General features: G+C 53.9%; 48 protein-coding genes (1 of these 48 running past the window's edge). 21 read left to right on the top strand and 27 right to left on the bottom strand.

Translation table 11 applies throughout. The features are described 5' to 3' along the window. Nucleotides 1-51, top strand: the 3' end of a protein-coding gene (locus tag FHW66_RS16200; RefSeq protein WP_183380859.1) for an amino acid ABC transporter ATP-binding protein. It extends 675 nt beyond the left edge of the window; only the last 51 of its 726 coding nucleotides appear in the window; the start codon falls outside the window, past its left edge; its stop codon occupies nt 49-51. A 111-nt stretch (nt 52-162) separates the two neighbouring features. On the opposite strand, the gene FHW66_RS21135 is transcribed toward FHW66_RS16200, so the two are convergent. From FHW66_RS21135 to FHW66_RS16175, 5 genes are all read right to left on the bottom strand, one after another. After that, nucleotides 163-1881 carry a methyl-accepting chemotaxis protein gene (locus FHW66_RS21135; protein WP_183380858.1) on the bottom strand — a complete coding sequence of 573 codons (1719 nt, stop codon included), beginning with the start codon at nt 1879-1881 and terminating at the stop codon, nt 163-165. 61 nt (nt 1882-1942) lie between these two features. Beyond that, nucleotides 1943-3724, bottom strand: a complete 1782-nt coding sequence (locus FHW66_RS16190; protein WP_183380857.1) for a bifunctional diguanylate cyclase/phosphodiesterase — start codon at nt 3722-3724, stop codon at nt 1943-1945. A 200-nt stretch (nt 3725-3924) separates the two neighbouring features. After that, nucleotides 3925-8637, bottom strand: a complete 4713-nt coding sequence (locus FHW66_RS16185; RefSeq protein ID WP_183380856.1) for an AAA family ATPase — start codon at nt 8635-8637, stop codon at nt 3925-3927. 23 nt (nt 8638-8660) lie between these two features. Beyond that, nucleotides 8661-9143: a response regulator transcription factor gene (locus FHW66_RS16180; protein ID WP_255459009.1), complete on the bottom strand. Its 483-nt coding sequence runs from the start codon at nt 9141-9143 to the stop codon at nt 8661-8663. Nucleotides 9144-9449: 306 nt separating this feature from the next. Then, nucleotides 9450-10070: a response regulator transcription factor gene (locus FHW66_RS16175; RefSeq protein WP_183380855.1), complete on the bottom strand. Its 621-nt coding sequence runs from the start codon at nt 10068-10070 to the stop codon at nt 9450-9452. Nucleotides 10071-10477: 407 nt separating this feature from the next. On the opposite strand from FHW66_RS16175, the gene FHW66_RS16170 reads away from it, so the two are divergent. After that, entirely contained in the window at nt 10478-11215 is a 738-nt protein-coding gene (locus FHW66_RS16170; RefSeq protein WP_255459008.1) for a response regulator, read from the top strand. Between the two features lie 26 nt (nt 11216-11241). Then, complete coding sequence (locus FHW66_RS16165) at nt 11242-13644, top strand: PAS domain-containing protein (RefSeq protein ID WP_183380853.1); 2403 nt, start codon at nt 11242-11244, stop codon at nt 13642-13644. Between the two features lie 29 nt (nt 13645-13673). Here FHW66_RS16165 and FHW66_RS16160 read toward each other — a convergent pair whose 3' ends face one another. From FHW66_RS16160 to FHW66_RS16140, 5 genes are all read right to left on the bottom strand, one after another. Then, nucleotides 13674-14372: a YoaK family protein gene (locus FHW66_RS16160; protein ID WP_183380852.1), complete on the bottom strand. Its 699-nt coding sequence runs from the start codon at nt 14370-14372 to the stop codon at nt 13674-13676. A gap of 166 nt (nt 14373-14538) precedes the next feature. Beyond that, nucleotides 14539-15066, bottom strand: coding sequence for a Dps family protein (locus FHW66_RS16155; RefSeq protein ID WP_183380851.1), 528 nt, complete (start codon nt 15064-15066; stop codon nt 14539-14541). Nucleotides 15067-15092: 26 nt separating this feature from the next. Further along, nucleotides 15093-15914, bottom strand: coding sequence for an alpha/beta fold hydrolase (locus FHW66_RS16150; protein ID WP_183380850.1), 822 nt, complete (start codon nt 15912-15914; stop codon nt 15093-15095). Nucleotides 15915-15969: 55 nt separating this feature from the next. Beyond that, nucleotides 15970-16377 carry a DoxX family protein gene (locus FHW66_RS16145; RefSeq protein WP_183380849.1) on the bottom strand — a complete coding sequence of 136 codons (408 nt, stop codon included), beginning with the start codon at nt 16375-16377 and terminating at the stop codon, nt 15970-15972. Between the two features lie 39 nt (nt 16378-16416). Then, a complete protein-coding gene (locus FHW66_RS16140) occupies nt 16417-18264 on the bottom strand; it encodes an amidohydrolase (RefSeq protein WP_183380920.1) in 1848 nt (615 codons plus the stop codon). A gap of 375 nt (nt 18265-18639) precedes the next feature. Between FHW66_RS16140 and FHW66_RS16135 the strand changes: the two genes are divergently transcribed. The 3 genes from FHW66_RS16135 to FHW66_RS16125 all read left to right on the top strand — a co-directional run bounded on the left by FHW66_RS16135 (nt 18640) and on the right by FHW66_RS16125 (nt 19874). Beyond that, nucleotides 18640-19326 carry a hydrolase gene (locus tag FHW66_RS16135; RefSeq protein WP_183380848.1) on the top strand — a complete coding sequence of 229 codons (687 nt, stop codon included), beginning with the start codon at nt 18640-18642 and terminating at the stop codon, nt 19324-19326. Between the two features lie 107 nt (nt 19327-19433). Continuing rightward, entirely contained in the window at nt 19434-19598 is a 165-nt protein-coding gene (locus tag FHW66_RS16130; protein WP_183380847.1) for a DUF1427 family protein, read from the top strand. 15 nt (nt 19599-19613) lie between these two features. Then, the gene (locus tag FHW66_RS16125) at nt 19614-19874 is read left to right on the top strand and encodes a DUF1427 family protein (RefSeq protein WP_183380846.1); all 261 of its coding nucleotides are present in this window, start codon (nt 19614-19616) and stop codon (nt 19872-19874) included. A gap of 97 nt (nt 19875-19971) precedes the next feature. Here the strand turns inward: FHW66_RS16125 and FHW66_RS16120 are convergent, their stop codons facing one another. From FHW66_RS16120 to FHW66_RS16065, 12 genes are all read right to left on the bottom strand, one after another. Continuing rightward, nucleotides 19972-20244 carry a DUF4148 domain-containing protein gene (locus FHW66_RS16120; RefSeq protein WP_183380845.1) on the bottom strand — a complete coding sequence of 91 codons (273 nt, stop codon included), beginning with the start codon at nt 20242-20244 and terminating at the stop codon, nt 19972-19974. A gap of 302 nt (nt 20245-20546) precedes the next feature. Next, the gene (locus FHW66_RS16115) at nt 20547-21464 is read right to left on the bottom strand and encodes an amidohydrolase (RefSeq protein WP_183380844.1); all 918 of its coding nucleotides are present in this window, start codon (nt 21462-21464) and stop codon (nt 20547-20549) included. Between the two features lie 51 nt (nt 21465-21515). Beyond that, the gene (locus FHW66_RS16110) at nt 21516-22805 is read right to left on the bottom strand and encodes an MFS transporter (RefSeq protein ID WP_183380843.1); all 1290 of its coding nucleotides are present in this window, start codon (nt 22803-22805) and stop codon (nt 21516-21518) included. 113 nt (nt 22806-22918) lie between these two features. Further along, a complete protein-coding gene (locus FHW66_RS16105; RefSeq protein ID WP_183380842.1) occupies nt 22919-24058 on the bottom strand; it encodes a mandelate racemase/muconate lactonizing enzyme family protein in 1140 nt (379 codons plus the stop codon). A 375-nt stretch (nt 24059-24433) separates the two neighbouring features. After that, nucleotides 24434-24706, bottom strand: a complete 273-nt coding sequence (locus tag FHW66_RS16100; RefSeq protein WP_183380841.1) for a DUF4148 domain-containing protein — start codon at nt 24704-24706, stop codon at nt 24434-24436. A gap of 193 nt (nt 24707-24899) precedes the next feature. Then, nucleotides 24900-26477 carry an SEL1-like repeat protein gene (locus FHW66_RS16095; protein ID WP_183380840.1) on the bottom strand — a complete coding sequence of 526 codons (1578 nt, stop codon included), beginning with the start codon at nt 26475-26477 and terminating at the stop codon, nt 24900-24902. A 624-nt stretch (nt 26478-27101) separates the two neighbouring features. After that, nucleotides 27102-28292, bottom strand: a complete 1191-nt coding sequence (locus tag FHW66_RS16090; RefSeq protein ID WP_183380839.1) for a porin — start codon at nt 28290-28292, stop codon at nt 27102-27104. A 204-nt stretch (nt 28293-28496) separates the two neighbouring features. Further along, the gene (locus FHW66_RS16085) at nt 28497-30149 is read right to left on the bottom strand and encodes a methyl-accepting chemotaxis protein (protein ID WP_370543489.1); all 1653 of its coding nucleotides are present in this window, start codon (nt 30147-30149) and stop codon (nt 28497-28499) included. A gap of 121 nt (nt 30150-30270) precedes the next feature. Next, complete coding sequence (gene mqo / locus FHW66_RS16080; protein WP_183380838.1) at nt 30271-31917, bottom strand: malate dehydrogenase (quinone); 1647 nt, start codon at nt 31915-31917, stop codon at nt 30271-30273. 279 nt (nt 31918-32196) lie between these two features. Next, on the bottom strand, nt 32197-32976 hold the full coding sequence (locus FHW66_RS16075) for an alpha/beta fold hydrolase (protein ID WP_183380837.1): 780 nt from the start codon (nt 32974-32976) through the stop codon (nt 32197-32199). Nucleotides 32977-33088: 112 nt separating this feature from the next. Then, nucleotides 33089-33856 (bottom strand): anti-sigma factor, encoded by a 768-nt coding sequence (locus FHW66_RS16070; protein WP_183380836.1) that lies wholly within the window; start codon nt 33854-33856, stop codon nt 33089-33091. Continuing rightward, nucleotides 33853-34368, bottom strand: a complete 516-nt coding sequence (locus FHW66_RS16065) for a sigma-70 family RNA polymerase sigma factor (RefSeq protein WP_183380835.1) — start codon at nt 34366-34368, stop codon at nt 33853-33855. Before FHW66_RS16065 ends, FHW66_RS16070 begins: the two co-directional genes overlap by 4 nt. Before the next feature lie 464 nt (nt 34369-34832). Between FHW66_RS16065 and miaB the strand changes: the two genes are divergently transcribed. From miaB to FHW66_RS16015, 10 genes are all read left to right on the top strand, one after another. Continuing rightward, entirely contained in the window at nt 34833-36173 is a 1341-nt protein-coding gene (gene miaB, locus FHW66_RS16060; RefSeq protein WP_183380834.1) for a tRNA (N6-isopentenyl adenosine(37)-C2)-methylthiotransferase MiaB, read from the top strand. Between the two features lie 31 nt (nt 36174-36204). Beyond that, nucleotides 36205-37293, top strand: coding sequence for a PhoH family protein (locus tag FHW66_RS16055; RefSeq protein ID WP_183380833.1), 1089 nt, complete (start codon nt 36205-36207; stop codon nt 37291-37293). Further along, nucleotides 37280-37738 (top strand): rRNA maturation RNase YbeY, encoded by a 459-nt coding sequence (ybeY, locus tag FHW66_RS16050; protein WP_183380832.1) that lies wholly within the window; start codon nt 37280-37282, stop codon nt 37736-37738. Before FHW66_RS16055 ends, ybeY begins: the two co-directional genes overlap by 14 nt. A 176-nt stretch (nt 37739-37914) precedes the next feature. Next, nucleotides 37915-38802 (top strand): HlyC/CorC family transporter, encoded by an 888-nt coding sequence (locus tag FHW66_RS16045; protein ID WP_183380831.1) that lies wholly within the window; start codon nt 37915-37917, stop codon nt 38800-38802. A 10-nt stretch (nt 38803-38812) separates the two neighbouring features. Next, nucleotides 38813-40417 carry an apolipoprotein N-acyltransferase gene (gene lnt / locus FHW66_RS16040; protein ID WP_183380830.1) on the top strand — a complete coding sequence of 535 codons (1605 nt, stop codon included), beginning with the start codon at nt 38813-38815 and terminating at the stop codon, nt 40415-40417. Between the two features lie 125 nt (nt 40418-40542). Next, nucleotides 40543-41460 (top strand): glycine--tRNA ligase subunit alpha, encoded by a 918-nt coding sequence (gene glyQ, locus FHW66_RS16035; RefSeq protein ID WP_183380829.1) that lies wholly within the window; start codon nt 40543-40545, stop codon nt 41458-41460. Between the two features lie 36 nt (nt 41461-41496). Further along, complete coding sequence (glyS, locus tag FHW66_RS16030; protein ID WP_183380828.1) at nt 41497-43617, top strand: glycine--tRNA ligase subunit beta; 2121 nt, start codon at nt 41497-41499, stop codon at nt 43615-43617. 60 nt (nt 43618-43677) lie between these two features. Then, nucleotides 43678-44235, top strand: coding sequence for a D-glycero-beta-D-manno-heptose 1,7-bisphosphate 7-phosphatase (gmhB, locus tag FHW66_RS16025; RefSeq protein ID WP_183380827.1), 558 nt, complete (start codon nt 43678-43680; stop codon nt 44233-44235). Between the two features lie 61 nt (nt 44236-44296). Next, nucleotides 44297-45067: a 1-acyl-sn-glycerol-3-phosphate acyltransferase gene (locus tag FHW66_RS16020; protein WP_255459007.1), complete on the top strand. Its 771-nt coding sequence runs from the start codon at nt 44297-44299 to the stop codon at nt 45065-45067. A gap of 28 nt (nt 45068-45095) precedes the next feature. After that, the gene (locus FHW66_RS16015; protein ID WP_183380826.1) at nt 45096-46034 is read left to right on the top strand and encodes a M48 family metallopeptidase; all 939 of its coding nucleotides are present in this window, start codon (nt 45096-45098) and stop codon (nt 46032-46034) included. A gap of 32 nt (nt 46035-46066) precedes the next feature. Here the strand turns inward: FHW66_RS16015 and gloA are convergent, their stop codons facing one another. The 5 genes from gloA to FHW66_RS15990 all read right to left on the bottom strand — a co-directional run bounded on the left by gloA (nt 46067) and on the right by FHW66_RS15990 (nt 52196). Next, nucleotides 46067-46453 carry a lactoylglutathione lyase gene (gloA, locus tag FHW66_RS16010; protein WP_183380825.1) on the bottom strand — a complete coding sequence of 129 codons (387 nt, stop codon included), beginning with the start codon at nt 46451-46453 and terminating at the stop codon, nt 46067-46069. Between the two features lie 112 nt (nt 46454-46565). After that, complete coding sequence (gene rsmA, locus FHW66_RS16005) at nt 46566-47351, bottom strand: 16S rRNA (adenine(1518)-N(6)/adenine(1519)-N(6))-dimethyltransferase RsmA (RefSeq protein WP_183380824.1); 786 nt, start codon at nt 47349-47351, stop codon at nt 46566-46568. Beyond that, nucleotides 47348-48397: a 4-hydroxythreonine-4-phosphate dehydrogenase PdxA gene (gene pdxA / locus FHW66_RS16000; RefSeq protein ID WP_183380823.1), complete on the bottom strand. Its 1050-nt coding sequence runs from the start codon at nt 48395-48397 to the stop codon at nt 47348-47350. Before pdxA ends, rsmA begins: the two co-directional genes overlap by 4 nt. 8 nt (nt 48398-48405) lie before the next feature. Further along, nucleotides 48406-49842, bottom strand: coding sequence for a peptidylprolyl isomerase (locus tag FHW66_RS15995; protein ID WP_183380918.1), 1437 nt, complete (start codon nt 49840-49842; stop codon nt 48406-48408). Nucleotides 49843-49871: 29 nt separating this feature from the next. Further along, entirely contained in the window at nt 49872-52196 is a 2325-nt protein-coding gene (locus tag FHW66_RS15990; protein WP_183380822.1) for an LPS-assembly protein LptD, read from the bottom strand. A gap of 98 nt (nt 52197-52294) precedes the next feature. Here FHW66_RS15990 and FHW66_RS15985 point away from each other — a divergent pair, with 98 nt between their 5' ends. From FHW66_RS15985 to upp, 5 genes are all read left to right on the top strand, one after another. After that, entirely contained in the window at nt 52295-53335 is a 1041-nt protein-coding gene (locus tag FHW66_RS15985) for an aminoglycoside phosphotransferase family protein (RefSeq protein ID WP_183380821.1), read from the top strand. 22 nt (nt 53336-53357) lie between these two features. Beyond that, nucleotides 53358-54068, top strand: coding sequence for an N-acetylmuramate alpha-1-phosphate uridylyltransferase MurU (gene murU, locus FHW66_RS15980; RefSeq protein WP_183380820.1), 711 nt, complete (start codon nt 53358-53360; stop codon nt 54066-54068). Nucleotides 54069-54086: 18 nt separating this feature from the next. Continuing rightward, entirely contained in the window at nt 54087-55427 is a 1341-nt protein-coding gene (gene pepP / locus FHW66_RS15975; RefSeq protein ID WP_183380819.1) for a Xaa-Pro aminopeptidase, read from the top strand. 33 nt (nt 55428-55460) lie between these two features. After that, entirely contained in the window at nt 55461-56651 is a 1191-nt protein-coding gene (locus FHW66_RS15970; RefSeq protein WP_183380818.1) for an FAD-dependent monooxygenase, read from the top strand. A 105-nt stretch (nt 56652-56756) separates the two neighbouring features. Beyond that, nucleotides 56757-57404, top strand: coding sequence for a uracil phosphoribosyltransferase (gene upp, locus FHW66_RS15965; protein ID WP_183380817.1), 648 nt, complete (start codon nt 56757-56759; stop codon nt 57402-57404). Nucleotides 57405-57671 lie beyond the last annotated feature (267 nt).

The following is a 57671-nucleotide window of genomic DNA, read 5'->3' as shown; positions in this document are numbered from 1 at the left end:
GATCCACATCATGAACGTACCCGGGACTTTCTGCGCAAGGTACTCCTGTAGCGGACTTTCACCGATCCTGAAATCGTGCGGGCCGCATGCCCCTCCGAGGTGGCATCGGTCCACATGTTGCCAATCACTGTGCAGTGATTGGCAACCATAACAACAACGTACTCAAAACTGTCCCCACGAATCGGCGCCATCGGCAGTCAATGCGAGTTTGCGATTCGCCGCACTAATAGCCACCTCTTTACTGCTCATGTTCCTGGCAATGCCTACAGACTTCGGTGTGGCATTGATGGTGGGGCTGAACACCCTCGAGTTGCTGATCGTTGGCGAGACGCTGTTACCAATGCGCTCGCCAGAATTGAGCTTGAATACACTGACTGCCTGCTCCAGCTGCTGCGCCTGCTGCTGCAACGCTTGCGATGCGGCAGCAGCTTCTTCGACCAGCGCAGCATTTTGCTGTGTTACTTCGTCCATTTGCGTCACTGCCTGTGTGACCTGACCGATACCTTCACTTTGCTGACGACTGGCAGCGCTGATTTCTGTAACGACGTCGGTGACGTGCTTCACGCTGGATACCACCTGCTCCATCGTGGCGCCCGCCTGGGCGACCAACTTACTGCCGTCTTCTACCTTGGCAACCGAGTCTTCAATAAGGACCTTGATTTCCTTGGCCGCTGCGGCACTGCGTTGCGCCAGACTACGCACTTCCGATGCCACGACGGCAAAGCCGCGTCCTTGTTCACCTGCGCGCGCCGCTTCCACGGCAGCATTCAAGGCCAGGATATTAGTCTGGAAGGCGATGCTGTCGATGACGCTGATGATGTCAGCAATTTTCTTGGAGCTGTCGTCGATACCTTTCATCGTTTCCACCACCCGTGCGACCACCTCGCCCCCCTGAATGGCGATACTGCTGGCACTTTGGGCAAGTTGGTTCGCTTGCAGCGCGTTGTCCGCGTTTTCGCGAACCGTGGCGCCTAACTGCTCCATGGAAGCGGCGGTTTCTTCCAGCGAGCTGGCCTGACTTTCGGTTCTGGTGGAGAGGTCCATGTTCCCCTGCGCAATCTCCTTGCTGGAGGTGGTGACGGCGGTGGCACCAAAGCGAACCTTTTCTACTACGCGTAGCAGGTTGTCCTGCATCTCTTTCATGGCAAGTAGCAGGACGCCCAACTCATCCTTTCTGCCAGTGTTGATTTTGTGGGTTAAATCACCTACCGCGATTTTCCCGGAAATATCGACCGCCTGATCTAGCCCTACTGTAATGGAACGAATGGTGTACAAGGCAATGAATGCACCACTGACAATCATGATCAACAAGAGCATCAAGCCGCTGTAGATTGCGACTTGTGCAATCTGCCTTGCCTCCTCAGCCAATTCTTGCGAGCGTGTGATTTGCACAGTACCAAGGTGACGCATGGCAGAAAAATAAGGCTCCTGCGCCTGTTTGAGTGTCGTCAAAAGAACATTGATGGCCCCCTCCATGTCTTGCCTGGCGATGAGATCGTTCACCTTGGTCGCCTGGATGATGTAGAGGCCACGTTTTTCCTCAATCTCGGTGATGGTTTGTTTCTCCTTGGGCAGGTTCACGAGCTTGACGAGCTGACGCCAATCCTGGTTGCTTTTTTCGATCAGATCAGCGACCGCTTTTTTGTTCTCGCTCTGGCGCGCTGGGTTCTGACTGATGATGGATTCCCGGATAAGTACCGCCGACGACACTGCATTGTGACCAAGGTCTTGTACCAGTGCCATTTTGGCGATACGGTCATTGACCATCTCGTTCATGCCTTTTGACAAGGTGTCGATGCGCAGTAGGAGATAAATAATGAGCGCCGTAGAAAGCGCCAGAACGACTAAAAAACCTGCTCCAATTTTTGTGGAAATTTTCATTTTTCTTCTCTGGGTGAGGACAGCAAAGCCGCCAACGCAAGCAAAGCGCTTTACAGTCGCTTTACGCTTGATTCATAGACGACTGACTTTGTACAAACGGCAATACCTGAGCACAAGGCAGGGGGCGGCTATAGTAGTAACCTTGGATTTCGTCACATGACAAACGCTTTAGCCATTCGCGCTGTTCATGTGTTTCCACTCCTTCGGCAATGACATCGATACCCAGCGTATGTCCGAGACCAATCACCGCCTCGACGATGGCGGAATCCTGCGAATGCGGTTTGAGCTGACGGACGAATGACTGATCGATCTTGAGCTTGTTGATGGGAAAGCGTTTCAGATAGGACAGGCTGGAGTAACCAGTCCCGAAATCGTCAATCGATAGTTTCAGTCCGAGTGCACGCAAGTGATGTAACTGCTTGATGGCAGATTCAGTCTGCTCCATGACAGCACCTTCTGTAATTTCAAGCTCCAGCGAGGTTGGCTCGATTTGTGTTGCCTGTAAAAGGCGTTCGATCTTGGGCAGAAAATCGGGATGCAGGAACTGGCGCGGCGCAATGTTGACGGCAATGACAACATGCTCACCGGTCAAAGCGCGTAACTCACGGATTTTGAGGCAAGCGCGTTCCAGAACCTTGTCACCGATGGCAATGACCAGACCAGACTCTTCGGCGATGGGGATAAAGTCAGCAGGTGAAATCAACGTGTCGCCGCGACGCCAGCGCACCAATGCTTCGAAACCGATCAGGGCATCGTCCCGCAATCGCTGCTGCGGCTGATAGTGGAGCTCCAGTTCCTCACGCTGAAGTGCATGCATCAGTTGTGCCTCCAACTCCACCCGGCGTTGCGTCTCCTGGTTAAGCTCTTCGGAATAAATCACCAGGGTGTTGCCCCCGGCTTCCCGCGCCGACTGTAGCGCCGCATCGGCATTACGTAGCAACGTGGCCGGCTCGCCGCAATGGTGGGGATATTCCACCGCCCCCAGACTCAGACTGGGAAATACTTCATGCTTACGGTACACGAACGGCGAACGCATCGTTGTCTGCAACGCCTTACGTGCCATGTCGAAAGCCGACGTATGCGCAGGATGAGGATAAAGTATTACGAAATTGGCACCATCAAGCCGGTACACTTCTCCCTGATGTGCTGTCGCAGTCGTGTGGAGTCGACATGCAATGTCCACAATCATTTGATCGGCAAACTCATAGCCGTAGGCGCCAATCACCCTTTCAAAACGATCGACACTGCCTAATATCAATGCGTGCGTCTGGCCACGCAGACTCCGCAATCTGCGCTCCAGCGCACGACGATGGCCCAGCCCCGTCAATGGGTCATGTGCAGCCTGATGCGCCAGCGCATCTTCGGAACGAAAACGGGCCCAGATGTGATACATCAGGAACATTGCGGTAAGAAGCGCAAGAAAATTAAACCAGTGCACCAGATGGGCGACTCGCCGTAGGCTGCTGTTGATCAAGCCATCTTCGCGCAGCAGTTCCTGGATATCGGTCATCGCTGGAGATATGGCTTCCCACTGTATCAGTGGCGCCACAGCGCTGTGGATATTTTGAACTGTACTCTGCATCACCAGAGAAAGACTGATCCCGCAGGCAATCACCAACAACAGTAAAGCGTAGATGAACATACGCAACTGCTTGCGCAGACGCTGATTCACGCCATCCATGAACACATCTTCAGAAAACGCCGAGAGCAGCTTGAGGCGTATTTCCTTGGGGAAGAATGCTGCGAGTGCGGCGTTTCTGGTCGCACATCCAATTGGCACTGTGCGTTGTGGCATTGTAGGCTGGAGCTCTTCGCTGACCGCTTCCGGTCCCGGATTGTTCATCTTTCCTCCACATTAAACCGCCGTCGCTTCCGATATAGCGCGAGCCTCAAGACAGCCGCTCCTGCAGATTGCATTCGTGCTCCGTTGTTCATGCTCTCAGCGTAGCAAACCTGGCCTAATAAAATAACTATACGAAGGTATATGAAGACGCTTCCACATGACGTCACCACTTAGATCAACAGGGTGATTCATCAGGCCGTTTAGCCATCCTCTGGGGATGGGCTGTTTGCGAGTGGCAACCGGAAATAAAACGCCAGACCGTGAGGCTCTCTGAGAGCGACGTGCAAGCTGCCATGATGTGCTTCGACAATGGAACGGCAAATGGCCAGACCCATGCCCATACCATTTTTCTTGGTCGTATAAAAAGCGTCAAAGACTTTATCCAACTGGGTCGTAGCGATCCCTGTTCCCGTATCTTTGACGTGGACTATCAATGTAACGTCATCGGGATTGGCAGTAGAGATCGAGAGAATGCGAGGTCGGTCGTTGATCTCTGCCATTGCCTCAATGGCATTGACGACCAAGTTCAGGAGTACCTGCTGGATTTGCACGCAATCTCCCATCAAGGCAGAATTTCTTGCCATCAGATCGAGATCAACAGAAATACAATTACGCTCAAACTCACCACGCGATATGGCCAGCACATGCCTGAGCATGGTGTGCAGATCAATCAGATCAAGTACCGGAACGGAATTACGAGTCAGGCTTTGCAAGCCTTTGATAATATCCCCTGCACGTTTTCCTTCGGAGGCAATATCTTTCAAGCCAAGAGATACCATGTCGAGATCAACCGGGTCACGTTCCAGCCAGCGTAAGCTGGCACCAGCATTAGAGACGATCGACATCAGCGGCTGATTGATCTCATGGGCAATTGACGCGGTCAACTGCCCTACCGTGATGGCCCTGGAAACTCGCGCGAGATCTGCCTGCGCAATCCTCAAGGCATCTTCTGACTGGCGGCGCACAGTCACATCAGTAGCACTACCAACGTATTCTTCGATCGCGCCATTGACATAGATTGGCTTGCCAATCCCAGCGACATAGCGAATCGTTCCATCTGGCCTGCAAATACGATGCTCTACCCGGATGGTCCCTCCCACTGGTACTGCCTCATGGATGACAAAGGCAACCGAGACTCTGTCATCGGGATGAATGATCTCCATAAATTCGGCAAAGTTCAATGAGGTCTTGCCCGGTGGAAGTCCGTAGATACGACACAATTCAGCTGAGCAAGCCATCAGATCATCCTTGATGATCCAGCGCATGCTGCCGGTATGACTGAATTGCTCACCGAGTATCAGTGAGCTTTGGCTTGATCTGAGTTCACTTTCGATTGAACGTCGCTCTGCGTTTTCACTCATCAGCGCATCGTATTGCGCCGCGTTACGCAAAACGACGGCAGCATGTTTTGCCAATATCAAGAGCAATTGAAGGTCTTCCTGGGAGAAGGCGTCTTCGCCTGAAAAGTTCTCTACGACCAGTACGCCCATCACTTTGCCATCGCTGGAAACCGGGAGCGACAGGATCGAAAATCCTACACCATCACTGACAGTGGCATGCTGACCAATGCGATGGCTTGCTCCCAAGCTTTCTACAGTAACATGGTGCCTGGTCTTAATGGTTTGTATCAGCACGTTCTGCAGCACATCATCATCCGTAACCGGACGCGATACCTGCTCAACGGCGACCCCATAAACCGTCGTTTTCGCGAGCGCCTCTACCTGACGGGTTCCGCCATCACATGAAATGAACACGCCCTTGCCCGCCCCTGCGGATTCCAATGCCATCAACAGAAGGCGGCGAATGACATCCCGACTGGTGAGCGCCTCCGATATATAACGTAGCTCATCGATCCCGCGCGCCGAACGCTTACGCTCATCGGCTTGATCGGTGACCGTTTGTTGGTGCCATTTCTGGCTCGGATGAATGAGAGCCGAGTAACGTCGTTCCAACTGCTGCGCCAGAGCCAGACTTCCCCATTGCGTATAGCTGATGTGTGCTGAGCGAATATGTGCCTCGGCTGTGGTCCGATAGCCACGGGTCAGCGCAAGACGTGCGGCCAACTCGTGTGCGATACCCTGATAGTGCAAGAAGCCACATCCACTTGCATGCGCAATGGCTTCCTCGAAGGCTGAAAGTGATGCCAGGTAATCACCATCTAGCCTGGCAATTTCAGCGCGAACAATCGCTTCCTTATCGGCAAACGTAGTCGGATTCGTCGTAGCCCAGTCTGCGATGACAGCGTGATGGGATTTCAACTTGTTCAGTCGTGCTTCGTGATCACAAGTGGTCACCTCCGAGGAACCAAGAATCAACGCTGCGAAAAAATGGAAGTCCAGGAGATGGATATGCGCGGGAACTGACCATGTCAGTTCTGACGATAGCGCAATGTATCTGCTTGCGCTGTCAAATTCACGTGCATGAAAATGTTTGATTGCCGCATACAGATACTGCAGAAAAATCAGGGTAGAGAGTGGCTGGCCATCATTGCCAGCAGATACGTTGCGCAGTGGTCGGAGCGTCTTTGAGGAACATTTCGAATGTCCGCCGACACAGAGATGCTCCACGAACTCTTTTTGCAGGAGAAGGATATCCTCGGCATCCTGAAACGCAACGTGATTGGCAAACAGCTGCGCCCGTGTAATTTCAGCACGAACCTCCGTCAAGCTGACATTCTTGACCAGCAGGATTGAAATCAGATCACAACTGACATAACAGGCGCTCGTCACGTCCGCATTGGCAGCGGCAAGCTGGAAGCCTTCTCTGGCGCAATCGATAGAAAATTGCAACGGTCGAACCCATACGCTGATCTGCTGTAGCGGTAATATCGCGCGCGCCACACTACTAGCGTAGCGATGACCGGCCGCCATCTCCCTACCCAGCACGGCATAGTTGAACCCTTCCTCAAATCGAGCATAGCGATGCGCTACCTGCACCCCAAACCAACCCAGCGCACTGGGGAAATGTGTGGTGAAGCCATTCTTGATATTCAAGCTGAGCAATTGGCACAAGCCAATGAAATGCAAACTATCATTGGTCACTGCTGCGCAGGTATGCAAAACGGATAACAGTGATACAGCAGTCTGAATATCTGCCGTTTCCGTCGGCACGATCTGCCCGATACTGGCCTTAGGATCGTCTCCCAACAGTTTCTTGATCGAGGCGTAGGCCATATCGCAGTCAGCCGACGACGGCTGCGATGGAATATCAAAATTCAGAAGGCGTAATCCGGCTAGCGCCTTGTCGACTGCCAGCCAATTCTCTGATCGGCGTTGGCAAATCTCCGCTTGCAAGCGAAAACTTGCCGCCAGACTTGTCCGATCGAGATTCTCGGTAATAAGCTGTTCACTCAATTGAGAGGCTGTGTGAACGTTACCAAGAAGGAATTCACATTCAGCACGTTCAAATGCCAAATCAAATCCGATGTCAGTCTTGCTGTCACTGCAACTCAGGGCGAGGTAAGAAGCGCCAGTACCCAGATAGCTCAGTGCACATGCATAGGCGGTCGCCTGCTTCGCTCTTTGCGCAGCCAATACGGCAAGTTGAGCGAACTCCAGACAGGGCGAACTCTCTGTCGCTGCATGGATTCCCTGTGCCAGGTGGTCAAGCACCTGAAAGATCTCATCGTCACGCTCGAATGCAGAAGTCTTTCTCAATAGTCGTTCCGCCGCACGTAAATGCAGTGCCATGCGCGCCTGTGGGCTGATCATGGCGTAGGCAGACTCCTGTACGCGGTCATGCGAAAAACTATAACCTTGCGGCTTGAGGATCACCAGTGCTGCGTCGATGGCGTCCTGCAGCAAATCATGCAGTACTCTTTCCTCGTAGTGGAGAATGTCAGCCAGCGTTGCCAATTCGATATCTTTGCCTAGACTGGCGAGACTCGCGAGAATGGTTTGTGTCACCAGAGGCAGTCGCGCCAGGCGCGTTAACATGATCTCGGCAATGCTGTCGGTATACTCCAGTGCCCGGATGCGGACAAGATCAAACTGCCATGCCAAATCCTTATGGTTGAACCACATCAGTCCCTCATCGGCAATCGAGTTCAGCAACTGACGGACAAAAAATGGATTTCCCTTGGATTTCTCATACATCAAACCAGCTACTTCGCGCATATTGGTTTGCGAGGTTTTAAAGGTGTCGGCTAAAAAGGTTTCAAGTACCAGCAAACTCAGTTGCTCCAGCCTGATTTCCCGACTATGTCGTGAACGTAGTCGTAACAGCGGTAACGCGGTGGCCAACCCGAGCGTCCCCTCCGAAAGCTCTTCACGACTCGCGAGCACCAGTAAAAAAGGCAATGCAGCGGACGCGCCAACGACATATTCGAGTGCACGGGCAGTCGCCGAGTCGACCCAGTGAACATCATCAATGAGTAATACCAACGGCCGCTCCGGCAAGGAAAATCCATTGATCAAGTGATGAATAAGTCCTTGGAAATGGATTTCGCTGTCCAGCGTTGACCGCTGAGCATCCTGGGAATAGTTTTCCAGTAAGAGAACTAATTCGGGAATCAGACTGACAGCCAGCGCCGCATATAGTCCAAGCAGAGAGGATAGGCGCTTTTTCCAGAATTGGCGGTTTTCTTCCGGCGCATGGAGAATCTGCAAGACCAGCGAGCGAAAGGCGTCGATCAACCCGGAGTAAGGCGTGTTGCGCAGGTATTGATTGACCTTGCCTGCGGCGATATTGGCATCGCGATCCTGCAGTTCATCGGAAAATGCATTGAGCAATGCCGACTTGCCGATTCCTGAAGGTCCAGTGATGATGACCAATGCATGACTACCAGTCCGCCAAACATGCTCAAATGCCGAGCGCAGGGACTCTCGGTCAACATCGCGACTGTAGAGATGGGGAGAAAATCTCAGGCCTTGCGCATGGTGGCTGTCTGAAGTCGTTGAATCATCCGGTTTCATTTCAGTTTCATTTCAGACGCATCTCAGTGTGTATCCCTGGCAGATTCAACAATGCGCAAGATACAAGTAAGCAAAGTGTCGGTATTCACTGGTTTCTGCAGGAATGCGATGGCACCATTGGCCTTCGCCCTGGCTTGAATTTCTTCAAAAGCATAGGCTGACAGAAAGATGATTGGCACAGCAATGTGCTGGGCAATCAGGTGTTCCTGCAAATCGAGCCCATCCATGCCGCTCAGCTGGACGTCAAAAATGGCACAAGCAAGTGTTTCGATTTCTTCATACGCCAGAAAGTCTTCGGACGAAGCAAAACTGATGGTGGAATATCCTGCTGACTTCAGCAGATTGGCCAGTCCGCTTCTGACGGCCTTGTCATCATCAACAATGGCTATAAATGCGGTCGCGACAAGGAGTTTCTTGGAATTACGCATAGGATTTCCGGAACGTTCAAGATGCCATTCACCTTCGCACGTCATCGTGAAGGCAAACCCAACCATCAGCGTGGTCATCCTGAGTCACCACAATGAGGTCAACTGGCTGACATCCCGCGTCACATCCCACTGCACGTCGAAACTACCGATGCCGCTGGCACTATGCTTGTCCATCGACGATTACCATTCAGTACGTTGTCAGTTTTCGTCTTGATGGCCACTGCCGGTCAGCGCCAATTTCGCAATGCTGTAGTACGAGGGCCAATCACCAGTTTCCTGATAGTAGGGCGACTCAATCGGCAATACCATTATCTATTTGTATAACAAGGCAGAAGCCCTCGACACCTCTCCCGCGTGAATTGACACCACTGAACTGACTGCAATTTAACGACTTCTTGCACTGGAAATACCAAGACGTTCAGAAACCCGTACCAGGTCAGCCAAGGTGCGGGTCTGCATTTTTTCCATCACCCGTCGCTTATGCACTTTAGCGGTAATTTCACTAATGCTGAGCTCACTGGCAATCTGCTTGTTAAGCAAGCCACCGATGGCAAGTTCGAGAATGGTGCGTTCCCGGGGTGTGAGCAGCTGATAGCGTTGAACCTGTTCCGCCATTTCCTGATTGTGATGAAAACTACTTGCTGCCTTGAGCAGCGCATTGTCCACGGCCATCAATAATTCGTCCGCACTGACAGGCTTGGTCAGAAATTCTGCGGCACCGGCTTTCATCGCGCGTACCGACAGAGGGATCGAGCCAAAGCCGGTAAGAAAAAGGATCGGCAACCTGTTACCCATGGAAACCAGCGTATCAAGAACATGAAAGCCATCTTGCATTGGCATGTTCATATCCAGAATCAAACAACTGGGAACGCATTCAAAAGGATGTTGCAAAAATTCGGCAGCAGTCGAAAAAGCCTTTATCCTGTGGCCCACTGATTGCAACAGCCGGCCAATGGAAGCCCTCACGAAATCATCATCATCAACAATATAGATAATATTCTGCATACTTCCTGCCCTCCACTGACATTATTGCCACGAACAGTGCTTCTGGGAGCGTGAAATACCCGAAAATGCGATTTCCCCACGCCAGCCTTTCTTGCGTGGCCGTTCACCACTATCAGCCCGATATTCTTGGTTATCTTGACGCTGATCATAGCGATGTAAATTCATATGCGTATGACAAAATCCCGGCCATTTATGTCATTTGACACATAATGGCCGCGTAGGATGCATCGCACAAATAAAGTGAATAGAATGCATCGCTAAGGCATATGCATGTCGACTGCCGAGAAACACCTATACGGTCGACGCTGTAGCACATGCGTAGCAGGAGGTGCCAGAGTGCGCACGTGATCCGTTGCACTCTGGATGGGGGAATTTCTCTCGCTTACCAGTTAATGGAAACCATAATAATGAAAATACCTGCACAAGAATCCATTCATGTCGTCGTGGTTGATGACGATCCCGGCATTCGGGAATTGATCGTTGATTATCTCGGTGATCAGGCAATTAAAGTCACGGCATTGGCCGATGGCAGACAACTTGATGAGGTATTGAAGAGCGCGTCGGTTGATCTGTTGATCCTGGATCTGAAGCTACCCGGTGAAGATGGCATGCAGATTGCCAGTCGGCTACGTCAGAATTCCGATATGCCCATCATTATGCTGACAGCACGTCTGCATGAGGCGGATCGTGTCATGGGGCTGGAAATCGGCGCCGATGATTATCTGACCAAACCTTTTTCTCCACGTGAACTGTTGGCCCGGGTGCGCGCACTGTTGCGTCGGGCCAGGGCACGCGAAACCGTTGCCGAAGGCCTGTCCAGACTGCGCGGCTATCGGTTCGCCGGATGGGAGCTCAATGTACGCTTACGCCGTCTGACAACACCCACGGGCCAGCAGATCGCGCTGAGCAATACCGAATTCAATTTGCTTGCCGCATTTCTGACCTCGCCCCTCACAATACTATCGCGTGACAAACTGCTCGATCTCTCACGTATGCACAACAACGAGGTCTACGATCGTGCCATTGATGTGCAGATTGGCCGTCTGAGAAAGAAACTTGAACTGCCCGATAGCGCAACGCCGCTGATCAAGACGGAGCGTGGCTTGGGTTACCTGTTTACTGCAGAACCGGAGGCGCTATTTTGACCCCTCTATCCTTTGAAACATCCCCCATGACCATGATTGTTGACCATGTCCCTGGCATGATCTGGACTGCCAATCCAGATGGATATATTGACTTCTTCAATGTTCCCTGGCTGGGGTATACCGGTCTGACACATGAGAAGGCCACTGGTGATGGCTGGATGGAGACGATCCACCCCGACGATCTACCGCCACTGCTGAGCATATGGAACAAGCTACTCGTGACAGGGACATCGGGGGAAATGAAGGCACGCCTGCGTCGCTTTGATGGTTCCTATCGGTGGTTTCTGACACGCGCACTACCAATGTGTGACCGCGCGGGCAAGATCATCAAATGGCATGGACAAACAACCGATATTGAAGATCTGATCTGTGCAGAGGCACTACTTGCCGGTGAAAAGGCGCTGCTCGAAATGATTGCTCGTGGCAGCAGCACTTCATTATTCCTCGAAAGAATGTGTGCCATCGTAGATCAGATTTCCCCTGAGTCGCTCGTCACCATTGGCTTGATGGCTGAGGATGACAACCGTCTGATACACACCGTGACGCCGAATTTACCAGCGACGTTTTCCCAGGCCATTGATGGCGATCAGTTTGGACCTGATGCCTTTCCCTGCAGTTTCGCCTTGGACGGTGCGAAGACGATCGCCATCATGGATATTGCCAATGACTATTCCTGGCCGGTCTATCGGGAGCTGGCGTTGAAACATGGTCTGCGGGCCTGTTTCATCACACCGGTCATTTCCTCTGATGGCGAAACACTCGGTACATTCAACCTGCATGCACGTCAGCCTGGCCCTGCCTCACAGCAGCAACTGGCGATCATCGAACAGTTCACGCATCTCATCGCCGTTGCGGTTGAACGTAAGCGCATTGATGCTGCCCTACGTTCCTCTCAGGAGCGGTTCTCTCTTGCAGCCGATGCCTCGGCGGAGGGAATCTGGGATTGGGATATCGAAAAAAATGAAATGTTCATGTCCATTCGCGCCCAGCGAATTTATGGGATGGAACCGGGTGTAACGATCCGTCCCCGCCAGGAGTGGCGCGAACGGATCAAACTGCATCCTGATGATGCCCCCTTGCAAATGCAGATGATTGACCGATACCTGGCCGATGCCGCTGCTGCCTACGATGGCGAATGGCGTATTTTGCATGGTGACGGCAGTTACCGCTGGGTGCGTATCTGTGGCTCATGTGTCCGTAATGCTGAGGGCGTACCTACCCGTCTGGCTGGATCGGTCAGCGATATCGATACACAGAAGCGCACCGAGGCTGCACTGGAGCAATCAAGACGACTCGAAGCATTGGGTACCCTGGCCGGCGGCATTGCGCATGATTTCAACAACATTCTCGGCGTCATCATGGGCTACGGTGAGATGGCCCAGCATGACCTGGCCGATAACGTACGATTGCAACGCGACCTCAATAACATCATGTCCGCCAGTCAACGGGGACGGGCGCTGGCTAACCGCATCCTTTCATTTAGCCGTAGCCATAAAATTGAGCCCGTACCAGTCTGTGTCGAAGAAGTGGTGAGCGAGGCGATCGATTTGATTACTTCCACATTGCCAGAAAATGTTCGCATCGAACCGCAACTTGGCGCTGGTGATGCCGCCATCATGGGTGACCCGACACATGTCCATCAATTGATCATGAACCTGGCCACCAATGCGGTGCAAGCTATGCCTCTGGGCGGTGTTCTCCAGATTTCCCTGCAACCGCTTCGAGTGACAACACCACGTGTGGTCACTACAGGAATACTTGCCGAAGGCGATTATTTGCAGCTACAGGTCAAGGACAGTGGCGAAGGAATTCCACCGCATGTGATGGAACGCATTTTCGATCCGTTTTTTACCACCAAGGAAATCGGTGTCGGCACAGGTCTTGGCCTGTCGCTGGTACATGGCATTGTCTCCGATCTGAGTGGTGTGATCGAGGTAAGCAGTAGTGCTGACGCGGGTAGTAATTTTTCGGTATATCTGCCCCGCTCGAGCACCTGCGCGGAAACAAAATGTACTGTAAATCGCTCTCTACCATTAGGTCGCAATCAACATATCCTGATCGTCGACGATGAAGCCGCACTCGTCACAATGACTGCAGAAACACTCGGTCGACTTGGTTACACGGTGAGTGAATTCACGTCAGCCCGGGCTGCGCTTGATGCCATCCGTAAACAACCGTTTGCCTATGATCTGTTACTCACCGATGAACGTATGCCGACCATGACGGGATCGACATTGATACAGAAGGCGCGTGCAATACGCGCCTCATTGCCCGCCCTTCTCATGAGCGGTTATATCGGTCAAACCGCTGCTGATATCGATCTCCCTAATCTGGTCGAGACGATACTTCCCAAACCGTTTACAGCACATGAACTGGCGACCACCGTCGCCAGCATTCTGGCACATGCACAGGAGCATTTTTTACCGTGACATCCTGCACGAGAGCCCCGGGATGAGCCTTATGCGTTTACCGCCATGCGGCCAGCCTGTTGCCGGTCCTCGCCAAGCAGAATCAGCAAAATGAGCAGCGGAACCAGCAATGCTGAAAATCCTGTCTCGATATACCCGAAAGCAGCAAGAATACCGCCGACGCCAAAGGCCAGGATAGTCCAGAAAAATTTGATGCAGCGCTCGGTGACTGCGGTATCTCGATTGCCCAGGGCCAGATCAATGAGGTCAATGACAATCTGGGTCACATTACCTGTCATCATCGACGTGGGGGCCAGATGTGCCAGCAACAACTTGCCGGTTGCGCTGTGCACCCCCATCGCCGCAGCGCCGAACAAGCCTGCCGCCAGTGAGAGGTCATTGCCTTGTGATGGTATCGGTGTGGCAAGCAGCCCCATGGCCATAAAGCCTGCCAGCAGCGCGAACTGCATCAGCAATACCTGAGGCAAAGCCCGCCGTTGCCGTTGCTCGGCACGCAAGACCAGGAACCGGGCAACAGCGACGCCCGCAATGAATGCCGGAAACGCCAGAAATTTACTCAAAATTGAGGCTGACGACGCATTGGCCAACGCCGAACCAATGAGAATGAAGTTACCCGTCACATGCGCAGTGAACAAGCCGAACAAGGCGACAAATCCTAAGGTATCGACGTATCCAGCAAGGAAGGAAAGACTGATGCTCTGAAAGCGGTCACGTTGTTGTTTATTCATACTGGCATATCTCTGGTTTGACGCGAATGGCGAAGAGTGACCACACAGTATCACTGATGACGGCATAGGGGTAAGCATCAGCGAATCTATCGTTGCTGCGATACCGACACGGGCAAAGCACTGACAATTGTTGTTGAGAGCACAATTGTCAGCGGTTGCCATTTACTTAAGAGGGATGACGGCCAGATTCGAACAAAAACCAGGTACGTTGCTCGGCTTCGTCGATCCAGTTTTCCAGCAGACTGGCAGTAGCAATATCAGCGTATTCATCACATAGCGCATGGGTCACCCGCATGAATCCCGCCAGCCGGATATTGTCTTCCCGCAATTCTGCGAGCATATCGGTAGCGGTCACGTAATCAGCGTCATTGTCGGACAGCCGCTGTAACTCAGCGATATGCCCGGTCGAGCGCAAGGTCGTCCCGCCAATCTTGCGAACCCGCTCGGCAACCAGATCCGCGATGGCGATAATCTGGTTAGCCTGCTCGTCGAGCAGCAGGTGATAATCTCGAAAATACGGTCCCGACATATGCCAGTGGAAATTTTTGGTCTTGAGATACAAGGCAAAGATATCCGCCAGCAAGGCATTCAGACCAGCAGATATATCCCTGACCGCCTCACTGCCGAGCAAGCTCGGCGTGATAAGCGGGGCGCGGCGGTGCTGCTGAGCAGCGTGCTGTCTGTCCTTATCCATGACGTTCCTTTCAGTGAGCAAAGAACTCAGGATTTGAGGAAGGACAACAAATCTTCATTGAGCAGATCCTTATGCGTGAAGGCCAGCGCGTGCGGTGCACCAGCGTAGACTTTCAACTTCGCACCTGGAACCAATTCTGCGGCCAGTTTGCCGGTGGCTTCCAGCGGCACGATTTGATCGTCATCACCATGAATGACCAGTGTTGGCACATTGAAGCCTTTCAGGTCAGCGCGGAAGTCCGTTTCCGAAAACGCAGTGACACAATCGAGCGTCCCCTTGATGGAAGCCAGCATGGCGATATTAAACGTTTGCGCCAATACGCCTTGAGAGACCTTGTGACCAGGCCGATTGGTGCCGAAGAACGGGGTGCTGAAATCGCTCAAAAACTGCGCGCGATCTGCACGCAAACCTTGCTTGATGCCGTCAAAGACAGCCTTGTCAACGCCTTGTGGATGGTCCTGGGTCTTGCCGAAGATAGGTGTCACGGCGCCAAGCAACACGACCTTTGCCACACGTGTCGTGCCAAACCGGCCAATGTAACGCGCCACATCGCCACCGCCCATGGAAAAGCCGACCAGGGTAACTTCCTTCAGATCGAGCCTCTCAAGCAACTGTGCCAAGTCATCGGCAAAGGTATCGTAGTTGTAGCCATCCCATGGCTGACTGGAACGACCAAAGCCACGGCGATCATAAGCAATCACACGATAGCCACGTTCGGCCAGAAAATTCATCTGGTATTCCCACATGTCACCGTCAAGCGGCCAGCCATGGCTGAAAACGACAGGTTGCCCATGGCCCCAGTCTTTGTAATAAATTTCGGTACCGTCACGTGTGGTCAATGTGCTCATGATCTCTGTTCCTTTATTTGAATGGTGCTGCAACTAGGGAGAAAAATTCTTCGTTTTATGACTTCGGTAATGCAGAGAAGCGATACTTCCCGGGGCCACACAGAGCGATACTGATAAAGATCAGCAGCAATAGCCAGCCGAACTGGCCTTCTGCCACGCTCCAATCCGGATGTACCGCAAACATAGCGATGAGCAACACACCAATGATTGGCAGACACGCCAGTCTGACCAGGACACCTGACGCAATCATCAACGGGCAGATGAACTCTGCAATGATGGCGGCCCACAGACTGAGATGCGGGCCAAAGCCGAACGGGTCTTCAATATGCTGCAACTCGTTGGCGTAGTGCAGTACCTTGGGTAAGCCGTGCACATAAAACAGCATGAAGCTGCCGCTCAGACGCAAGAACAACAGTCCTTGATCAATCCAAGGGGTATCAACGAGGGCGAGTAATTTTTTCATAGGAATGTATCGCTTTTTATAGGCTTGTTTTCATCTATATCAGAAGGCAAAGCAGCTGCAACCCAGCGCGCCCCAGAATCCGGTGTGACTCGACACTGGCACGCTGGACTTGCGGGCCTTGTCGTGGCTGTGTCCATGGACGCCGCAGGCACCCGCGCAGATATGGGGCAAACTACGCTGACTGGCAGGAACAGCACGGTAGTGTCCAGGTACCTTGGCAACGGGTGACCAGTCTGGCAAGACGGGAATGGCAGCAGGTCCATGATGCGAGAATTCAGCGTCGGCATAGACCACCTTGCCATCGACGATCGTCATCACCGATTCCAGGGACTTGATGGCATCTTCATGAATGGCGAAAAAATCAGCACTGAGCACGGCTACGTCGGCCAACTGACCAACCTTGATCCGGCCTTTCTTGTCCTGTTCGCTGGAAAACCAGGCGCTCCCGGCGGTCCACAATTCGAGCGCAGTATCACGTGAGAGACGGGCCGCGGTATCAACCAGTTTCAAACCACCCACGGTGCGCCCGGAGACCAGCCAATAGAGCGCTGTCCACGGGTTATAACTGGCAACCCGAGTGGCATCGGTGCCACCGCCGACCGGTACCCCCATCTCTAGCATGGTTGCTACCGGTGGCGTATTGGCGGCGGCCTCGGCACCATAGCGTTCAACAAAATATTCGCCCTGAAACGCCATGCGATGCTGAATTGCAATACCGCCGCCAAGTGCCCGTACCCGCTCGATGTTTTTCGGCGTGATGGTTTCGGCGTGATCAAAGAGCCAATGTAAGCCGTCAAAGGAAATATCGCGATTGACCTTCTCAAAGACATCGAGCATGCGTTCGATCGATTCGTTGTAAGTCGCATGTAGACGAAACGGCCAGCGGTTGGCTACCAGATGACGCACCACGCGCTCGAGCTCATCTTCCATGCCGGGTGCCAGATCAGGCCGTGGCTCGAGGAAGTCTTCGAAGTCTGCTGCAGAAAAGACCAGCATTTCACCAGCACCGTTATGGCGATAAAAATCATCACCCGTACCCGGCGATACCATTTCGGTCCATTTCTGGAAATCTTCCAGCTCAGCGCCCTTGCGTTGGGTGAACAGATTGTAGGCAATGCGCAAGGTCAACTGCCCGTCTCGTGCCAGCTGATCGATGATGGCGTAATCCTCAGGGTAGTTCTGGAAGCCGCCGCCGGCATCGATTGCACTGGTCACGCCAAGCCGATTGAGTTCTCGCATGAATTGACGCGTGGAGTTGACCTGATACTCTCGCGGCAAGGTCGGCCCCTTGGCCAGCGTGGCGTACAGAATCATGGCATTTGGTTTGGCGATGAGCATGCCGGTCGGGTTACCGCTCTTATCACGCTGAATTTCACCACCCGGTGGATTCGGTGTATCTTTGGTGTAGCCAACTGCTTGCAAGGCAGCGCGATTGAGCAATGCGCGGTCATACAGATGCAACACAAAGACAGGCGTGTCAGGTGCTGCTGCGTTGAGCTCTTCCAACGTTGGCATGCGGCGCTCAGCAAACTGGAACTCGGTCCAGCCACCGACTACGCGCACCCATTGCGGACTTGGTGTCCGGTCAGCCTGCTCCTTGAGCAAGCGCAGCGCATCAGCCAGTGATGGAACCCCTTCCCAACGCAACTCCAGGTTGTAATTCAGGCCACCACGGATCAGATGCAGGTGCGAGTCATTCAGGCCCGGTACAGCAGTACGGCCACCCAAATCAATCACCTTGGTCGTCGCGCTCTTGTAGCGCATGACTGACTCGGCATCGCCTACCTCAACGAACTTTCCCTGACTAATGGCAACCGCACTGGCCAAGGGATTTTGGCGGTCGACGGTATGAAATTTTCCGTTGATGAGAATCAGATCAGACGTCATCGTTTGGGACATGGTGAACTCCTGAATAACACGGTCTGTAAAGCCAACCCGGCAGTCTTGATCGAGTCGGACAACGCGCTCCCGACGTTGCAAGCTGTCGAGACAGCATGTGGGATGGACGCAGTGTGCGAAAGATCAGACTGCGCGTCCAGTTATACGAACGGATAATGGTTCACCTTATCCATCGCACCTATTATCGGACTTCGATAATGGTCGCAATGCCGCACTGCTGTCACCTGCGCATCCCAAACACTGTCGCCTGCACGATACACAAACATGCAGCGAGGCTGCCTCCATTGTCGTTTGCGCAACGCTTGTCACAGTCATGTGTCATGCCTGTGTCACATCTTTCAATGACCTAATGAGGACTACAAAATGACCAACCCCAAGCTCGAAGTATTGACTCCTGAGAACTGTCAGATCATCTTTATCGATCAGCAGCCACAAATGGCGTTTGGTGTGCAATCGATGGATCGTCAGGTACTCAAAAACAATACCGTTGCACTGGCCAAGGCGGCCAAGGCATTTTCGATCCCAAGTATCATCACGACGGTCGAAACGGAGAGCTTCTCTGGTCATACCTATCCAGAATTGCTTGATGTCTTCCCGGGCAAGGATATTCTGGAACGCAGCTCGATGAATTCATGGGATGACCAAAAAGTGCGTGACGCGCTGGCCGCCAACGGCCGCAAGAAGGTGATCGTCTCTGGTCTGTGGACTGAAGTGTGCAACAACACCTTCGCGCTGTGTGCGATGGCCGAAGGTGGTTATGAAATCTACATGGTGGCCGATGCTTCCGGCGGTACCTCAAAAGAAGCGCATGACTACGCCATGCAACGCATGATTCAGGCCGGCGTAGTACCAATGACCTGGCAACAGGTCATGCTGGAATGGCAACGCGACTGGGCCCGTAAAGAGACCTATGCAGCCGTGATGGATATTGTGCGTGAGCATTCCGGTGCCTATGGTATGGGTGTGGACTATGCCTACACGATGGTGCACAAGGCACCCGCACGTGCCAAGAGCAACCACGAGACGCTGGCACCAGTACCGGCCAAGTAAGTACGGACAGTAAATCTGATGTGGTGGCACTGGTACGTGGCTACCAGTACCACCGCAATCGATTGAACAATCCTGCATTGATTTGTAATGCCTACAGAATCAAAAAAATGACACCCTATCTTTTGTCACTTGGCGCCGGCATTCTGGTGGGCATGGTGTACGCCCTGTTTAAGGTGCGGTCACCTGCACCACCGGGTATCGCCTTGCTCGGTCTGCTGGGCATGGTCATTGGCGAACCGCTATTGACATTGATCCGGCCGTATTTTGGATAGCCCGCGGAGCACTGCATGAAACCTTATCTCGTCTCACTGCTGTTCGGTCTGTTGGCAGGAGTGATCTACTCTTTACTACAGGTAAAGTCGCCGGCACCACCTGCCATTGCTCTGCTGGGCCTGCTGGGTCTGCTCATCGGCGAACAGATCGTACCGATAGCGCGCCATTGGCTGGCGCGGCAACCGCTCACGGCGGCGTGGTTTCGTACTGAATGTATTCCAAAGATTACGGGCGTAGAGTCGCACGAAGAAAAGTTGACACGTCCAGAGGAGTAACTTGTTAGGCCGACGACTACCGTCAATTGCAAAAAATAAAGGGAACCGTCAGTGACGATTCCCTTGGATACTGCATTGAGGCGAAAGCTTCAACGGATCAGGCACCGTGATAGCTCTCGTTGCTGGATGGCTGACTCAGCGTCGACATCACTTGCGCACGTGTGAGCGAGCTACGTGGTTCCTGGACGATTGGATAGTTGTCACCGTTCGTCACCAAACCCTGTGCCTGTGCCTGCTTCAATTCAGCGATCACTTCGGCGCGTGTCTTGGTCGAGACAAACTTGGTTTCTGGTGGGTAAGCTGTTTCTGCGAATGCTGCACCGGCAGCAGCAAAGAGAACAACGGAAACGAGGATTTGCTTGGCATTCATGATAGTACTCCCTAAAAAAATTCAATCGGTTGATATCTCGATTGGCGGGTAGTGGCGCTTCTTGCTACTAGCTGCTAGCTACTTGCTGCTTGCTCGTCATCGATGAAGCAAAGTATAGCTATTGCTTAATTCGAGAAAAATAGCATCACGGTCAATTGTTTATTTCCATTTCAGGAACAATCGAACCAGGTACGCTCCATGCGGTGTAGCGCCGGCAGCGCCCCGGCGCAGACCGCAGAAACTGCGATCTGCGCGTGACTTTTCAACGCTCGAGAGTGAATGTAAAGCGCGCTGTGGCGATGTCAGGACAAACCAAATGGCCATACACGCTGTACGGTGCCATGCCAGATCTCCTGACGATCCGCCAGTGGCATGAAATCGAGATGATCACGATACAGGGCGACGGCTTGTTCATACGACAGGTAAGGGAGACATATTGGTCGATCCGTCCCCCACATCAGGCGCTTGGCGCCAAATACGTCGTATATTTTTTTCACCGTCACGAAGGCATCATCAAAGGGATAGGCCTGTTTCGAAAGCGACCAAGGGTGCGAGATTTTGACGTAGACATGCGGATAACGTGCCAAGGCCAGCAAGTATTGCAATAGATCCGGACGATCCAGCGGCGTATCCGCCATATGATCGATGACCACGGTCAGATCGGGATAGTGATCGATCAAGCGGGTAATTTCTGGCAAGCGAGTGGCCGGAGCCAGTAAGGTCATCGGTACTTGTAGACTCTCGCACCGAGACCATAATGGACGCATCAATGGTCCGGCAATCCAGTCACCTTCAGCGCCACCGGCGGGGCTCAGGCGAACTCCACGAAAGCCCTGTTCCGTGAGCTGGGTTAAGTGATCCGGTGCGGCAGGGTCATTGGGATTGACGCGTGCAACACCCTGGAAATATTGCGGATATTGTTTCAGGACATCGGCAAGATAACTGTTATCCCATTTGTAGTGGATCACCTGAATCAATACGGTGCGCGACACACCATTCGCCGCCATCAGCTTCAGTAGTGTCTCTGCGCTCGCATCAACGTTGGCGGGGACATCCGCACCGGAGGCATAGGGATAACGCGGATCGGTCTTCCAGACATGCACATGGGAATCGATCAGCAGTGGCTTGTTGGCCGGTGACAGGGTAGTCGCGCAGGACGACAGGGATGCGACAGCTGGTAGTGCGAGAGCGCTGGTAACGAAGCGCCGACGGGTCAACATGACTATCTCCTTACAGTATTCAACGTCAGTGGTAATTCAACGCACAATCGCTCAGGCAACAGCATGTCGCAAACGTCCTACGCTTTTTTCTTGCACCATGAGCCAGATTGCCAGTACGCCAATGGCCGCCAGACTACTGCTGAGAGCAAATGCGGATGCATAGCCGGCGCCATACTGAATCAGAAAGCCGGTGATACTGGGAGCAAGAATGCCGGCGAGATTAGCAAGCAGATGCACAAAGCCACCGGTCGCGCCAATCTTGTGGCTGGGCACGATGTCCTGTAGTAACGACCAGCAAGCTTGAGGCGTCATGAAGGCAAACAGACTCGCAATCGCAATCAGTGCGACAGCTGCAGGCAATGATGTAGCGCGCGATGCCAGCAACACACAAAGGGCAGCCATTCCCAAGCCCAGGATGATTACCGCCTTACGGGCAAACAGCACGTTACCGGTTCGCTTGTAGAGTTCATCTGAAATCAGTCCGCCGAGAATAAAACCCGCTGTGGCACCTAACCAGGGAAGAACGCCAATCACACTCATGTGCTTGATATCGAGATGCTGGTAATCCGTGAAGTAGCTAGGCAGCCAGGACAGGAAGAAATACAGCACGTAGTTGAAAGCAAAGAATGCCAGCGCCACACCGAGTACTGGCATCGATAACAGATATCGCGTGATGCGCTCGTCAGCGGCAGCATTAGCGTCAGCGCCTGCTACCTGCATGGTCTGGCGATCGGCGGCAATCAGGATGACCTCTTCTTGCGAGACGGCTGGATGCTCTGCTGGTTGGTCCCGAAAACAACGCCACCAACATGCCATCCAGACAAAGCCCAACAATGCAATCACGACAAACGAAATGCGCCAGCCAAACTGCAATGCCACCAAGCCGACCAGTGGCGCTGCAATAGCAGCACCCAGCGGTTGACCCGCGTTGGTAAGGCCAACTGCGCGCCCTGCTTCACGCCGGGGAAACCAGTTTGAAATCGATTTATTGGTGGTCGTGCCCATCGGCCCTTCCGCCACACCGAAGGCTACCCGCGCCACCATTAGCATGGCATAGTTACTGGCAAATGCTGTCGCACCACAGAATATTGACCAGAAGCCGGCGGCCAGCATGAAGACGCGACGTGGGCCATAGCGGTCCGCCGCCCAGCCCCCGACAAAACAAAACACGCAATAGCCGATAAAGAAGCTGCTAAAAAGAAGCCCCATCTGGGCATCGTTGATATGCAGATCATTCTTGATGATCGGTGCGACCACCGATAACGCAGCGCGATCAAGATAGTTGAGCATGCCTGCCAGAAACAACAGGAATGCGATGGTCCAGCGATAACGGGTTTTCATGAAGTCTCCTGTCAATTTGGTTTTGTGGGTCTGCATAGGCGCTGACTTTTGTTGCAGCTTATGTTGCTGCTTATGTTGTTGCTTATTGGGTCAATCAGGTGGGCGCGCTCCGGCTATACAAGCACTGCGCGGTCAATCGTAAATTCTTGCAACACTGCGGCATCCGGTTGGAAACCGAGTCCAGGCAGGTCTGGCATGCGCATGCTTGGTACCGCATGTTGATACACGTGAAGTGCCGTGGGCCACTGCAACCAAGGCACCTCAAGTGCAGCAGTCTGCGGCAACGTTGCCACCACATGTGCCGTGGCCAGCAAACCAGGGCCGTAATAAAAGCAGTGCGGCATCACCTGAACCCGATACTCGCCGGCCATTGCAATGACCTCACGCATACCGGTGAAACCACCGATCTTGGCAAGACTCGGTTGCGCGATATCGATCGCACCGCTGGCAAAGGCCTGTCGAAATCCCGCCACGCCTGAAGCATTTTCACCGGCGGAAACAGGAACACCTTGACGACGCACCTGCGCCAGACCGTCAAGATCATCGGGCGGCCAAACCGGCTCTTCGATCCATTCCAGCCCAATCCCATTGAGTGCTGCAACGCGTGTCACCGCCTCGGCAACTTGCCAGGGGCAATTCACATCGACGGCAAGTGCGATCTCCTTTGGCAATGCCTCGCGTGCAGCGACAATGGCGGCATGCTCGGTTTCGTGTAATTTAAGTCGCTTGAATCCGGCACGCGCAGCGCGTTGCACCTGACGGGCAACCTCGTCGGGATCATTGTCGTAACTAACCAGACTGGCGTAGACGTCAATCGTCTCGCGTTTGCCGCCCATCCAGCGATACAGCGGCTCTCCTGCAGCTTGCGCAGCCAGATCCCACAGTGCCGTATCAATTGCTGACAGGGCAAACAGCACCGGACCGGTCCGACCAAACGCATGCAATGCGCGATCAGCGGCGTCGCGCACGGCAGCAATGCCATCCATCGTTGGCAAGAATTCCACACCAGAAAACCAACGTCCGACGGGCCCGGCCAGTGCCGCAAAAGTCACCGGATTGATCAGATGACCGAAAGCTTCACCCCATCCCTCACGTCCCTGCTCATCGGTCAATTTGACCAGCAGGGTTTCCATACGGCGCAGTTCCGGAGATGCCGCGTTGTAGGCATCTCGCGCTCCACTAGCAACAATCGGTGTGCGCCCGGCATCAAACGGCAGAGCAACACGAATCACTTCAAAACGAGAAATTTTCACGATGACAATCTCACTCCTGGCCAGCGTCGTCTAACGTCAACGCATCAAAACATCGGCCTGCGCACTTTGCGCGACCCGAGGCACTAGTTATACGTCATCGTACCACTTAAATAAAAAGCTCGCAAAGAATGCGCCAAATATACAGAATAAAGTGAGTGATAGCGATCTTCTGTCGCTAACTGGCACACCTAAGTTATACGTTATCGTACATTAAAGGCGAAAATAATCACGTCATCGTTCCGAGCACCCTGACTCGGCGTCTGAATGAATTACCTCGATTACAGATCGGTGCACTCCACATCGACTTGAAAAAATAAAGGGAACCGTCGCTGACGATTCCCTTCGGTACGGTATCAAAGATGATGCTTCAAGTGATCAGGCACCGCGATAGATATTGATGTCCGATGGCTGATGCAAAGTCGAAATCACTTGCTCACGGGTGAGCGAAGTAGGTTGCTGTTTGATGATCGGATAGTTATTACCGTTGGTAATCAGTCCTTCAGCCCGTGCCTGCTTCAATTCAGCGATCACTTCGGCACGTGTCTTGGTCGAGACAAACTTGGTTTCCGGTGGGTAAGCTGTTTCTGCGAATGCTGCACCAGCAGCGGCAAAGAGAACAACGGAAACAACGATTTGCTTGGCATTCATGATGGTACTCCCTAAAAAATTCAATCAGTTGATATCTCGATTGGCGGGTAGTGGCGCTGCTTGCTTCTCACTGCTTGCTGCTTGCTCGTCATCGATGAAGCAAAGTATAGCTATTGCTTAATTTGAGAAAAATAGCGATATAGTTAATTGCTTATTTCTAATTTAGAAACAATACTTTCAGAACGAAAGAGAACTATGCACTCTCAGGGAAGTTTGACTTCAGTCGATACTGACGTTGGCGGTAACTTCCCTCGAGGCCGCTGAAACTACAATCGACATCACTAAACAGACGACAGATCCGGTTCAGCGTGGCACGTTGCTCGTCGGTGTCGATCACCACCAGACGACGCCTGCTGCGAGCGTAGTAACGGCAGATATCAATCACCAGACAATGTCCATAGTCGGCCGCCTTCACATCGATCAGCAGCGCTTCTGGATTGGTCAAACCAAACGTTGCTGCCAATTCAACCCGGGCACTCAGAAACGGATGCGCACTCTTTCGTTTTTCATTCAGATGCATTAGGGCATTGTCGGCCCAGCGCATCTGGCCTGATCGCGCAGAAAATGCTTGCAGTGCATTTTTGGCATTGTCACAGTGTTGCTCCGCAGCCTTTTTCCACCAATAGATCGCGTTGATATCATTGAGTGGACTGTCACGACGCTTGCGCCAATAGATTTGTGCCAGTTCATATTGTGCATTGACGGCCCCAAGGCTGGCTGCCTTTTCAAGGTATTGCAACGACACATCCAGGTTACGCTGCGAATAAATGGAGCGTGCATAAATGCGGGCCAGCGCATGCCATGCCAATGACGAGCCACGCTCACCAGCGACCGTCAGCCAGTGCAAGGCTTTTTTGAAATTTGCCAAACCAAGCTCCATAAACACACGGTTGCCATGACGGTCGAGTTTGGCATTGAGTAGTCCCAGCTCAAGTTGCGCCTCAATGTTCCCTGCGATGGCGGCCAGTTCCAGCATCCATCCGGCCTCAACAAGATCAGGCTTTACTGCACGCAGGCGCCATTGTGCGTAGCGCAATAGCAAGAGTGACTCGTCTGCGCAGAGAACAATGTCGCGGCTGATATCCTGGCCTTTTTCCAGTTGCATCACTGCGACCACATGTCGATGGCGTATTTTTTTGGACAGCACTGCAGCGCCACGCGCAAAAGTGACGTAATCGGATTTTGCCCAGGCCTGATCCAGCAGAGCGAATTGTGCTTGCTCGACACCGGCGTAAGCGGCCTTGGTGATGAGCCGTTCTTCCAGCGTCGGGAAATCTTCCTCCGAAATCGGCGGCGGTTGCTGATTGCTACTTACATCCTCCTGGCTGCCGTGATCATGCCGATGTTTCTGTATCTGCTGTGCCAGGAGCCACTGTGCCTGATGATCGTCTTGATTGGCTAAAAAGGACAAGGCGCCAATTGCTCTCGCCTGACTGTTGCTGTCGAACTGCTCGGCATTGTCGAGAACCAGACGTGCAAAGGTGAGTCCGGCGTTCTGAATCCCCGCATCGAAGGCTTTCTCGTACCATAATGCTGCCTCGCGCGCGACGGACAGTGCCTTGACGTCATCGTAGGAAATATTCCGTCCGATCGCTTTCCAAGCATCATCAACACCTTGTTGCGCGGCGCGCTTCAACCAGTAGAACGCGGTGACATTATTTCTGGGCAAACCAGTTCCGCCATCGAGATAGCGATTCCCCAATGCCAGTTGCGCCTGGGATTCGCCTGCACGTGCTGCTTTGATCACAGCCATTTCTTCTCTTGTTGCCATCGTGTTTATCCGTTACTTGAAGGAGAGTGCTGAGCGTGAGCACCGAAAAAAGACAAAAGGAGTCCCATCCGGCGCAAATGATTGCGTCGGTGTTTATGTTTCCGTTGGGGAGTCAATCGACTATGAAGTCGTCGCAGATACCTTGTCAGAGGCGGCAGATGACCGACGCAGACTGGCACGATTGCTAATGCCGATGGTTAAATCATGAATGAGTACTTTGGGAAATAACGTATAGATAAAAAAATTCTCTCACTTGCCGAGACGCATGAAGTGCCCCGCAGATTCAGGACCGTCACCATATGTCATCGACACCCGGCAACGTCTCGATCTGATCTCGTCATCGTCAATTCAATATCTTCAAACCAGAATGGGAGACTTGATTTTAGGTGATCTCTAGCATTTGATTAAGCGCGTGTTTAGCAATGCATTATTGTGCGAGTAGAAATGATTTTTTTATTATTTACGCTTTATTTCTTATATATTTTTATCGAAATTTTATTTTATTTTTTATTTGATTTTTTTATTTTATTTTTTAAAAATAAAAAATAAAAAGGCACTGCATGCTATCCATGCAGTGCCTTTCAAAGATGCTCTACCCGTGTCGTGCAAATGACGACAAATTAATTAGAACTTGTGGCGAATACCAACTGCTACAGCAGTCTGGTTACCGGCAACTCCTGTACTATCAGCGACACCAGTATTGACAATATCCGTTGCATGCATGAATGTCGCAAATGCATACAAGTCAGTGCGTTGCGACAATGCATAGTCGGTACCAATGTTGTACGCGGTCAGGTTACCTTTGTCCGATACGCCATCGAATTGGGCGCGCGTGTATTCAACCGCACCCAGCAACTTCAGAGCAGAAGTGAGCGAGTAGGCAGTACCGATTTCATACACATCTGCTTTTTTCGCACGTGCCAGTGTGCGATTGGTCAGGGTCGACAGCGAACCAACGCCCGCAGCGGTCAGATTGGTTTGCGTATTCAGATCTTGGGTAACACGTGACCAGTTACCATACACGCGCGCCGGACCAAACTGGTACGAAGCAACCAGGTTCCAACCCTTGTATGCTGTGCTGCCGACGTTGCTAGCCAGAGTATCGGCGGTGACTGTAGTTGAGGTTGCTGGAATCAGACTGGTATCAGCAGCCGAGGTACCGTTAGCCTTGGATTGGTAGTAGTTCAGCCCCAGACCGAGCGGACCGTTATCGTACTTCAAGCCAGCGCCGAAGGCTTGTCCTGCAGAGGTCGAGCCTGCTTGTTCACCGAATCCGTACAGCAGATTTCCGGTCAAACCATTGATGCTATTGGTGGTGTAGGAGATCGAGTTGTTTGTGCGTGTGCCTTCCAGACGATCCAGGTTGTGACCGACATTGCCAGTCCAACCACCGAACTCATTGACCGAAGTGTATGAAGCAATCGTATCGGCGAAATCAGTTTGACGACCCAGCAATACGCTACCAAAGTCACCCGCCAAGCCCACTACCGATTTACGGCGGAACAGATTGGAACCGCTCACGGCGTCGGAGCCTTGCAGTGCGCCGGTGTCATTGGAAAAACCAGCTTCCAGATTGAATACAGCACTCAAACCACCACCCAGGTTTTCGGTACCCTTGAAGCCGATACGCGAACCTTGGATAACGCCGGAATTGAGCGAAAATTTGCTACCGGTATTGGTACCTGTGCCTGTTGCCACTTGGTTCTGGTAGACCATACCGGTATCAATAATACCGTAGATAGTAACCGAGCTTTGTGCATGAGCAACGCCTGCGAATGCACCCAAAACAGCGAGTGCCAGCAAAGATTTTTTCATTTGAAATCCTTCTTAAAAATAGTCTTGAGGATCCGTACTTCCGTCGGATGGGCAGACATTAAAGCTTCTGCCGCGTCATGACTTCAGCTTGGTGAATAGAAGACATTTTTTAGATCAGACAAAAGAAAAAAATGGCATTTGTTGTATTTTTTTCTCGCGAAAAATTCGCCACGCACCACTGGTACGCGTACCTCATCAGACTTTTTAAAACTGCTCCCAGCTACCATCTTCGCTATTGGTCAGCGCAGGCCTGACGAGTCTCTTTTGCGGCAACCTGGCTGGCTTGAATTGCGTCACTTTGATCGAACGCTCCGGCATCGCCATCTTGAATACACTGACGGTATCAACCAGTTTGCCGGCCTGATCCTGCAAGGATTGCGCTGCGGCAGCGGCTTGCTCTACCAGTGCTGCATTCTGCTGCGTCACCTCATCCATCTTTGCGATCGCGTGATTGATCTGCACCAGTCCAGCGCTTTGCTCCTGCGTGGCGTCGCTGATTTCACTGACGATGTCGGTGACCCGTTTGACGCTACTGACCACCTCAGCCATCGTGCTACCAGCTTGGCTAACCAAGGTGCTGCCGATCCCGACCTTGGCGACCGAGTCATCGATCAGGGCCTTGATTTCCTTGGCAGCAGCCGATGAGCGCTGTGCTAACGTACGTACCTCCGAGGCAACGACGGCGAAGCCACGTCCCTGCTCACCGGCACGCGCAGCTTCCACTGCGGCATTGAGCGCCAGAATGTTCGTCTGGAAGGCAATCCCTTCAATCACGCTGATGATGTCGACGATCTTGCGCGACGAGGCATCAATGTCACCCATGGTGTCAATCACCTGACCGACTACCTTGCCGCCTTCACTGGCGACGCTTGAGGCCGACTGTGCGAGTTGATTGGCCTGCTGTGCATGCTCGGCGTTTTGCTTGACGGTGGCGGTCATCTGTTCCATCGCAGAAGCCGTCTCTTCCAGCGAACCAGCCTGATGCTCGGTACGCGAAGACAGGTCAAGATTGCCGCTGGCAATTTCAGCGGAGGCAGTGTTGATGGTATCGGTACCCATTTTGACCTCACCGACGATACGTAGCAGATTACCGTTCATCGTCTTGAGTGCGGCCAGCAGCTTGCCAGTTTCATCACGGGAGTCGACCACGATCTGTGTCGTCAGATCGCCTGTCGCAACAGCATTGGCAGTGTCGAGCGCACGATTGAGCGGACGTGTAATTCCGCGCGTGATGACCACTGCCAATACCACGGCGATGGCGATGGCCAGACAACCGATCAACATCAGGTGCATCAGACCACTGGCATACGTGGCTTGCACTGCTGCTGCAGAGTCGTTGATGGCTGTGCGCTGCGTATCGAGCAAAGATTGCAGGTCAGCCAGATAGCGGTCGGCCGATGGTGTGAATTCGGTATCGAGTATCCGCTTGGCGTCATCAGCACGCCCTTCCTCCCGCGCTTTGTAGACATCATCACGCGCCTTGACGAAGCGCTTGCGCATATCCGATACGTGCTCGAACACTTCGTGTTCTTGCGGCGTCCTGATCAACTCGGCAACCTTGCGTTGCTGCTCGGAAGAGGCTTGCGACGCTGCGGCATTGTCGGCCATGCTCTGACGGATGAGGTCGACGTCGCCACTGCGGGCGATCAGTGAATGTCGGCGCACATTGCTGTAGATGGTGCGATACCAGTCAGAAATGACGCGCTCTTTGGCAAGCGGAACCGTCATCATTGCATTGGCTTCATCGGCCACTGATTTTAATTGCAAGGCACCGATGACGACCATGGCGATGACAAACAAGGTGACCAGACCGAATGACAAGCCCAGTCGCTTGCCGATAGGCAGATTTGAAAACACGTTGAGCCCCCCTCAAATTCGTGACAGAGTTTTGTCAGCAATGTAAAAATGCATTAAATAAAAAACAGATACGCAAGCAGATGCGCAAGCGAATAAAAAAAGCGGCTCAAGCCGCTTTTCTTTAGAGCGCCATGTCGGCTGCAGCCTGATTTTTAGGTTTGGTGAGATTGGCTGGCGCTGCTTGCTTTGGTGCCACGTTGAGGTCAATCTTCGGCGGCGGTGCCAGTTGCAGAATCTGGCTGGTGTAGGTCCATTCCTTGACCACCTCATCCGGATGATCGTTGAGCTTGATGCCGTAACTTGGAACGATCATGCGAATCTTGCTTTGCCACTCGGGTGTGGCAACCCTGTCCTTGAAGACGGTTTCCAGAACGTGCAGCATGATCGGTGCTGCGGTTGATGCGCCTGGCGATGCGCCCAGCAAACCGGCAATGGTGCCATCCTTGGAACTGACCACTTCCGTGCCGAGTTTGAGAACCCCGCCTTTCTCCTCATCACGTTTGATGATCTGGACCCGCTGACCGGCTTGCCACAGGCGCCAGTCTTCCTTCTTCGCTTCCGGAAAGTACTGCTTGAGTGCAGCGAAGCGGTCATCATCAGAGAGCATCAATTGGCCGGCCAGATATTGCACCAGCGGGAATTCATCAACGCCGACGCGCACCATCGGCCACACGTTATGCGGCGTCGTGCTGGAGAACAGATCCATCAAGGAGCCTTCCTTGAGGAACTTGGTGGAGAAAGTCGCAAAGGGTCCAAACAGGATGATGCGCTTGCCATCAATGACGCGTGTATCGAGATGCGGCACCGACATTGGCGGTGCGCCAGTCGACGCAATGCCATAAGCCTTGGCCATGTGGCGCTCGGCAATTGCCGGATTTTCCGTGACCAGGAACGAACCACCGACCGGGAATGCAGCATAGTCGCGTGCTTCAGGAATACCGGACTGTTGCAGCAGACGTAATGCACCGCCCCCCGCACCGATGAAGAGGAACTTGGCATCGACATCGGTCGAGCTGCCGTCTTTCAGATTCTTGTAGCTGACCCGCCAGGTGCCATCTTCGTTGTGCTTGATTTCTCGCACTTCGCTCGATAGCTTGAGTGAGAAGTTTGAGCGTGTTTGCAGGTAGGCGACATATTGCCGTGTGATTTCACCAAAATTGACATCGGTGCCAATCGGCGTCCAGGTGGCGGCGATCTTTTGTTTAGGATCGCGCCCCTCCATCATCAGCGGGACCCATTTCTTGATCTGCTCCTGATCTTCCGAAAATTGCATTGGACGGAACAGCGGGCTGGCCTGCAGTGCCTCATAACGCTTCTTCAGAAACGCGACATTATCGTCACCCCAGACAAAGCTCATATGGGGAGTTGAGTTGATGAAGGAGCGCGGTGAGTGCAACACGTTTTGGCGCACTTGCCAGGACCAGAACTGACGCGAAATCTGGAAGGCTTCATTGATTTCGATTGCTTTGGAGATACTGACCTTGCCATCCTTGCCCTGCGGCGTGTAGTTCAATTCAGCCAGCGCCGAGTGGCCGGTACCGGCGTTGTTCCAGCCGTTGGAGCTTTCCTTGGCGACGCCATCGAGGCGCTCGACCATCTCCATCGACCAGCTCGGCTCGAGCTCATTGAGCCAGATCGCCAAGGTTGAACTCATGATGCCGCCGCCGACCAGCAACACATCCACTTTCTTGACGTCCGCTGCCTGCGCAGTCAACGCAGCGGGCGAGAGCACCAATACCAACAGTGCCAGTAAACACTTTTTGAGCATGATCTAATCCATATCCATTGAGGAGAAATCAGGTCCCGACATGGGAAACCAATTTTGTCCGGGGGCGGAGATTAGCATGCTGCATTGCACCACGCGATTACGGATTTCCCGTAGTTTGTGCAGATTTAATCCCTATAAATCATAGGGTTAATAGTTAATAATGCTCAGAAATATTGCTTAGAATGCAATTTAAAGGCCGCTGGATACTTGAATTGAGCTTCGTTAAGCCGTGTATCCAGCGCCAGACATTTACCTTGAACAATCGTGACCGATGTGCAATCAGCGGTGCTGTTCTACGGCATCGAGAATCAGCTTGGTAATGTCATCGGGATGGGACAACATCGACAGATGACTGGAGTCAATTTCGATGGTTTTGGCTTTCATGCGTTGCGCAAGAAAACGTTCCAGTTGCGGTGACGTCGTGCGGTCGTTGGTCGAGACGGCATACCAGGTTGGCTTGTCGTGCCACGCAGCCTGCGTCGTGCGTGCGGCGAACAAGGTATCGGCGATGCGCCCTTGCGCGGCATACATGACTTTGGCTTGTTGTGCATTGAGGTCGCCGGCGAAGTCATGCACGAAGGCATCTTCGCTGAGTTGTGCAAACCCATTGGCTTTCACCAAACCGGCACTGGCGGGTGGCGTGGGAAATGTTGCGGCGAGTGCGCCATAATCCTCGCCGGCATCAGGAGCACGTGCGGCAACGTAGACCAGCCCAGCAACCTTGGGATCATTTCCAGCTTCGCTGATGACGGTGCCGGCCCAGGAATGCCCGACCAGAATGGTGGGACCATCTTGCAGTGCGAGCACGCGACGGGTTGCTGCGACATCGTCAGCCAGTGAGGTCAGCGGATTCTGGACCGACGTCACATGCAAGCCAGCTTGTTGCAGACGGGCGATGACTTCCGACCAGCAAGAACCATCCGCATAAGCGCCATGCACGAGTACGACGTTTTTGATATGCGTGGGAGCGACCGCATCATCGGCGTAGACGGCATGGCTGAGCAAGAGCGTGGCGATGGCGGCGATAACGGGTTTCAGGAAGGTAGGTTTATTCATCATGATCAAGGTTCCTTGTGACATCGGTGGGTAAAAAGGGACGACAAACCACTGGGCGTGCGACTACCTGCACGCAGCTCAGTGCTTGTTCTTCAATGCGAAAAGCTGTTGTAGCTTAAGAAGACGGTCGAGTGGGTTCAATCGCCTGTTGGACTGGCATCGCAGTCAGGGAATCGCTCGGACTGACGACCGCATAGAAGTAGCGGCCTTGCCGCCAATACTGGGTCAGCAGGTTGCCATCCTTGCGGTTGCCGGCACCGAAGTTGAAGAGCTCCCCCGGTGAGCGGACATAGTAGAGAATCGCTTGCCCTTCGCTATTCTGGTACACCACCATGGCCGCAGCACCTTTGTCGCTAGCCATGAGGCGGGCACCAAATAGCTTGAATCCATAAGCGCTAAAGTCGGGTGCAGCCGCCGTCTGGACAAAATGCTGGTTGAGCCAGTTTTGCAATTGGGCTGGCTCACTGGTCTTGAGATCGACCTTCTGCAACATGTCATTGGTGGCGAACAAGCGGTAGGCTTGTGTGGCATCGGCCATCGGCAGGTAGGTCTTGCGCATCGACAGTTCACGTAACTGCCATCCTCCCATCGTACCCAAACCCAGTGTCAGCATCAGGGATGCCGCTATTGCCAAAGTGCGCTGGGAACGTGATCGCAGTTCACGTCGGATGCGCTGTGGATCAAGTCGTGCCGGAATCGGTGTCACGGGAATACTGGCGATGGCGGCGCGCACGCGTTGATTATCCAGGCGCAACTGCTCCACTTCACGCGCAAGGTCGGGATGGCTTACCAGATAACTGTCGATTTGACGATGCAGCTCCGGATCCAGCTGACCATCAACGTAAGCATGCAAGTCGTGTTCTGAGGGGATGTGTGTTGTCATTTGAGAATCCGCAAAGAAGGCGTGATCGTTGTCCCATCATTGAGCGCACGCAAGGCTTTGCGCGCACGTGAGAGGCGCGACATGACAGTCCCGATCTTTATGCCCAATGTGTCAGCAATTTCCTGGTAACTCAATCCTTCCACTGAGACCAGCAGCAACAATACGCGCTGATCCGATGGCAGCTTGTTGAAGTCGCGCAATGCCGAGCGCGACATCACAATCTCTTCGGTGGAGGGGGCGAGTTCCTCCTCGCCCGCGCCAAATAAGGAAAACAAGCCCGCGAAGCGTCTGGTACGACGTTCTCCATCCAGAAAGTGCCGATACATGATCTGAAATAGCCAGGATCGCAAATCACCGTCATCCCTGCGCTCGGTACCGCCCGACAAGGCGCGTTCAAGACAGGATTGCACCAGATCGTCGGCACTGCTTTCGTGACGCGTGAGCGACAAGGCAAATCGACGTAGCCTGGGAAGCAACTCGCGCAGATCATCATCGGTAAAATTGCGACTCATGGGCATCAACCAGTGAAAAAAATAGTGACATCAAACTCGTTCATGCTCAGTAAGACGAACAGCTGGTTCGCTTATTCCCTGTCGATCAGTTTATTTATCGTCCATGCAGCAAATAGTACGTCGGACTCTGGCCGCACCGCATGGAACAGTTGCTATTGATGCAATTTTCGACTCTTTTCTTAGCCTCCTCAGGCTCTGCCCCAAAGAGTTTCCAAAATGTAATGTCACTACAGCATCACTTCACACCGCGCTCAGGTCTTGCCGTGCTGGCGGTGCTATAATCGCGAACCTTGGAAGTGTGCCGAAATACGCACTAAAAAGCGCAAAGATGCGTGCAAGCGCAGCCGACCGTCGATAGGTGGTCGACATGCAATTGATGCCGCGCTTGCCCTTGCGCGTGTTCCGCTTCCCCTTTGCCGGCACCGCACCTCCCTCTGCCGCGCGCTCAAGCTTGAATGACATTTATGCAGAAAAAAGTATTCATCAAAACCTTTGGCTGTCAGATGAACGAGTATGACTCGGACAAAATGGCCGACGTGCTCAACGCCTCTGATGGCTTGATCAAAACCGACAAGCCGGAAGAAGCAGATGTGATTCTGCTCAATACCTGTTCGGTCCGTGAAAAGGCGCAGGAGAAAGTATTCTCGGACCTCGGTCGCCTGCGCGAGCTGAAGAAGAACAATCCGGATCTGCTGATCGGTGTGGGTGGCTGTGTTGCCTCGCAGGAAGGCGAAGCGATCGTCAAACGCGCTCCTTATGTGGATATGGTGTTTGGCCCGCAAACCCTGCATCGCTTACCGCAGATGATCAGTGAACGTCGCTTCAGCGGTCGGCCGCAGGTTGATATCAGCTTCCCGGAAATCGAAAAGTTCGATCACATGCCGCCGGCGCGGGTCGAAGGTGCAACCGCTTACGTCTCCATCATGGAGGGTTGCAGCAAGTATTGCAGCTATTGCGTGGTGCCTTATACCCGTGGGGAAGAAGTCTCGCGCCGCTTTGATGATGTTCTGACGGAAGTCGCTGGTCTGGCCGAGCAAGGCGTCAAGGAAGTCACTCTGCTGGGGCAGAACGTGAACGCCTTCCGCGGCGTGATGGCCGATGGCGAAATTGCTGACTTTGCGTTGTTGATTGAATTCATTGCCGAAATCCCCGGGATTGAGCGTATCCGTTTTGTGACCAGCCATCCCAAGGAGTTCACCCAGCGCCTGATCGATACCTATGCCAAGGTACCGAAGCTGGTCGACCATCTTTACCTGCCGGCACAACATGGCTCGGACCGCATTCTGGCGGCCATGAAGCGTGGTTACACGGTGCTGGAATACAAGTCGGTCTTGCGTCGTTTGCGCGAGGTACGCCCCAACATTGCAGTGTCGAGTGACTTCATTGTCGGCTTCCCCGGTGAAACCGAGGAAGATTTCAATGCCTTGATGAAGTTGATTACGGATATTGGCTACGACACCAGCTTCAGCTTTGTCTTCAGTCCGCGTCCGGGTACACCGGCAGCCAATCTGGCTGACGATACCCCTTACGAGGTCAAGCTCAAGCGCTTGCAGCATTTGCAGGCGGTGGTGCAGGACAATGCCAACAAGATCAGTCAGAGTATGGTCGGTTCGATGCAACGGATTTTGGTGGAAGGCCCGTCGCGCAAGGACCCTAATGAACTACAAGGACGAACAGAAAACAATCGCGTGGTCAATTTTGATGGCGGTCCCAATGGGGCGCGCCTGATCGGGCAGATGGTTGATGTGACCATTTTGCAGGCGTTCCCGTTCTCGCTGCGTGGCGAGATCGTAGTCAAGCAATAGTTTCCACTCTTTTAGCCAGAAACGAGCCAGATTGAAAAAATCACCTAGCCAGCCCCACTATTTCACCCCGCAACCGCTGGACAATAAGCGCCTGGCGCACTTGTGCGGGCCGCTTGATGAAAACCTGCGGCAGATTTCGGCTGCCCTGGATGTCACGATCTTCCGCCGTGGCGACAAATTCATTGCCAGTGGTACCAATGCCGAACGCGCCGTGGCCATTCTGGATGACTTCTATGCCAAGGCCGATCAACCGGTCTCGGTCGAAGACATTCAGCTGACACTGGTGGAGCAACGCGCTGGCGGCCGACGCGCTGTTATTCCTGCGCCAGATGCAGTGGCCGCTGGTCAGGACGACGACGACTCTGTCATCGAAAGCCCGGTGTTGAAAACCCGCAAGCATGATTTGCGTGGCCGCACGCCACATCAAAGCCAGTATCTGAACGCAATTCTCGAGCATGACATTACTTTCGGTGTCGGCCCTGCCGGTACCGGTAAGACCTATCTGGCAGTTGCCTGCGCAGTCGATGCACTGGAGCGCGATGCCGTACAGCGTATTGTGTTGACACGCCCGGCAGTGGAAGCCGGCGAGCGCCTGGGATTCCTGCCCGGTGATCTGGCGCAAAAAGTGGATCCCTATCTGCGCCCGTTGTATGACGCGCTGTATGATTTGCTGGGCTTTGACCGGACCCAGAAGCTGTTTGAAAAGCAGGCGATTGAAATCGCGCCGTTAGCTTACATGCGCGGACGCACACTCAATCATGCATTCATTATTCTGGATGAAGCGCAAAACACCACGCCGGAACAGATGAAGATGTTCCTGACCCGTATCGGCTTTGGCAGCAAGGCCGTGATCACCGGTGACGTCACTCAGATCGACTTGCATCATGGCCAGAAGAGCGGCCTCATTGATGCCTTGAATGTGCTGCATGAGGTGCGCGGCATTGCCTTCTCGCGCTTCACCAGCAGCGATGTGGTGCGCCACCCGCTGGTGGGACGGATTGTGGATGCCTACGAGGCAGCGCAGCCGGCCACTACTGCCCACATTACCTCCAGCAATGCCGTCAAACGTCTCAGCCAGGGCCTGACCCAGTCAGCCAAGCCACGTCATGCAAAAAAATAAGCTTACCCTTTCCGTCCAGTATGCCGATCCAACGCTCAAGGAGATCGTGCCGCGCACCCAAATCCGGCGCTGGATTGCCGCTGCACTGTTTGCGCCTGCGGAGCTGACCATCCGCTTTGTCGATGCCGAAGAAGGCAAGACCCTGAACCGCGATTACCGTGGCAAGGATTACGCTACCAATGTGCTGACCTTTGCGTATACGGAGGATGAAGACAGTGAAGTCACCCAGGCCGATATCATTCTGTGTAGCGATGTGCTGGAGAAAGAAGCGGCCGAGCAAAAGAAACCGCTGATCGACCACGCGGCACATCTGATCGTCCATGGCGTGTTGCATGCACAAGGTTACGATCACGAGGACGACACCGAAGCTGACGAGATGGAAGCGCTGGAGATTGAAATTCTGGCGACGCTGGGCTTTGCCAATCCTTATGCCGACCGGGGCTGACTGACCACATTATTTCCGCGAGGAAATGATTGACTATTCCAAGCATCCGGTCCGGCTGCATGTCGTGGGATCTGCGACAACATTGCGGTGCCAAAATTCACTTTTAATCGCCGTGTCATAGTTTTGTTGTATCCTATGCCCCATCGAAACAACGTCGGACCCACGGCTCACGCCATATGCAAGATCACCCTAGTAGCGTCAAATCTCTTGACGCTAAACCCCACCGTTCATTGTTTGAACGCCTCACCGCGCTGATCTCCCCCGAACCTGAAAATCGAGCAGAGTTGCTCGAAGTCCTGCACGACGCTCACGAACGCAATCTGATTGATGCCGACGCGCTGTCGATGATCGAAGGCGTGTTCCAGGTGTCCGATCTGGCCGTGCGCGACATCATGGTGCCGCGCTCGCAGATGGATACCATTGATATCAGCAAACCCATCGAAACCTGGATGCCCGATGTGCTGTCGACCTCGCACTCGCGCTTCCCGGCAGTCGAAGGTGAACGCGACAAGGTAATCGGGATCTTGCTGGCCAAGGATTTGCTGCGTTATTACGCCGAAGATTCGTTTGATGTGCGCGACATGCTGCGCCCTGCCGTGTTCATTCCTGAATCCAAGCGTCTCAATGTGCTGCTGCGCGACTTCCGAGCCAATCGCAATCACATGGCGATTGTGGTCGATGAATACGGTGGCGTCGCCGGCTTGATTACCATTGAGGATGTGCTGGAGCAGATCGTCGGTGATATCGAAGACGAATATGACTTTGATGAGGAAGAAGACAACATTCTCGCCATCAAGGATGGTGCAAACGGTCCGCGCTGGCGCATCAAGGCACTCACTGAAATTGAGCAGTTCAATGAAACGCTGGAGACCAGTTTCTCCGATGAGGATGCCGATACCATCGGCGGTCTGGTCGCCAATCACCTTGGCCGTGTGCCACGCAAGGGTGATGAGTTCGACATTGACGGCATGCACTTTGAAGTGCTGCGTGCTGACGCCCGTCAGGTGCACGTCTTGCTGGTAGAGAAGCTGCCAGAAACCAGCCCTGACACTGACACCGAATAAGCCCTCCTGCATGGATCAACCCAGTTCTTCTGCCACCGCCACCCGGTCATCCCTGACTGTGGGCAGTTCGCGCTGGATGCCACTGTTTGCCTTGCTGGCTGGCATGGTCAATGTGCTGGCATTTGCCCCCTTCTCCATCTGGCCACTACAGATCCTGACGCTGGCCTGGCTGTTCCGGCAGCTCCTCAAAGCTGAAAACAACATGCAAGGCTGGCGTCGTCAGGCCTTGCTAGGCTGGTTGTATGGCCTTGGCTGGGCAGCCTGTGGCGTGCATTGGTTGTATATCAGCATGCACGACTATGGCGGCATGGCCAGCTGGATGGCGGCGCTGGCAGTTGTTTTACTGGCAACGTTTCTGGGACTCTATGCGGGTCTTGCGATGGCCGTCTCGGCCTGGTTGCGCCGCCGCTGGTTCGCCTCGGATACCAATCTATCACTGCTGATTCTGCCGTCGGCATGGGCACTGTCGGAGTGGACACGTGGCTGGTTTTTTACCGGATTCCCTTGGCTGACCTCAGGCTATGCCCACAATATCGGTCCACTCTCGGGTTTTGCACCGGTCATGGGCGTGTATGGTGTGGCATGGATTGCGGCGCTCATCAGCGGCGCTCTGGCACTGCTGAGCTTGCGCAAAGCAACGGTAACAACCCGCATGCAGCGTAGTTTGCCGGCAGTGATGGTGATATTGCTGGGCATCACAGGACTCGCACTGCATCATGTGAACTGGACCCAGCCGATGGGCAAGCCAATTTCGGTGCGACTGCTGCAAGGTAATATTCCGCAAGAGATGAAGTTCTCCAATGAGGCGCTGCTGTCGAACCTGTTGATGTATGAAGAGATGATCAACAGCGCGCCTGCTGACCTGATTGCCACGCCTGAGACCGCCGTGCCACTGCTGCCGGAGCAATTACCACCGGACTATCTGCGCCGCATCACCGATTTCGTGCAATCGTCGGGCAGTCATCTGGCATTAGGTATTCCGATCTCGGATGGGCCCGGTCAATATGCCAATAGCATCATTGGTCTTTCACCCGATCCGGCCAGTGCGACCCGTCCTTATCGTTATGACAAGCATCATCTGGTCCCTTTTGGTGAATTCATCCCCTTCGGCTTTCGCTGGTTTGTGGACCTGATGCACATCCCGCTGGGCGATATGAGGCGCGGCCATCCTTTGCAGGGGCCGTGGCAAATCGGCCAGCAATGGGTCATGCCTAATATCTGCTACGAGGACTTGTTTGGCGAGGAAATTGCCGCCCAGTTGCGCGCCTCCTATAACAATGGCACACCATTGGCCAGCATTCTGCTGAACGCCTCCAATATCGCCTGGTTCGGCAATTCAATCGCGTTACCGCAGCATCTGGAGATTTCACAAATGCGGGCGCTGGAGACCGGCCGTCCAATGCTGCGTTCGACCAATACCGGCACCACCGCCGTGATTGATCCTAAGGGTCAGATCTTGTCAGCATTGCAACCACTGAGTCGTGGTGTGCTCACAGCATCGGTGCAAGGCTATGCTGGCGTGACCCCTTACATTCTGCTGGGCAATGCGCTGATGCTGGCGTGCACACTGGCAGCACTGGTGCTGGGCTGGTGGCTGGCACACCGTCGCCGCTGATTTCCGAGACCGGGAGGTGATTTTTCCCGGCTGTTTCACCGAGAAGGGCCGCATAAGCCCCCCAAAAACCGCTAAAATTCAGGGTTTTAGCAATTCCTTGCCCACCTGTCCGGCAACCATCAAAGATGCTCACATTTCAACAGATCATTCTCAAGCTGCAAGAATATTGGGATGCGCAAGGTTGCGCATTGCTCCAGCCCTACGACATGGAAGTCGGTGCTGGTACCTCGCACACGGCAACCTTCCTGCGCGCCATCGGACCTGAGCCTTGGCGGGCCGCCTATGTGCAGCCATCGCGTCGACCCAAAGATGGCCGCTATGGCGAAAACCCGAATCGCATGCAGCACTACTACCAATATCAGGTGGTGTTGAAGCCTGCGCCGGAAAACATCCTCGATCTGTATCTGGGTTCCTTACAGGCATTGGGTCTGGACCTTCAACAAAACGATGTGCGTTTCGTTGAAGATGACTGGGAAAATCCGACCCTGGGCGCCTGGGGTCTGGGCTGGGAAGTCTGGCTCAATGGCATGGAAGTGACCCAGTTCACCTACTTCCAGCAAGTCGGTGGGCTCGACTGCAAACCGGTGCTGGGTGAAATCACCTACGGTATTGAGCGTCTGGCGATGTATCTGCAAGGCGTTGAAAACGTCTACGACCTGGTCTGGACCGAGTGGACCGAAAACGGCGTCAAGAAGAAGCTGACCTACGGTGATGTATTCCATCAGAATGAGGTGGAGCAATCGACCTTCAACTTCGAATACTCGAATACCGACTTCCTGTTCTCGCTGTTCGGCAACTACGAAGCCGAAGCCAAGCGTCTGCTGGAAGTACCACTGGCACTGCCTGCCTACGAAATGATCCTGAAGGCTGCGCACACCTTCAATCTGCTGGATGCCCGTGGCGCAATCTCGGTGACCGAGCGCGCTGCCTATATCGGTCGCATCCGCAATCTGTCGCGGGCGGTGGCGCAAGCCTATTTCGAGTCACGTGAACGACTCGGTTTCCCGATGCTGGATGCGGCACAGAAACAGCAGGCCGCCTGAACCAATGACGCGAAGTAAGAACCGTAAGACACCAACATGACCCAAACACTTTTAGTAGAACTGCTGACCGAAGAACTGCCACCGAAGGCACTGGCCAAGCTGGGCGATGCCTTTGCTGCCGCAATCTTCAATGGTTTGAAGGCGCGTGATTTCCTGGCCGATGGCGCCACGTTGACCAGCTATGCGACACCGCGCCGTCTGGCGGTCGCCATCAGCCAGGTGCGCGCCACCTCGCTGGACAAGACCGTTCGTGAAAAAGTATTACCCGTGACCGTCGCGCTGGACGCAGAAGGCCGCCCTTCTGCACCGCTGGTGAAAAAACTGGCAGCACTGGCTGCACAGACCGGTGCCACCGTGATCACGCCAGATCAGCTCGAACGTGCGCAGGATGGCAAGGCAGAGAGCTTTTTCTATACCTATACGGCCAAGGGTTCGACGCTGCAAAGCGGTTTGCAAACTGCGCTGGAGGAAGCCGTTGCCAAGCTGCCAATCCCCAAACTGATGAGCTATCAACGTCAGTTCGGTCGTGCCGCAGGTGAAACGGTACACTTCGTGCGTCCAGCACATCGCCTGCTGGCCTTGCATGGCAACGATGTTGTACCACTCAACATTCTCGGCCTGGATGCCGGTAATCAGACATTGGGGCATCGCTTCCTGTCGCAGGGTGCGATCACCATCGCCAATCCGGATAGCTACAGCGCGACGCTGGAGACCGAAGGCAAGTTAATTCCAAGCTTTATCGCCCGCAAGGAAAAGATCCGCACTGACCTGCTGGCCAAGGCAGGTGACGACAAAGTCCTGATGCCAGAGTCGCTGCTCGACGAGGTGACCGCGCTGGTGGAATGGCCGGTGGTCTACGAATGCAAGTTTGATGATCAATTCCTCGCGGTGCCGCAGGAATGCCTGATCCTGACCATGCAGACCAATCAGAAATATTTTGCGCTCACCGATGCTGCTGGCAAGCTGCGCTCGCGCTTTTTGATCGTCTCCAATCTGGCGACCGATTTCCCGCAACACATCATTCAGGGTAACGAACGCGTGGTGCGTCCGCGCTTGTCGGATGCCAAGTTTTTCTTTGAGCAGGACAAGAAGAAATCGTTGGCTGACCGCATCCCGCAACTGGCCAACGTGGTCTACCACAACAAGCTGGGCAACCAGTTACAGCGTACCGAGCGCGTCCAGGCGCTGGCTGCTGCGATTGCCGCGCTGCTGGGCGGCGACAGCACCGCCGTTGCGCTGGCTGAACGTGGCGCGTTGCTGGCCAAGGCCGATTTGCTGACTGACATGGTTGGCGAATTCCCTGAACTGCAAGGCATCATGGGTACCTACTATGCACGTCACGATGGTGAGCCGGATGCCGTCGCTTTGGCTGCTTCCGAACATTATCAGCCGCGCTTCGCCGGCGATGCACTGCCGTCCTCTTTAACTGGTACTGCGGTGGCACTGGCAGACAAGCTGGAAACACTGGTCGGGATCTGGGGTATCGGTCTGCAACCAACCGGTGACAAGGATCCGTTTGCCTTGCGTCGTCATGCGCTGGGTATCCTGCGCATGCTGGTGGAAAAGCGTTTGCCTCTGTCCATTCCCGTGTTGATCCAACAAGCCGTAGCACTGTTTGCGGGCAACCCACAATTCAAAGACCCGAGTGCCGAGGTCAGCAGCTTTATTTACGATCGTTTGCGCGGTTTGCTCCGTGAGCGCAATTACACGCCTAACGAAATTGAGGCAGTGATCGCACAACAACCGGCGCAGCTCGACAACATCACCGAGCGGTTGGATGCGGTACAGGCATTTGCTGCATTGCCAGAGGCAGAAGCACTGGCAGCGGCTAACAAGCGCATTACCAACATTCTCAAGAAAATCGAGACTGACGTCAGCGGCACGGTAGATAGCGCATTGCTGCAAGAAGCTGCTGAAAAAGCCTTGTATGCGGCAATGCTGAAATTGAAGCCACAAGTCGATACCGCTTTTGCGGCTGGTAATTTCAGCGACGCGCTGATGGCACTGGCACAATTGCGCCAGGATGTGGACGCCTTCTTCACCGATGTCATGGTCAATGCGGAAGACGCGCAACTGCGCAATAACCGTCAGGCCTTGCTGGCGCAATTGCATCAGATGCTCAATCAGGTTGCCGACATTTCCAAGCTGGCCGCTTGAGTCTGGCACATTGATGAACAGCCAAACCTAACCAGACCTGTCACGAAAGAATCTACTGCTATGAAGCTGATTATTCTGGACCGAGATGGTGTGATAAATCACGACTCGGATGCCTTCATCAAATCACCTGACGAATGGATCCCGATCAAGGGCTCACTGCAAGCGATTGCACGCCTGAATCAGGCCGGTTATCGAGTGGCGGTGGCAACCAATCAGTCCGGTGTGGCACGCGGCCTGTTCGATATGATGACGCTCAATGCGATCCATCAGAAAATGCACAACGCTGCACAACAGGTCGGTGCCGAGATTGACGCGGTGTTCTTTTGCCCGCATGCCGCCGACGATAATTGCGATTGCCGCAAACCCAAAGCCGGGATGTTCAATGATATTGGCAAACGCTTTGGCGTGAGCCTGCGCGGTGGTGTGCCGACAGTGGGCGACTCATTGCGCGATTTGCAGGCAGGTTTTATCGCTGGCTGCGCGCCCTATCTGGTCTTGACTGGCAAGGGTGAAAAAACGCGTGAAAAGGGTGGTTTGCCCCCGGGTACGCTGATTTATCCGGATCTGGCATCAGTGGTCGATTTTCTGCTGAAGGCACCGGTACCGCTGGCGGTCTGAATTTACTCCGTAGCGAATAAGCACGCGTGCTTGTCCGCCATACCAATCAAAGGACGTCATTTTGCAACTCAATTTATTTCTGCGCTCAGTTCTCTTCACGCTGATCATGGCAGTGATGACCATCGTCTGGTCCATGGCCTGCATTCTGTTCGCACCGTTTCCGTATGCGCAGCGCTACTATCTGACATCGCGTTGGAATGTGGTGGTGATCTGGGCCGCACGTGTGATTTGCGGTATCCGCTATGAAGTACGTGGGATGGAAAATCTTCCTGATGCGCCGGCGATTCTGTTGTCGAAGCATCAGTCGGCCTGGGAAACCATTTTCTATGTGATTCTGATGCCACGTCCGCTGGTGTTTGTGTTCAAGAAAGAGCTGACCTACATCCCCTTCTTCGGTTGGGGCATTGCCTTGTTGCGGATGATCCCGATTGATCGCAGCAAGGGCAAGGATGCCTTCGCGCAAGTAGTGGAACATGGCCGCAAGCGTCTGGCCGATGGTCAGTGGGTAATCATGTTTCCTGAAGGGACACGCATTGCCGTGGGCAAAGCGGGCAAGTACAAGCTCGGCGGTCCGCGTCTGGCAGTCGAAACCCAAACCCCGGTGGTACCGATTGCGGTCAATGCCGGCGAATGTTGGGCCAAGGGGTCGTTCATCAAAAAGCCCGGCTTGATCACGGTCTCGATTGGCAAGCCGATTTCTTCCGAGGGACTGGACTCTGCAACACTCAGCCAACGTGTGGAAAATTGGATAGAATCAGAAATGCGCGTTATTTCTCCCGCGATTTATGCCCATGAATCCCGGAATGTTGCTGACGCCAAACAAACAAACTAAACGCTATTGCTAAGTCGTCCTGCCACCATTGAAACTGCTTCGTCACACGCAACCAGATCCTAATCAGCTCGCGCTGCCACTGGATTTTTTTGAAACGACGCCACCAGAGTCGCGGCAGGACGAGCCACCTTCTTCACCACAGTCTCCCATTTTTCTTCCTCCTGCTCCTGTCACTGCGCCACCACCTGCAGCGCGCGCCACTCCACCTGTTGAGCCGACTGCCCCCAGCCGCAACCTGTCCGATGGTAAGCGTCGGATTCAGCTGGGTGAGCATGTGCTTGACTTTGTGTTGTTACGCTCACGCCGCCGCTCTATTGGCTTTCTGATCAGCGATGAGGGACTACGTGTAACAGCACCGAATTGGGTCACGCTGGGAGATATCGACAAGGCTATCCGAGACAAGCAACGCTGGATTTTAAGCAAACTGGTTGAACGTCGCGAACGTTCAGCGCGTCGGCTCAAACCTCAAATGCAATGGCGCGATGGTGCAACACTGCCGTATCTAGGCCAGGACATTACGCTGCGCATCCGCGCCCAGCAGACTAGCGGTATTGCCTATGATGAGGCCAGCCGTGAGCTGATTGTGAACTTACCTGGGGATGCCGGAGAGCAGCAGTTGAAGGACCGGGTACAAGGCTGGCTGCAGGCGCGCGCCAAGGAGCTGTTCGGCGCACGACTACCTTTGTATGCTGCCAAGCTGGGCGTCAGCTACCGCTCGTATGCCCTCTCGTCTGCAACGACGCAATGGGGCTCCTGTACGGCCGACGGACGTATCCGTTTGAACTGGCGGCTGATGCATTTTGCGTTGCCGCTGATTGATTATGTGATTGCTCACGAGCTATCGCATCTGCGGGAAATGAATCACAGCCCGCGCTTCTGGGCGACCGTCCAATCCATCTTTCCAGAATTTGAATCTGCCAAGCGCGCCCTGCGTCAGAGTGCGCCAGAGACACTGCCGACCTTCTGACTCATGTCGGCAGGCATTGAAACGAAGCAGGGTTAATGCTTCTGTTCAATAAACTCGATCTTGTAGCCATCAGGATCGGTTACAAATGCGATCACCGTAGTACCACCCTTTACCGGACCTGCCTCGCGCGTAACATTGCCGCCGGCAGCGCGTGCGGCGTCGCATGCCTTGTAGGCATCTTCGACAGCAATCGCGATATGTCCATAGGCAGTACCCATTTCATAGTGCGTAACACCGTGGTTATAGGTCAACTCGAGCTCAGCATGCTCTGGGTTACCGCCATAACCCAGGAACGCCAGGGTATATCTGTACTCGGTGTTTTCGCTGGTGCGCAGCAGCTTCATGCCCAGCACCTTGGTGTAAAAATCGATGGAGCGCTGCAGGTCTCCGACCCGCAGCATGGTATGCAGGATACGCATGAAAAATCCTTTTGACTGACTGAAATGATGGGCCGAGCTGAGTCGCTTGGCTGGGTCTTTGATTGTAGCGTTGTTGCTGCAGTCCCGCTGGCAACCATCCTGCGCTCAAGGCTCAGGTAGCGCGTTTGCGCTCCAGCACCTTGGCCAGCGCGACAAACTGCTCGGTTGGTACCGCTTCGGGACGCGCTTGCGGATCAATCCCGGCGGCCAGCAAGTCCGCCTCGTCCAGCAGACCGGCGACACAGTTACGAATTACCTTGCGACGTTGCGAAAATGCCTTCGTGACGACTTGCTCCAGTAAAGCTTGCTGACAAGCCAACGGATTCGCCAGTGGAATCATGCGCACGATGGCTGAGTCCACGCGCGGCGGTGGATCAAAGGCGGTCGGCGGCACCACAAACATGAGTTCCATGTGATAACGCCATTGCAGCATGACCGACAAGCGCCCGAATGCCTTGCTGCCTGGTTCGGCGACCATGCGTTCGACCACTTCCTTTTGCAGCATGAAGTGCTGATCCTGGACCAACGGTGCAATATCCGCCAGATGGAACAGCAAAGGGCTGGAAATGTTATAGGGCAGATTGCCGACAACGCGCAGTTTGCGCCCGGCTGGTACCGGGATGGTGGTGAAGTCGAACTTCAGCGCATCAGCAGAGTGTACCTGTAGACGCTGTGGATCAAACTGCTTGCTCAAGCGGGTAACCAGATCGCGATCCAATTCGACGACATGCATCTGATCTACCGCCTCGAGTAGCAGGCGGGTCATTGCGGCGAGGCCGGGGCCGATCTCGACCATGGCATCATCCTTTTGTGGATCGATGGCACGAATGATGTCGAACAATACCGTTTGATCGGTCAGAAAATTCTGTCCGAAGCGCTTGCGAGGAATGTGTTTCATAGAGACTTCTTGGCACGCACCATGAGCGCGGCGGTCTTGATGGCTTCGATCATGCTGCCGTGATCGGCATGTCCCAATCCCTGGGTCGCCAGATCCAGCGCGGTACCGTGGTCAACCGAGGTGCGAATTAGCGGCAAGCCAAGCGTAATGTTGACGCCCTGGCCGAAGCTGGCGAATTTGAGGACCGGCAAGCCTTGATCGTGATACATGGCGAGCACGCAATCGGCATGCTCGAGATATTTTTGCTGAAACAGGGTATCGGCCGGATATGGCCCTTCGACGTTGATACCACGTTGGCGCGCGGCGTCCAGCGCCGGCGTGATGACGTTAATTTCTTCTCGTCCGAGGTAGCCATTTTCGCCAGCATGCGGGTTCAGACCAGTGACCAGAATACGTGGTTCAGCGATACCGAATTTGCTGCGCAGGTCGGTATCGATGATATCGATAACCCGCGTGAGGGAATCAAAGGTAATCGCATCTGCGACATCCCGCAGCGCCAGATGGGTGGTCGCCAGAGCGACACGCAAATGTGGCGACTGACCACCTGCAAGCATCATGACGACCTGCTCGGTGTTGGTGCGCTCGGCCAGATATTCGGTGTGACCAGTAAAGGCGACACCGGCATCGTTGATGGTACTTTTTTGAAGTGGCGCAGTGACCATGGCGTCGAACTGACCGCTCAGCGTCCCAGCAATGGCGACATCCAGTGTTTTCAGCACCGCGCGACCATTTCGCGCATCCAGTATGCCAGGCACAATCGGCTCATCGACCGGGCAATCCACCACGATCAGACGATTGGCAGGAAAATCAGGCAGGCCGGTATTGTTGAAAGCCTGCTGCGACAGTGCAGATACGGCGATGGCCGGGTCCAGCATTTGTGCCGTCTGGGACAGGAACGCAGCATCGCCCAGCAAGACCGCGCGAACCTCGTCCCGCAGCGCCCAGGCGGCCTTGATGGAGATTTCCGGGCCGATACCCGCCGGTTCGCCACAGGTTATCGCCAACGTCGGGCGAGAACCTGTGGCGACAGCGGCCTGCGTAGACATGATCGGAATCAATTGTCGTCAGAACGGTATTCAACGTAGGTGCGATCACGCAACTGACGCAGCCAGTCTTCTGTGGCTTCCTCGATCTTGCGTTGACGGATTGCCTGACGTGCAGCCTGACGCGCACGTTCAGCCGAACCTTCGTCGGTCTTGCGTTCCAGAACCTGGATCAGGTGATAGCCAAAAGGCGATTCGATTGGCTGGCTGATTTCGCCAACCTTGAGTTCATTCATCGCATGCTCGAATTCCGGTACAGTGTCACCCGGATACAGCCATCCCAGATCACCGCCCTTGGAGGCCGACAGATCGTTGGAATACAGCTTGGCCAATTCTTCAAACGTCGCTGCATGATTATCCAGACGTTCCTTAAGCTCCAGCAACTTGCGACGTGCCTCGGCAGCCGACACCACTTGATTGACCTTGATCAGGATATGTCGGGCGTGTGTCTGTTGTGTCGCAGCGGCAGCAGGGTTGCTGTCGCCAGCATTGCGACGGCCGACCAGCTTGATGATATGAAAGCCATTTCCGCTCTTGAGAATGCCTGATACATCACCCGGTGCCAGTCCGGCAGCAGCATCCAGAAACAGTTGTGGCAACCGGTCCTGCGTACGCCAGCCGAGATCACCGCCACTGAGGGCATCATTACTGTCGGAGTAAGTTGCTGCCAGCTTGGCAAAATCAGCGCCATTCTTGAGCTGGTTGAGAACATCCTCGGCACGCTGACGGCGGTCAGCAAGTTGCTCTTTTGTTGGATTTTCAGGTACACGAATCAGAATTTGCGCCAAGTCCAGTTCATCGCGCTTGATCGTGCCATTGGCATCTGCCGCAAGATAGTTGTCAACTTCCGACTCGGTGACCAGGACCTTGTTGTCAACTTCCCGCTCACGCAGGCGCTGCATCAGAATTTCGCGGCGAATTTCTTCGCGGAACGCCGGGTAAGCAATACCCTCACGCTGCAACTGGATACGGAACTGCGCCATCGACATTTTATTCTGGTCGGCAATCCGGGAGACGGCGCGATCAAGCATGGTGTCGTCGACGATGATCCCTTCTTCCTTGGCCATCTGAGTCTGCGCACGCTCAAGAATCAAGCGCTCGAGCAACTGACGCTGCAAGGTTGCGCGCGGAGGCAACTGCACGCCTTGCGTAGTCAGTCGCTTTTCGACCGATGCCAGACGCTCAATCAGTTCCTGACGCGTGATCACGTCATCGTTGACTACCGCGAGAATAGCATCGACCGGCCGTGGCTGAACTGGCCTGGTTGTTGCAGTGGACGTCTTACTGGGTGCGGCAGGAACAGTCAATGCCGGACCGACATTGACGGGTGGTGCGACCACAGGAGGCATTGACAGTGGTGACTGTGCCTGAGCGTGATTGGCCAGACTGCAGGACACGCACAACAAAACGATGCCCGACGTGATACGTACAGAAGAGTAATTGCGCATGGAAAAAGGAACGTTCATAAAATTAGCAATCAATAACGTGTGGTGTCATCTGACTTGTTGATGTTCTGATAGCCAGGGATACTGTTGCTCAGCGCATCCAGCGGGTTGGAGCCGATTCTGGAGAGGCCATTGAGCTCAAGCTGAACAAAGAAAGAAGTCGACGCCTGTGTCGAGGCGGTTGGAATACGTTGCGCGACCAGACGCAGAACCCAGCAATCGGCCTTGTATTCCATCCCCAACAAGCCCTCGGCGACGGTCCGATCCGGGATTGAATAGTTGATACGGCTTACCGCGTACCAGCGTCCGGTAACGGGCCACTGACCAGAGACATCAATCTGTTTCAGTACGCCGTCGGTACGATCAAGGCGGTAAGTCAGATTCAAGACCTTCTTGGGTGCCGGCTGCCACGATGCGCCAAAATTAGCGCGCACCATCTGACCATACGTTTCACTGTATTGCAAGGTATTGTCGAGCGAAATAGTACTGGTCACCTGACCGCCTGCGGACAGCAGCAAGTCTGATTTGCTGCCAGTGATGGTGTCGAGCGTACCATCTGTGTTAAAGGCGTTGTACTGTGCGTAGGCGCTGTCGAGTGTGACCTGAGGGTCCGAGAGATAGAAGCGCTGGGCAACACCAAGACGCAGTCGCTCCAGACCATTCTCTTCGATCAGACGCGAGATGACACCACCAGTGATCTGGTTGGCGTCGCTGATACGGTCATGCCCGGTGAACCGATTTTCACTAAAAATCTGTGCAAAGTTGAAATCTGCCACACCGCTGTCAAAGATTGGATACTGGCTTTGATCACGATAGGGCGTGCGTACATACAATAGGCGCGGTTCAAGTGTTTGTGTCATGTCGCGGCCGAAGATACTGGTCTCGCGCTCAAATGTCAGCCCAGCATCCAACGAATAGGTCGGGACCACACGATTGAGTTCTGTCGCTGCGCCAGGGGCAACATTATTCAGATGGTAACTTGTGCCATCCAGCTGTGCCTTGGGCGTAATGTAGTACCCGGCACCAAGGATAGGATAGGAAATCGACGGTGTCGCATAGGCACGCTCCCCACCAACCATGGCACCGGTGTAAGCCGAGGTTCCAGTGAAGGCATTCGAGAAGCTGGCATATTGCGCATTCAACTTCAGATCGAAGCCGCCGACGTCATAACGGGCCGCGTTCAGATCCAGCTGAGGAACCCGGTCATACGGCTTCTGAATGGGACTATTGACGTCCTGCAACAATTGATACTTGATGGCTCGGACGGTCGTAGACCAATAGTAATTATCATAGGCGCCCGAGTAACTCAGGCTGACATCACGGGTAAGAATGCGATTAGTCGCTACGTTGACCAGATTGGAGAAGTCACTAGGGTAATTATTATCCGATACCTTGCTGACATTCCAGGCAAACACGAGGCCCGGCGCCAGTGTTTTGGAGAAAACCGAACTTAGCGAATAGCGACCGGTGCCAGTCAGTTGATCCTGAATCCCTTCAATCTTGGTTTCGCCGGTGTAATCGTCCCCCATATAGCGGCCGTCGAGCCCGAGTTGCAAGCCACGGCGGGCAATGTAGCGTGGGTAGACAGTCAAGTCACGATTCGGCGCAATATTGAAGTAATAAGGCACCGTCAGCTCGGCACCACCGGTACTGGTAAAGCCAAAGGTTGGCGGCAACACACCTGATGTACGCTCTCCCGACAAGGGGAAAGACATCCACGGAGTTGCCAGAATCGGTACGCCTTTGAAATAGACCAAGCCATCATGCACGGTGCCAACGTCACGTCCACTGTCCAGATCCAGCGTGGAAGCCTTCACATACCAGTCAGGGTCCTGTGCTTCACAGGTACTGTAGGTGCCATCAGTCACCCGCGCCTGATCATCGGAGAGAAATTCGATCCGATCCGCTTTACCTCGACCACCAATGCTACCAAACAAGTAAGTCGGACTTTCGACATAACCCTTGCCGGTTTCCATATTCATCAGTGCCTGGTCACCGGTATAACTATCCTGAAGACGTTTCATCCACACGTGTCCTGTGGCCTCCACTTCGTCCTGGATGATGCGGTATTCGGCGCGGTCAGCTCGGATGGTCGTGGCACCGCGGACAACCTCAACGTCACGATCGAGATTGATTTTCCGATCAGGACGCCCAGTCATTTGCTCTGCACTGACATTGATCGGGCCATCCTTGTCGTCGGCGGATTTGGTCTTGCCTTGCGTGTCGGGGCTGACCTGTGCGTGGGCCGCGAGCGGCAGAACGGACGTCGCAGACGCCGCAACCACCAGTGAGGTGAACAATCGCGACATGCGCAAGTCAGCGACACGGCTAAATGGAAACTTGAAAAATCGAATCATGTAGGGAGTCGTTCAAACACCGTGGCAGGCGATTTTTTGGATTTAATCCCTTATTATATGGGAACTCAACACCATCACACGAATTCCTCTGATTGTTCATGTCTTTAATTCATTCCTCTGCCGATTTTTCTTCCGATACCCGCCTGTCACTGGTCAAGGAATGGCTCTCTACGCTTATCGCGACACCGACCCTGCCAGAAACGTTGCGCCCAGCCTCTGCTGATGCGAGTTTTCGCCGTTATTTCCGGGTGGATACGCCTGACCAGGGCAGCCTGATCGTCATGGATGCACCACCGCCACAGGAAGATACCCGGCCTTTCATCCATGTCGCTGAAATTTTTGGCAAAACAGGGGTCTCAGTTCCTGCCATCCTCGCGCAAGATGTTGAGCGCGGCTTTCTATTACTGTCCGATCTGGGCTCAAGCACTTATCTGAACCAGCTCAATCACGATACCGCCCACAAGCTCTATATCGATGCCATTGACGCACTGATCTTGCTGCAAACGCAGAGCAAGCCCGATGTGCTTCCCGAATATGACCGCGCTACCCTGCTGCGGGAACTACAACTATTCCCTGAGTGGTATATCGGAAAGCATCTCAACATCGTGTTGAGCGAAGAGCAGAACAAGACATTGAATAAAGTGTTCGATACTTTGCTGGCCAATAATCTGGCACAAACACAGGTCTACGTACATCGGGACTACCATTCACGCAATTTAATGGTATTACCTAATGGCAATCCTGGCATTATCGACTTTCAGGATGCCCTTTATGGTCCGATTACTTATGATCTGGTGTCGTTACTGCGTGATGCCTACATTCAATGGGATGAAGAAATGGTGCTGGATTGGGTCATCCGATATTGGGAACGCGCCAAGCGCGCTGGTCTTCCAGTGGCACCAGATATCGACACGTTTTACCGTGACTTCGAATTCATGGGCTTACAACGGCACTTGAAAATTCTAGGTATTTTTGCCCGCTTGTACCACCGCGATGGCAAAGATGCCTATCTCAAGGACATTCCGCTCGTGATGGAATACACGCTGAAAGCTGCGCGACGCTATACCGCTCTGGCGCCACTGGTGAGGCTAATCGAAAAACTCGAAGACAAAGCGCCACAGGTTGGCTACACCTTCTGACCCAACTGCATCTACGATTTCCATGAAAGCCATGATCTTTGCAGCCGGCCGCGGGGAACGCATGCGTCCGCTGACCGACACCTGTCCCAAGCCACTACTGAAGGTCCGCGGCCGCCCTCTGATCGTCTGGCAGATTCTCGGGTTGGTCCGCGCCGGCATCACCGAGATCGTGATCAATCACGCCCATCTTGGTCATATGCTTCCGGAGGCGCTGGGCGACGGCAGTCAACTTGGTGCGCAAATCGTTTATTCGCCTGAGGCAAGTGCGCTGGAAACCGCAGGTGGTATTGCACACGCGCGTCATTTACTGGGCGAAGATCCATTTCTTGCGATATCGGGCGACATCTATATGCCTCATTTTGACTTCGAGCAGGTCAAAGGTGTTCTGGAGGACAACGACGTTTGGGGGAATCCGTTACCATTGGATCAGCGCGATGTCGCCTGGCTGTATCTTGTCAAAAATCCAACGCATCACCCGGATGGAGATTTTGCCTTGAACGGCTTCACCATCGCCAACGAAGGTACGCCGACCTACACTTTTGGCAATATTGGTGTCTACCGGCCACAGATGTTTGATGCAATCACTCCGGGACAGCGTGTCAAGCTTGGTCCGCTTCTGCGTGAATACATTGCACGCGGCCAGGTCGGTGGTGAGTTATACCGTGGCCTGTGGGTCAATGTCGGCACTACCGAACAACTGGAAGAATTAAATGCTCCTCTCCACGGAGCCTGATCAGGAAGAGAGTAACGCATGCCTATCACCTCCTTCAGCGCACGTCGCACTGCATTGCTGCAACAGATGCAATCCCGTGGTGGCGGTGTTGCCATTATTCCAACAGCACCTGAAGTCATGCGTAATCGCGATGCGGATTATCCGTACCGGCATGATAGCTATTTTTATTATCTGTCCGGCTTTACCGAGCCGGACGCAGTCATTGTGCTCATCGCGGGTAAGGAAAGCCGCAGCATTCTGTTCTGTCGCGACAAGAATCTCGAACGGGAAATATGGGACGGCTATCGCTTTGGGCCGCAAGCAGCCTGTGAACAATTTGGATTTGATGCCGCTTTCGCCATTGACGAACTCGATGAAGAGATGCCGAAGCTGCTGTCCGATGCACCCAGTGTCTTTTATGCGCTGGGACATGATGTCAAGCGCGACGGGCAATTGCAGCAATGGATCCAAGGCGTGCGTGCTCTAGGCCGTAGCGGCGTCACTGCGCCTGGTGCCGTGGTTGATGTACGACTGCTACTTGATGAAATGCGTCTGTTCAAGGATGCAAGTGAAATTGCGGTGATGAAACGTGCCGGCATCATTTCTGCAGCCGCTCATTGCCGCGCCATGCAAATCTCTCGTCCTGGACTGCGTGAATATCACCTGGAAGCAGAATTACTGCATGAATTCCGTCGCAGTGGTTCGCAATTCCCTGCGTACGGATCAATCGTCGCCACAGGCGCCAATGCCTGCGTCTTGCACTATCGTGCCAGTGATGCTGAACTCAAGGACGGTGATCTGGTGCTGATCGACGCCGGCTGCGAGCTGGACAGTTATGCCTCGGATATCACCCGGACCTTCCCTGCCAATGGCGTTTTCTCCCCTGCGCAAAAGGAGCTCTACGAGATCGTCCTGGCGGCACAAGACGCTGCGATCGCTGTCACCGCACCGGGGAAACGCTTCATGGATGGGCACGATGCCGCCGTGAGCGTTCTCGCACAAGGGATGCTTGATACTGGGCTGCTCGACAAAAATAAGGTCGGGGGCCTGGAGGACGTCATTCGAAATGGTGACTATCGTCAGTTCTACATGCACCGTACCGGCCATTGGTTAGGCATGGATGTGCATGATGTCGGTGAGTATCGAGATGCCCCTGAAGCAGATGGCAGCAAGCCTTGGCGTACTCTGCAGCCGGGTATGGTGTTGACGGTCGAGCCAGGTATATATGTCAGGCCAGCCGCCGGAGTACCTGAAAAATATTGGAATATCGGCATCCGCATCGAAGATGACGCCCATGTCACTGCGAGTGGTTGCGAGATTTTGACGACTGCGGTCCCACGCTCCGTGGCAGACATCGAAGCCTTGATGCGACAGGCCTGACTCTGATTTTTCCTGCACTTTATGGTCGATGAAATGACTGATTCCGCTCACCCGGCTGTCCTGCCTGCCAAGCTTGATTACGATGTGATTATCTGTGGTGCCGGGCCGGTCGGGATGACTGTCGCCGCGCTGCTATATCAACATAGCAAGTCGAGGGCATCCACTCCCCGGATCGCACTGATTGATGCCAAGACTGCCGCTGCCGCTCATCAGGATCCACGCACTATTGCCCTATCGCAGGGTAGCCAGCAAATTCTGGACAATATTGGCGTCTGGAGCACGCTGGCACAAGCGGCTAGCCCGATCCATCATATTCACGTATCACGGCGCGGCCACTTCGGACGCACCCTGATTCGGCGTGAAGACTATCATCTACCTGCCTTAGGTCATGTCGTGCGTTACGGCCCTCTGGTTAGCGCATTGTCGGCGACGCTGACGCGCACGAGAGCAACAATACTGCAGCCGATGAAAGTGGTTGGTATCAGCGAACAGCCAGAACATGCCATCGTCCAGCTAGAAGATGAACGCAGCATCACTGCAGCAGTAGTAATCCAGGCTGAGGGTGGCGTCTTCGCTGAACAGACAGCAAGGAAACAGCAACGAGACTACGAGCAGATTGCCATCATCGCGCATGTGCATGTCTCGGCCCCGAGCGCCCATCGCGCTTTCGAGCGCTTTACCGCCGAAGGACCGCTGGCACTGCTACCTCAAGAAGATGGTTATGCTTTAGTCTGGTGTGTCAGACCAGCAACGGCAGAACGTCTCTTGGGAATGGATGAGCATGCATTCCTTTCGGCGCTTGGCGAGATGTTTGGTGGCCGAATGGGACGTTTTACACATTGCAGCTCACGCATTGGTTACCCATTGGGCCTGAATGCACAAGCTGCAGTCTCGCCGCACACGGTTGCGATAGGCAATGCTGCACAAACGCTCCACCCGGTGGCCGGTCAGGGATTGAATCTTGGTCTTCGAGACGCCACTGTCCTCGCACGTGCGCTATTGCAGCAAGGATTTGACAGTGCAGCGCTGAAGCTTTTTGAAGAACAACGCCAAGGTGATCGTCAAGCCACGATCCGACTGACTGATCTCATGGCGCGAGTCTTCGCCAGTGCACCTGATGGCTCGTTACCGCAAGCTCTGCTTGGACTGAGCTTAGGCCTGATTGATATCGTAGCTCCGGCAAAGCGCTTGCTGGCAGAGCAAATGATGTTCGGATGGCGTTAAGGGAATCGATCTTGCCCCTTGCAGCCGGCTAGTGGCATGAGACAATAGGATGTTGCCGCCGGCAAGTGCGTGCATTGACCGCCCTTTTTCTGTAGAACATCCACCATGAAACAAGATCCGCGATTTCCCAAGCTGTTTATCCTTGACCACCCACTGATCCAGCACAAGCTTTCGCACATGCGCGATAAGCGCACCTCAACACGCACATTCCGTGACTTGTTGCGTGAAATCACCTTGCTAATGGGATATGAGATCACTCGAGATCTACCGCTAACGACCGAGTCGATCGAAACACCTTTAGTAACCTATGCTGCCCCGGTAATCGCGGGCAAGAAACTAGCCGTAGTGCCTGTATTGCGTGCCGGTGTGGGCATGAGTGATGGATTACTTGAGCTGATCCCGTCTGCGCGGGTTGGGCATATCGGCGTCTATCGCAACGACCAGCATCAACCGGTGGAATATCTTGTACGTTTACCGGACTTGCAAGATCGCACCATGATTCTGTGTGACCCAATGGTCGCCACTGGCAACTCGGCAGTACATGCAGTAGATGCACTAAAAAAACGTGGCGTAGTTGCTGAGAACATCATCTTTGTCGCATTGGTAGCAGCGCCGGAAGGGGTACAGGTATTCCAGGATGCCCATCCTGACGTCAAACTCTACGTTGCTTCACTCGACTCACACCTGAATGAGCAGGCGTATATCGTGCCCGGCCTGGGCGATGCGGGTGATCGTATTTTTGGTACCAAATAAAGATTCACCAATCACAAAGCGCTCTATGTATGCGAATCGACTTGTTAATCGGTTCGCCATTTACATATGTTCTCTGGCTTCTTACTGCCCCTCCCCGGCACAGTCACTAACTTTAAATGGGGATACTTTTACGTGGGAAGGTCAGAATCATGCTGTCGGAGCGCGAATTGGTAATGGAAAGTGCAAAGCAAAAAGCCCTTAACCTGAAGGTTAAGGGCTTTTTCAATAACTAGCCTGACGATGACCTACTTTCACACTGGTTGCAGC

The organism is Herbaspirillum sp. Sphag64 (assembly GCF_014192645.1).
Taxonomy (GTDB): Bacteria; Pseudomonadota; Gammaproteobacteria; order Burkholderiales; family Burkholderiaceae_D; genus Herbaspirillum.
The sequence above is the reverse complement of the archived record's forward strand: the minus strand, read 5'-3'. Positions and strand labels throughout refer to the sequence as shown.

Excerpts from the sequence above, each read along its gene's own strand:
- FHW66_RS21135 (WP_183380858.1), bottom strand. The coding sequence starts at position 1,881 with ATGAAAATTTCCACAAAAATTGGAGCAGGTTTTTTAGTCGTTCTGGCG.
- FHW66_RS16190 (WP_183380857.1), bottom strand. The coding sequence starts at position 3,724 with ATGAACAATCCGGGACCGGAAGCGGTCAGCGAAGAGCTCCAGCCTACA.
- FHW66_RS16185 (WP_183380856.1), bottom strand. The coding sequence starts at position 8,637 with ATGAAACCGGATGATTCAACGACTTCAGACAGCCACCATGCGCAAGGC.
- FHW66_RS16180 (WP_255459009.1), bottom strand. The coding sequence starts at position 9,143 with ATGACCACGCTGATGGTTGGGTTTGCCTTCACGATGACGTGCGAAGGT.
- FHW66_RS16175 (WP_183380855.1), bottom strand. The coding sequence starts at position 10,070 with ATGCAGAATATTATCTATATTGTTGATGATGATGATTTCGTGAGGGCT.
- FHW66_RS16170 (WP_255459008.1), top strand. The coding sequence starts at position 10,478 with ATGAAAATACCTGCACAAGAATCCATTCATGTCGTCGTGGTTGATGAC.
- FHW66_RS16165 (WP_183380853.1), top strand. The coding sequence starts at position 11,242 with ATGACCATGATTGTTGACCATGTCCCTGGCATGATCTGGACTGCCAAT.
- FHW66_RS16160 (WP_183380852.1), bottom strand. The coding sequence starts at position 14,372 with ATGAATAAACAACAACGTGACCGCTTTCAGAGCATCAGTCTTTCCTTC.
- FHW66_RS16155 (WP_183380851.1), bottom strand. The coding sequence starts at position 15,066 with ATGGATAAGGACAGACAGCACGCTGCTCAGCAGCACCGCCGCGCCCCG.
- FHW66_RS16150 (WP_183380850.1), bottom strand. The coding sequence starts at position 15,914 with ATGAGCACATTGACCACACGTGACGGTACCGAAATTTATTACAAAGAC.
- FHW66_RS16145 (WP_183380849.1), bottom strand. The coding sequence starts at position 16,377 with ATGAAAAAATTACTCGCCCTCGTTGATACCCCTTGGATTGATCAAGGA.
- FHW66_RS16140 (WP_183380920.1), bottom strand. The coding sequence starts at position 18,264 with ATGACGTCTGATCTGATTCTCATCAACGGAAAATTTCATACCGTCGAC.
- FHW66_RS16135 (WP_183380848.1), top strand. The coding sequence starts at position 18,640 with ATGACCAACCCCAAGCTCGAAGTATTGACTCCTGAGAACTGTCAGATC.
- FHW66_RS16130 (WP_183380847.1), top strand. The coding sequence starts at position 19,434 with ATGACACCCTATCTTTTGTCACTTGGCGCCGGCATTCTGGTGGGCATG.
- FHW66_RS16125 (WP_183380846.1), top strand. The coding sequence starts at position 19,614 with ATGAAACCTTATCTCGTCTCACTGCTGTTCGGTCTGTTGGCAGGAGTG.
- FHW66_RS16120 (WP_183380845.1), bottom strand. The coding sequence starts at position 20,244 with ATGAATGCCAAGCAAATCCTCGTTTCCGTTGTTCTCTTTGCTGCTGCC.
- FHW66_RS16115 (WP_183380844.1), bottom strand. The coding sequence starts at position 21,464 with ATGTTGACCCGTCGGCGCTTCGTTACCAGCGCTCTCGCACTACCAGCT.
- FHW66_RS16110 (WP_183380843.1), bottom strand. The coding sequence starts at position 22,805 with ATGAAAACCCGTTATCGCTGGACCATCGCATTCCTGTTGTTTCTGGCA.
- FHW66_RS16100 (WP_183380841.1), bottom strand. The coding sequence starts at position 24,706 with ATGAATGCCAAGCAAATCGTTGTTTCCGTTGTTCTCTTTGCCGCTGCT.
- FHW66_RS16095 (WP_183380840.1), bottom strand. The coding sequence starts at position 26,477 with ATGGCAACAAGAGAAGAAATGGCTGTGATCAAAGCAGCACGTGCAGGC.
- FHW66_RS16090 (WP_183380839.1), bottom strand. The coding sequence starts at position 28,292 with ATGAAAAAATCTTTGCTGGCACTCGCTGTTTTGGGTGCATTCGCAGGC.
- mqo (WP_183380838.1), bottom strand. The coding sequence starts at position 31,917 with ATGCTCAAAAAGTGTTTACTGGCACTGTTGGTATTGGTGCTCTCGCCC.
- FHW66_RS16075 (WP_183380837.1), bottom strand. The coding sequence starts at position 32,976 with ATGATGAATAAACCTACCTTCCTGAAACCCGTTATCGCCGCCATCGCC.
- FHW66_RS16070 (WP_183380836.1), bottom strand. The coding sequence starts at position 33,856 with ATGACAACACACATCCCCTCAGAACACGACTTGCATGCTTACGTTGAT.
- FHW66_RS16065 (WP_183380835.1), bottom strand. The coding sequence starts at position 34,368 with ATGAGTCGCAATTTTACCGATGATGATCTGCGCGAGTTGCTTCCCAGG.
- miaB (WP_183380834.1), top strand. The coding sequence starts at position 34,833 with ATGCAGAAAAAAGTATTCATCAAAACCTTTGGCTGTCAGATGAACGAG.
- ybeY (WP_183380832.1), top strand. The coding sequence starts at position 37,280 with ATGCAAAAAAATAAGCTTACCCTTTCCGTCCAGTATGCCGATCCAACG.
- FHW66_RS16045 (WP_183380831.1), top strand. The coding sequence starts at position 37,915 with ATGCAAGATCACCCTAGTAGCGTCAAATCTCTTGACGCTAAACCCCAC.
- lnt (WP_183380830.1), top strand. The coding sequence starts at position 38,813 with ATGGATCAACCCAGTTCTTCTGCCACCGCCACCCGGTCATCCCTGACT.
- glyQ (WP_183380829.1), top strand. The coding sequence starts at position 40,543 with ATGCTCACATTTCAACAGATCATTCTCAAGCTGCAAGAATATTGGGAT.
- glyS (WP_183380828.1), top strand. The coding sequence starts at position 41,497 with ATGACCCAAACACTTTTAGTAGAACTGCTGACCGAAGAACTGCCACCG.
- gmhB (WP_183380827.1), top strand. The coding sequence starts at position 43,678 with ATGAAGCTGATTATTCTGGACCGAGATGGTGTGATAAATCACGACTCG.
- gloA (WP_183380825.1), bottom strand. The coding sequence starts at position 46,453 with ATGCGTATCCTGCATACCATGCTGCGGGTCGGAGACCTGCAGCGCTCC.
- rsmA (WP_183380824.1), bottom strand. The coding sequence starts at position 47,351 with ATGAAACACATTCCTCGCAAGCGCTTCGGACAGAATTTTCTGACCGAT.
- pdxA (WP_183380823.1), bottom strand. The coding sequence starts at position 48,397 with ATGTCTACGCAGGCCGCTGTCGCCACAGGTTCTCGCCCGACGTTGGCG.
- FHW66_RS15995 (WP_183380918.1), bottom strand. The coding sequence starts at position 49,842 with ATGCGCAATTACTCTTCTGTACGTATCACGTCGGGCATCGTTTTGTTG.
- FHW66_RS15990 (WP_183380822.1), bottom strand. The coding sequence starts at position 52,196 with ATGATTCGATTTTTCAAGTTTCCATTTAGCCGTGTCGCTGACTTGCGC.
- FHW66_RS15985 (WP_183380821.1), top strand. The coding sequence starts at position 52,295 with ATGTCTTTAATTCATTCCTCTGCCGATTTTTCTTCCGATACCCGCCTG.
- murU (WP_183380820.1), top strand. The coding sequence starts at position 53,358 with ATGAAAGCCATGATCTTTGCAGCCGGCCGCGGGGAACGCATGCGTCCG.
- pepP (WP_183380819.1), top strand. The coding sequence starts at position 54,087 with ATGCCTATCACCTCCTTCAGCGCACGTCGCACTGCATTGCTGCAACAG.
- FHW66_RS15970 (WP_183380818.1), top strand. The coding sequence starts at position 55,461 with ATGACTGATTCCGCTCACCCGGCTGTCCTGCCTGCCAAGCTTGATTAC.
- upp (WP_183380817.1), top strand. The coding sequence starts at position 56,757 with ATGAAACAAGATCCGCGATTTCCCAAGCTGTTTATCCTTGACCACCCA.